General features: G+C 36.8%; 53 protein-coding genes and 3 riboswitches (1 of these 56 running past the window's edge). Of the genes, 13 read left to right on the forward strand and 40 right to left on the reverse strand.

From position 1 onward, the window contains the following. Positions 1-196: 196 nt before the first annotated feature. The 6 genes from ASU02_RS18730 to ASU02_RS18755 all read right to left on the reverse strand — a co-directional run bounded on the left by ASU02_RS18730 (position 197) and on the right by ASU02_RS18755 (position 6,037). Positions 197-898, reverse strand: a complete 702-nt coding sequence (locus ASU02_RS18730; RefSeq protein WP_408607292.1) for an MgtC/SapB family protein — start codon at positions 896-898, stop codon at positions 197-199. Between the two features lie 41 nt (positions 899-939). Next, positions 940-1,740, reverse strand: coding sequence for an HAD-IIA family hydrolase (locus ASU02_RS18735; protein ID WP_057766436.1), 801 nt, complete (start codon positions 1,738-1,740; stop codon positions 940-942). Between the two features lie 188 nt (positions 1,741-1,928). After that, positions 1,929-2,702 carry a sugar phosphate isomerase/epimerase family protein gene (locus tag ASU02_RS18740; protein WP_057766438.1) on the reverse strand — a complete coding sequence of 258 codons (774 nt, stop codon included), beginning with the start codon at positions 2,700-2,702 and terminating at the stop codon, positions 1,929-1,931. Then, positions 2,686-4,053: an MFS transporter gene (locus ASU02_RS18745; protein ID WP_057766440.1), complete on the reverse strand. Its 1,368-nt coding sequence runs from the start codon at positions 4,051-4,053 to the stop codon at positions 2,686-2,688. The genes ASU02_RS18740 and ASU02_RS18745 overlap by 17 nt, the downstream gene beginning before the upstream one ends. A 352-nt stretch (positions 4,054-4,405) precedes the next feature. Then, on the reverse strand, positions 4,406-5,341 hold the full coding sequence (locus tag ASU02_RS18750; protein ID WP_057766442.1) for a copper amine oxidase N-terminal domain-containing protein: 936 nt from the start codon (positions 5,339-5,341) through the stop codon (positions 4,406-4,408). Between the two features lie 90 nt (positions 5,342-5,431). Beyond that, entirely contained in the window at positions 5,432-6,037 is a 606-nt protein-coding gene (locus ASU02_RS18755) for a transglutaminase-like domain-containing protein (protein ID WP_057766444.1), read from the reverse strand. Between the two features lie 208 nt (positions 6,038-6,245). On the opposite strand from ASU02_RS18755, the gene ASU02_RS18760 reads away from it, so the two are divergent. Next, positions 6,246-6,599: a MerR family transcriptional regulator gene (locus ASU02_RS18760; RefSeq protein WP_232426295.1), complete on the forward strand. Its 354-nt coding sequence runs from the start codon at positions 6,246-6,248 to the stop codon at positions 6,597-6,599. 50 nt (positions 6,600-6,649) lie between these two features. Further along, complete coding sequence (locus tag ASU02_RS18765) at positions 6,650-7,942, forward strand: hemolysin family protein (RefSeq protein WP_057766448.1); 1,293 nt, start codon at positions 6,650-6,652, stop codon at positions 7,940-7,942. Positions 7,943-8,001: 59 nt separating this feature from the next. Here ASU02_RS18765 and ASU02_RS27265 read toward each other — a convergent pair whose 3' ends face one another. Next, on the reverse strand, positions 8,002-9,738 hold the full coding sequence (locus tag ASU02_RS27265; protein WP_057766450.1) for an ABC transporter ATP-binding protein: 1,737 nt from the start codon (positions 9,736-9,738) through the stop codon (positions 8,002-8,004). Positions 9,739-10,142: 404 nt separating this feature from the next. Between ASU02_RS27265 and ASU02_RS18775 the strand changes: the two genes are divergently transcribed. From ASU02_RS18775 to ASU02_RS18785, 3 genes are all read left to right on the forward strand, one after another. Next, positions 10,143-11,594 (forward strand): ABC transporter permease, encoded by a 1,452-nt coding sequence (locus ASU02_RS18775; protein ID WP_057766452.1) that lies wholly within the window; start codon positions 10,143-10,145, stop codon positions 11,592-11,594. Between the two features lie 13 nt (positions 11,595-11,607). Next, entirely contained in the window at positions 11,608-13,122 is a 1,515-nt protein-coding gene (locus ASU02_RS18780; RefSeq protein ID WP_057766453.1) for an ABC transporter permease, read from the forward strand. A gap of 101 nt (positions 13,123-13,223) precedes the next feature. Continuing rightward, positions 13,224-14,993 (forward strand): ABC transporter substrate-binding protein, encoded by a 1,770-nt coding sequence (locus ASU02_RS18785; protein ID WP_408607294.1) that lies wholly within the window; start codon positions 13,224-13,226, stop codon positions 14,991-14,993. Positions 14,994-15,042: 49 nt separating this feature from the next. On the opposite strand, the gene guaC is transcribed toward ASU02_RS18785, so the two are convergent. Further along, the gene (guaC, locus tag ASU02_RS18790) at positions 15,043-16,026 is read right to left on the reverse strand and encodes a GMP reductase (protein ID WP_057766456.1); all 984 of its coding nucleotides are present in this window, start codon (positions 16,024-16,026) and stop codon (positions 15,043-15,045) included. A gap of 269 nt (positions 16,027-16,295) precedes the next feature. Between guaC and ASU02_RS18795 the strand changes: the two genes are divergently transcribed. Next, a complete protein-coding gene (locus ASU02_RS18795; RefSeq protein ID WP_057766458.1) occupies positions 16,296-16,796 on the forward strand; it encodes an SRPBCC family protein in 501 nt (166 codons plus the stop codon). 42 nt (positions 16,797-16,838) lie between these two features. Here the strand turns inward: ASU02_RS18795 and ASU02_RS18800 are convergent, their stop codons facing one another. From ASU02_RS18800 to ASU02_RS18840, 8 genes are all read right to left on the reverse strand, one after another. Next, complete coding sequence (locus ASU02_RS18800; RefSeq protein ID WP_232426296.1) at positions 16,839-17,021, reverse strand: histidine kinase; 183 nt, start codon at positions 17,019-17,021, stop codon at positions 16,839-16,841. Between the two features lie 132 nt (positions 17,022-17,153). Next, positions 17,154-17,666, reverse strand: coding sequence for a CBO0543 family protein (locus ASU02_RS18805; RefSeq protein WP_057766460.1), 513 nt, complete (start codon positions 17,664-17,666; stop codon positions 17,154-17,156). A 142-nt stretch (positions 17,667-17,808) separates the two neighbouring features. After that, positions 17,809-18,204, reverse strand: coding sequence for a hypothetical protein (locus tag ASU02_RS18810; protein WP_057766462.1), 396 nt, complete (start codon positions 18,202-18,204; stop codon positions 17,809-17,811). Positions 18,205-18,389: 185 nt separating this feature from the next. Next, a complete protein-coding gene (locus ASU02_RS18815; protein ID WP_057766464.1) occupies positions 18,390-19,334 on the reverse strand; it encodes an EamA family transporter in 945 nt (314 codons plus the stop codon). A gap of 187 nt (positions 19,335-19,521) precedes the next feature. After that, positions 19,522-19,881, reverse strand: coding sequence for a protoglobin domain-containing protein (locus tag ASU02_RS18820; RefSeq protein ID WP_057766466.1), 360 nt, complete (start codon positions 19,879-19,881; stop codon positions 19,522-19,524). Positions 19,882-20,338: 457 nt separating this feature from the next. Further along, positions 20,339-21,121, reverse strand: a complete 783-nt coding sequence (locus ASU02_RS18830; RefSeq protein ID WP_198317466.1) for a lipid II flippase Amj family protein — start codon at positions 21,119-21,121, stop codon at positions 20,339-20,341. Between the two features lie 67 nt (positions 21,122-21,188). After that, on the reverse strand, positions 21,189-21,857 hold the full coding sequence (locus ASU02_RS18835; RefSeq protein WP_057766472.1) for a phosphatase PAP2 family protein: 669 nt from the start codon (positions 21,855-21,857) through the stop codon (positions 21,189-21,191). Positions 21,858-22,019: 162 nt separating this feature from the next. After that, positions 22,020-23,252, reverse strand: a complete 1,233-nt coding sequence (locus ASU02_RS18840) for an ATP-binding protein (protein ID WP_057766474.1) — start codon at positions 23,250-23,252, stop codon at positions 22,020-22,022. A gap of 170 nt (positions 23,253-23,422) precedes the next feature. Next, a riboswitch (SAM riboswitch) is annotated at positions 23,423-23,522 on the forward strand. Positions 23,523-23,620: 98 nt separating this feature from the next. Here ASU02_RS18840 and ASU02_RS18845 point away from each other — a divergent pair. Next, positions 23,621-24,379: a cyclase family protein gene (locus ASU02_RS18845; RefSeq protein ID WP_057766476.1), complete on the forward strand. Its 759-nt coding sequence runs from the start codon at positions 23,621-23,623 to the stop codon at positions 24,377-24,379. Between the two features lie 43 nt (positions 24,380-24,422). On the opposite strand, the gene ASU02_RS18850 is transcribed toward ASU02_RS18845, so the two are convergent. Both ASU02_RS18850 and ASU02_RS18855 read right to left on the reverse strand, forming a co-directional pair. Beyond that, positions 24,423-24,854 carry a hypothetical protein gene (locus ASU02_RS18850; protein WP_057766478.1) on the reverse strand — a complete coding sequence of 144 codons (432 nt, stop codon included), beginning with the start codon at positions 24,852-24,854 and terminating at the stop codon, positions 24,423-24,425. A 21-nt stretch (positions 24,855-24,875) separates the two neighbouring features. Next, positions 24,876-25,331 carry a hypothetical protein gene (locus ASU02_RS18855; RefSeq protein WP_057766480.1) on the reverse strand — a complete coding sequence of 152 codons (456 nt, stop codon included), beginning with the start codon at positions 25,329-25,331 and terminating at the stop codon, positions 24,876-24,878. A 188-nt stretch (positions 25,332-25,519) separates the two neighbouring features. Between ASU02_RS18855 and ASU02_RS18860 the strand changes: the two genes are divergently transcribed. Beyond that, positions 25,520-26,446, forward strand: coding sequence for an MBL fold metallo-hydrolase (locus tag ASU02_RS18860; protein ID WP_232426297.1), 927 nt, complete (start codon positions 25,520-25,522; stop codon positions 26,444-26,446). Between the two features lie 66 nt (positions 26,447-26,512). Here ASU02_RS18860 and ASU02_RS18865 read toward each other — a convergent pair whose 3' ends face one another. The 5 genes from ASU02_RS18865 to ASU02_RS18885 all read right to left on the reverse strand — a co-directional run bounded on the left by ASU02_RS18865 (position 26,513) and on the right by ASU02_RS18885 (position 30,883). Beyond that, a complete protein-coding gene (locus ASU02_RS18865; protein ID WP_057766484.1) occupies positions 26,513-27,151 on the reverse strand; it encodes a FusB/FusC family EF-G-binding protein in 639 nt (212 codons plus the stop codon). A gap of 133 nt (positions 27,152-27,284) precedes the next feature. Continuing rightward, a complete protein-coding gene (locus ASU02_RS18870; RefSeq protein ID WP_053479169.1) occupies positions 27,285-27,548 on the reverse strand; it encodes a CD3324 family protein in 264 nt (87 codons plus the stop codon). A gap of 260 nt (positions 27,549-27,808) precedes the next feature. After that, entirely contained in the window at positions 27,809-29,095 is a 1,287-nt protein-coding gene (locus tag ASU02_RS18875) for a S41 family peptidase (RefSeq protein WP_057766486.1), read from the reverse strand. A gap of 118 nt (positions 29,096-29,213) precedes the next feature. Continuing rightward, positions 29,214-29,705 carry a DinB family protein gene (locus ASU02_RS18880; RefSeq protein WP_057766488.1) on the reverse strand — a complete coding sequence of 164 codons (492 nt, stop codon included), beginning with the start codon at positions 29,703-29,705 and terminating at the stop codon, positions 29,214-29,216. A 74-nt stretch (positions 29,706-29,779) separates the two neighbouring features. Continuing rightward, the gene (locus ASU02_RS18885) at positions 29,780-30,883 is read right to left on the reverse strand and encodes a citrate synthase/methylcitrate synthase (RefSeq protein ID WP_057766490.1); all 1,104 of its coding nucleotides are present in this window, start codon (positions 30,881-30,883) and stop codon (positions 29,780-29,782) included. 114 nt (positions 30,884-30,997) lie between these two features. On the opposite strand from ASU02_RS18885, the gene ASU02_RS18890 reads away from it, so the two are divergent. Further along, positions 30,998-31,876 (forward strand): LysR family transcriptional regulator, encoded by an 879-nt coding sequence (locus ASU02_RS18890; protein ID WP_057766492.1) that lies wholly within the window; start codon positions 30,998-31,000, stop codon positions 31,874-31,876. A 199-nt stretch (positions 31,877-32,075) separates the two neighbouring features. Here ASU02_RS18890 and ASU02_RS18895 read toward each other — a convergent pair whose 3' ends face one another. The 4 genes from ASU02_RS18895 to ASU02_RS26040 form a co-directional block, all read right to left on the reverse strand. Then, positions 32,076-33,893, reverse strand: a complete 1,818-nt coding sequence (locus ASU02_RS18895; RefSeq protein WP_057766583.1) for an ABC transporter ATP-binding protein — start codon at positions 33,891-33,893, stop codon at positions 32,076-32,078. Further along, positions 33,880-35,625 (reverse strand): ABC transporter ATP-binding protein, encoded by a 1,746-nt coding sequence (locus tag ASU02_RS18900; RefSeq protein ID WP_057766585.1) that lies wholly within the window; start codon positions 35,623-35,625, stop codon positions 33,880-33,882. The genes ASU02_RS18895 and ASU02_RS18900 overlap by 14 nt, the downstream gene beginning before the upstream one ends. Positions 35,626-35,838: 213 nt before the next feature. Further along, positions 35,839-36,612: a TerC family protein gene (locus tag ASU02_RS18905; RefSeq protein WP_057766494.1), complete on the reverse strand. Its 774-nt coding sequence runs from the start codon at positions 36,610-36,612 to the stop codon at positions 35,839-35,841. A gap of 331 nt (positions 36,613-36,943) precedes the next feature. Then, entirely contained in the window at positions 36,944-37,087 is a 144-nt protein-coding gene (locus ASU02_RS26040) for an FbpB family small basic protein (protein WP_131235969.1), read from the reverse strand. 325 nt (positions 37,088-37,412) lie between these two features. Continuing rightward, positions 37,413-37,514, reverse strand: a riboswitch (glycine riboswitch). Between the two features lie 151 nt (positions 37,515-37,665). Then, a riboswitch (PreQ1 riboswitch) is annotated at positions 37,666-37,710 on the forward strand. Between the two features lie 8 nt (positions 37,711-37,718). Between ASU02_RS26040 and ASU02_RS18915 the strand changes: the two genes are divergently transcribed. Next, positions 37,719-38,204 (forward strand): QueT transporter family protein, encoded by a 486-nt coding sequence (locus ASU02_RS18915; protein WP_057766498.1) that lies wholly within the window; start codon positions 37,719-37,721, stop codon positions 38,202-38,204. Positions 38,205-38,989: 785 nt separating this feature from the next. On the opposite strand, the gene ASU02_RS18920 is transcribed toward ASU02_RS18915, so the two are convergent. Next, positions 38,990-40,300: a uracil/xanthine transporter gene (locus ASU02_RS18920; RefSeq protein ID WP_057766500.1), complete on the reverse strand. Its 1,311-nt coding sequence runs from the start codon at positions 40,298-40,300 to the stop codon at positions 38,990-38,992. A 218-nt stretch (positions 40,301-40,518) separates the two neighbouring features. Further along, the gene (locus ASU02_RS18925) at positions 40,519-41,880 is read right to left on the reverse strand and encodes an aspartate kinase (RefSeq protein ID WP_057766502.1); all 1,362 of its coding nucleotides are present in this window, start codon (positions 41,878-41,880) and stop codon (positions 40,519-40,521) included. Positions 41,881-42,183: 303 nt separating this feature from the next. On the opposite strand from ASU02_RS18925, the gene ASU02_RS18930 reads away from it, so the two are divergent. Continuing rightward, complete coding sequence (locus ASU02_RS18930) at positions 42,184-43,320, forward strand: SpoIIE family protein phosphatase (RefSeq protein ID WP_057766504.1); 1,137 nt, start codon at positions 42,184-42,186, stop codon at positions 43,318-43,320. A 61-nt stretch (positions 43,321-43,381) separates the two neighbouring features. On the opposite strand, the gene mnhG is transcribed toward ASU02_RS18930, so the two are convergent. From mnhG to ASU02_RS18965, 7 genes are read right to left on the reverse strand one after another with little or no spacing between them, the layout of a single operon-like run. Beyond that, a complete protein-coding gene (mnhG, locus tag ASU02_RS18935; RefSeq protein WP_057766507.1) occupies positions 43,382-43,741 on the reverse strand; it encodes a monovalent cation/H(+) antiporter subunit G in 360 nt (119 codons plus the stop codon). Then, the gene (locus ASU02_RS18940) at positions 43,719-44,003 is read right to left on the reverse strand and encodes a Na(+)/H(+) antiporter subunit F1 (protein ID WP_057766509.1); all 285 of its coding nucleotides are present in this window, start codon (positions 44,001-44,003) and stop codon (positions 43,719-43,721) included. Before ASU02_RS18940 ends, mnhG begins: the two co-directional genes overlap by 23 nt. Then, the gene (locus ASU02_RS18945) at positions 44,003-44,479 is read right to left on the reverse strand and encodes a Na+/H+ antiporter subunit E (RefSeq protein WP_057766511.1); all 477 of its coding nucleotides are present in this window, start codon (positions 44,477-44,479) and stop codon (positions 44,003-44,005) included. Before ASU02_RS18945 ends, ASU02_RS18940 begins: the two co-directional genes overlap by 1 nt. A 41-nt stretch (positions 44,480-44,520) precedes the next feature. Further along, on the reverse strand, positions 44,521-46,014 hold the full coding sequence (locus ASU02_RS18950) for a Na+/H+ antiporter subunit D (RefSeq protein ID WP_057766513.1): 1,494 nt from the start codon (positions 46,012-46,014) through the stop codon (positions 44,521-44,523). Further along, positions 46,007-46,345, reverse strand: coding sequence for a Na(+)/H(+) antiporter subunit C (locus ASU02_RS18955; protein ID WP_057766514.1), 339 nt, complete (start codon positions 46,343-46,345; stop codon positions 46,007-46,009). The genes ASU02_RS18950 and ASU02_RS18955 overlap by 8 nt, the downstream gene beginning before the upstream one ends. Before the next feature lies 1 nt (position 46,346). Further along, positions 46,347-46,769 carry a Na(+)/H(+) antiporter subunit B gene (locus tag ASU02_RS18960; protein WP_057766516.1) on the reverse strand — a complete coding sequence of 141 codons (423 nt, stop codon included), beginning with the start codon at positions 46,767-46,769 and terminating at the stop codon, positions 46,347-46,349. Continuing rightward, positions 46,766-49,171: a Na+/H+ antiporter subunit A gene (locus ASU02_RS18965; protein ID WP_057766518.1), complete on the reverse strand. Its 2,406-nt coding sequence runs from the start codon at positions 49,169-49,171 to the stop codon at positions 46,766-46,768. The genes ASU02_RS18960 and ASU02_RS18965 overlap by 4 nt, the downstream gene beginning before the upstream one ends. A 152-nt stretch (positions 49,172-49,323) precedes the next feature. Here ASU02_RS18965 and ASU02_RS18970 point away from each other — a divergent pair, with 152 nt between their 5' ends. Next, positions 49,324-50,013 (forward strand): universal stress protein, encoded by a 690-nt coding sequence (locus ASU02_RS18970; protein ID WP_057766520.1) that lies wholly within the window; start codon positions 49,324-49,326, stop codon positions 50,011-50,013. A gap of 55 nt (positions 50,014-50,068) precedes the next feature. Here ASU02_RS18970 and ASU02_RS18975 read toward each other — a convergent pair whose 3' ends face one another. The 4 genes from ASU02_RS18975 to ASU02_RS18990 form a co-directional block, all read right to left on the reverse strand. Beyond that, positions 50,069-50,632, reverse strand: a complete 564-nt coding sequence (locus tag ASU02_RS18975) for a tyrosine-type recombinase/integrase (protein ID WP_057766522.1) — start codon at positions 50,630-50,632, stop codon at positions 50,069-50,071. A gap of 148 nt (positions 50,633-50,780) precedes the next feature. After that, entirely contained in the window at positions 50,781-51,602 is an 822-nt protein-coding gene (locus ASU02_RS18980; protein ID WP_057766525.1) for a CheR family methyltransferase, read from the reverse strand. Positions 51,603-51,648: 46 nt separating this feature from the next. Next, positions 51,649-54,435 carry a response regulator gene (locus ASU02_RS18985; protein ID WP_057766527.1) on the reverse strand — a complete coding sequence of 929 codons (2,787 nt, stop codon included), beginning with the start codon at positions 54,433-54,435 and terminating at the stop codon, positions 51,649-51,651. A 152-nt stretch (positions 54,436-54,587) separates the two neighbouring features. Further along, positions 54,588-57,290 (reverse strand): hypothetical protein, encoded by a 2,703-nt coding sequence (locus ASU02_RS18990; RefSeq protein WP_057766529.1) that lies wholly within the window; start codon positions 57,288-57,290, stop codon positions 54,588-54,590. A 366-nt stretch (positions 57,291-57,656) separates the two neighbouring features. On the opposite strand from ASU02_RS18990, the gene ASU02_RS18995 reads away from it, so the two are divergent. Further along, positions 57,657-57,671, forward strand: partial view of a glutamine--tRNA ligase/YqeY domain fusion protein gene (locus ASU02_RS18995; protein WP_057766531.1) — the 5' end (the start) only. Its footprint extends 1,644 nt past the window's final position; 15 of the gene's 1,659 nt are visible here — the first part of the coding sequence; its start codon is at positions 57,657-57,659; the stop codon falls past the right edge of the window.

Below are 57,671 nucleotides of genomic sequence, written 5' to 3' on the forward strand. Positions count from 1 at the left end.
ATGTTTTTCTGCCAATACTTTATAGCCAATCGTCCCCCTGAGGTATTCCTGCACCACCATCGCCTTAAAGTCATCCGCATATTTAACCATAATAAAACACCCCCAAAATTAGATTTTGACTCTAACTTTTGGGGTGCACTTCAAATTTGTAAAAATAGTGTCCACTTTTTTATTATTGAATTCTGCAGGTAATCTATTAACCTCTGACTTCTGTCCGATAAACTTCTTCTATGTTTGAAACTCTAGAGTATATATCTGAAGTTGTTTTTTTAGGGTTAACTCTGACTTTTAAATCCAGTAAAAAGGAAAGGTCTGATTGGTCTTTTATTCGCACCGACTCAATCTTTATTCCTTTTTCCTGTAATCTATTTATAACATCTCCTATATCTTCTCTGTTTTTCAAAATAATTCGTAAGGAAAGATCCTTTGAACGTAATTTCTGCATACCAAATAACTTAATTATGCTTGGAACTAGTTCCACACTTATCATTAATAATATAACACCTGCAATGGCTTCAACATAAAATCCTGCACCGGTTGTGATCCCAATCCCTGCAGCTCCCCAGACCATCGCAGCAGTTGTTAACCCTGATATTCTATCATCATCCCTCCGTAAAATAACTCCGGCTCCTAAAAATCCAATGCCAGAAACAATTTGTGCAGCTAAACGAAGCGGATCCATTTGAATTTTTGCATAATCGGATGATGGAAAGGAATAGGCAGATTGGATAGATACAATTGTTAGCAAACAACTAACTATTGAAATTACTAGACTTGTTTTTAGTCCTAATGGTTTTCGCTTTAGTTCCCGTTCGAGTCCTATTGTTAAGCCCAATACGGCAGAAATTGATAATTTTATCAGCATTTCAATATCCATATCTTTTATTACTTCCAACATCTTCATTACCTTCTTCCATTCCTATCGGAAAAAATCTTTTTTTAGACAACTGTAATTGTCTTTTGTAAATGCACAATATCCTTAATGCTCTCAATAATATAGGTAGGTTTTTGATCCGTTTTCTTTACCATTTCTATCGTTGATATTCCGCTTAATACCAACACCGTGTTTAAACCATTTTCATGCCCCATGAGAATATCAGTCTCTAAACGATCCCCAACCATATAACATTGTTCCGGATTCATTTTTAATACTTCATTAACAACAAAGTTCGCCGTAAGTTTCGATGGTTTCCCCATAATTAAATCAATCTTTTGACCAGTAACTCCTTCCATTGCTCCAATCATCGCTGCACAATCAGGAATTTGGCCATCATAAATCGGACATGTTCTATCAGGATTTGTCGCTAATATTGTGGCATTATTTTTTAGCCATGCCTGATAAGCGTCGTTTAATTTTTCATAATTAAACTTACGATCCCATCCTAAAACAATAAAAGTTGCCTTATCAGGATTATTGGTAATCCGTATATTTTCATCAATTAACTCCTGGAAAAGAGCATCTTCCCCAATAACCAGTACTGCATCAGTGCTATCCATTTGTTCTTTTAAATAATTAGCTGTAATGTAATTAGAGTTAATTATTTCATGGATATTTGTTTCGATTCCAAAATTCCTTAGTTTATTTAGATAATCATAACGAGTAGAAATTGACTTATTCGTTAAAAATACTATTTTATCGCCTCTTTTTCGTAGAAGCTCTATCGCCTCCACTGCCCCATCGATTAGTTGATTATCTAAATATACTGTGCCATCTAAATCAAATATAAATCCTTTAGTCATGATAATTCCTCCAAAAATTTATACAAGCCCTTTAAAAAAATAGAAACCCCAAGCTATAAAGCCTTAATAACAAGGCTTATAAATAGCATGGGGTTTCTCTAATTCTCTACCCTTATCCGTATAAAATTCATTTGATTCTTGTTAATCATCCTATATAAAATGGCTTAATAATTATTTCCTATCTATAGTTATCTTTTTTGCTTTAAGCTTATAAGGTGAGTAAATATATCTTCCAAGGAGTATTTATAAGGGTTAATTTCATAAACGATCGGTCCTTTAAAGCTGCTTTTCTCAAGGAAATGGAACAAGCCTTTTGTTATATCTCCCCCTTCACCAGGGAGCAAATGTAAATCAGAAATTCTATCGTTATCTGATAGATGAATTGCTACAAGTGAATTGCCCAACTTTTCAATTGTCTCTTCCGTATTACCGCCCATACAAGCTAAATGTCCTGTATCTAGACAAGCTTTCACACTAGTTTCATTTATTAAACTTATCCATTCCTCAACGTTTGAAGCGATATGGTGGCAATAATTTAATTTATCCGGTATTAAGTTTTCAAGCGCTAACTCTATTCCAAGCTGATTAGCTTTTTCACGTAAAATGACTAAGCGTTCCTTAACTCTTAATAAACTGTCATATCTTTCTTCAGAAGACCAAGCATAGCCCCCATGAAGAGTTGCGTGGTATCCGCCATTTTCTGCAATAAGTTCAATCCACTTCGAAAGTACAGCAGAAACTCTTTCATAAATAAATGGATCAGGAGTGGCTAAATTTAAATCATGAAAGGGAAGGTGAATACTAACCTTTAGTCCACTTTGCTTTGCATATTTTAAATAATCAATTGCTCTTAATTGTTCCGTTAAAATTTCAACACCTTCAAAACCAGCTTCTTTAATATTTTCAAAATCATTTAGTGTTCCTTGTTGCCCAATCGACCAAGTACTAAGCCATTTTTCCATCGTTTCCCCCAATAATTACATTATTATTTTGGTCCGTATTTAACTCATCATTTAATTCTTCCAACTTAATCCCTTTTGTTTCTGGTGCTAAAGCAATACAAATACCTAATCCTGTTAAACCAATTACAGCAAAGAACCATAATGCTGCACTATTTCCCCATGCAGCTACCAGGCTAGGGAATACTAAAATCCCCATGATCGATCCTATTCTGCTGATTGACGTAGCTAACCCCGTCGCACCTGCACGTATACTTGTTGGAAATAATTCAGTAGGGTAAAGGAAGTTAAGAATGCCTCCACCCATATTTGCAAAAAGAACAGCTAAGCTAAACAAAATTACTAAAAATAAAAGTGTTGGACTCGGATTAAGCGCTAAAACAATTAAAGCTAACGACAAGCCAGTGAAAGAGGTAATAATAAGTGGTCTTCTCCCTGTTTTATCAACAATACTTGATCCGATAATCGCTCCAGCTAAACCTAATACACTAACCGTGCCGGAACCAATATAAGTCATCAATTGCGACCCATTCGTGAATGGTTTTAAAATAGTTGGGGTATACATCGAGATGCCATAATACGCTACTGCATAACAAAACCAGAATCCACAAACAAAAAATGTACGACGGAAAAACTTTTTAGAGAAAACATCTTTTAATTTTTGTTTCGGCAGATTATTTGAAGTGAGAATAATATCTTGCCCTGTAATTTTCAGCATAATTTCCTGTGCTTCTTTTTCTCTCCCTCTAGAAGCCAGCCATCTCGGTGACTCTGGAAGTGTAACTCTAAAGAAAAAAACAATTAGCGCAAAGACAGCACCTACTAATAACATATATCGCCATGCACTAGGACCTAAAGGTAACATTAATATACCTACTAGATAAGCAGTAACAGCACCAACAAACCACATTGCACCTAGCATAGTACCGTGTCTGCCTCGATTTTTTGTTGAACTAAATTCTGAAACAAGAGTTGCAGAAATTGGGTAATCTGCACCAATACCCACCCCTAATAAAAACCGGAAAATGATTAGCTGCCATACACTTTGAGAAAATGCTGTTAAAGCAGCAAAAATGACAAACGCAAGTAAATCAACTACGTACATAGCTTTTCTTCCGTATCTATCGGTTAAATTTCCAAACCATATTGCACCTATAAACGATCCTATCACAGCAGAAGCAGTAATTAATGCTGTAAGACCAGCACCTACATCCCATTGACTCAAAATTAACGGCAGTGCAACTGCAATAATAGTCAAGTCAAATCCATCAAGAAAAGTACCAGCAGCCGATAATGCAGTTACCTTTCTTTGAAAACGCTTTAGTTTTGGTGAATCTAAATGCTCAAACCCCATAAAAATTTCCCCTTCCTTATTAATAATACATGTAGTAAATGAATTTAGAGACGACAAAAAACCATAGCTAAAAAAACATGTTTTACATGCTTTTAAAACTATGGCATCTCTTCGTCTCTGGCCAAATTTAAAACATTTTTTTGGTTTTAGTATTTTATTTATATACCATTTCGAATACTCTGTCAATTACTTTTTAAAAGATTTTTACAACTAACTCACCTTATTGAGTTAGTGAAAAACAAATAATCTATATGAAAATTTTTGAAGCTAAACTAAAAAGCAATAAACCTTCTTTAAGGTTTATTGCTTTTCGGCGTCATTAAATGCACTCTTCTTTTTTATAGTTACCTATTTAGTTATTTAGTAATACCTCAAGAATTTCTTCAGAAACAAAAGCAGCATCATTAATAACAGCAGGTACAACTTCAAATGATCTTAAGCTGCGATTAAGGCTATATTTCTCTTTTCCAATATAGATTTGAATAGTCTGGTTTTGTTTGCCTAATTCTACTGTAGCATTTTTGCTATCCCATTTCACTTTATATCCTAAGTGCTCTCCAACTTTTTTAATTGGCAATAGCTTCATTCCATTTTTTATATAGTAATCATCACCAACAGCCTCTTGCACTTGTTCGAATAATTTGTCGCGATTATCCCATGCGATTATTTTCTTCGGTGTTGTTTGAGCTGGTATACTTCTGGTTGAGATGTCGTAAAAGATGATTAGCTCTTTCCCTTTAAGCTTCTCTTTCTTAATTTTATCCCCTTGCTTATTCAGAAGAATCGTTTCCTCAGCGATATTCAATTTAAGTTCATTATCAAGACTAACATACTGATCATCGAACTTTGAAACCTTAACCTGTCCCATATCTTTCCCATTTACTACGATTATTTCAGGTGTAGTCCTTGGAGGATAAATCATGAGCATTGGTTTATTTTTATCATAGTAAGCAGTGATCGATAATCCTTTGACTAATTTATCCTTTTCAAAAGCCTCTGTTGAATCACTATTGAACAATAGTACTTTATCAGATAGCGGAAAATGCATTTCTGAATCATTTTCTTGATTTTTAACGATCAAGGTATAAGATTCTTTATCCTTCTTCACTTCGGTGATAAGCCCAGAAAATTCCATGAAATCAGTTGAATCAACAGATTGAATATTCTCTTGCTCCTTCATGTCTTTATGAGCCTCTTTCGGTAAATGACTAGATGCAATGGCTGAATGTGTACTTATCACTAATCCAGTGACTAAAGCTGCTGTTACTAGCGCTGATAGCTTTTTCATTTTTAACCCACCTTCAATTATTTTGTGTCATTGAAATAGGCGAGTAAAAAGTAGAAAAAGTTACACTTTTAGTTAGATTTTATCAGGATTTTAGAGGAATTCTGGACGTTTATAGAATAGATCCCTGCAATCTAAAGCATTTTTCATTGCCTGAATCACATTCTCAAACGGCTGACTATAAACGTAAGGATAATCTATTTCACCTAACTCACTTCGGATTGGATAAGCAAGTTTTTCAGGGGTTATGCTGAATGCTGAATACACTCCAGTTTTATTGCCGCGAGGATCTACGCGAAACCATTTATCCACATCCTCAATATAAAGAGCGTTTAAACCGTGCAAAGCATAACCAGATTCCCTCGTTCCTTTTCTAGTCACACGCTGATAGCAAAAGCCAGCTGGTATATTCATTCCTCTTAATAATGCCGCTAGCAAATGTGCCTTAGCAAAGCATATGCCTTCTGACTTCTCTAATGCATCCGATGCCGAAATAGCAACCTCCGTACTATCAATATCAAAGGAATGCTGAATAGTATCTCTTACAAAAAGAAATGCCCTTTCTGCCCTTTCTATTTTCGTTCCACCCATATGCTGAAATTCACAAATCTTCTCCTGAATCAATGGATGCCGAAAGTTAATAATCTCGGTTTCTTCTAAATAAACCTTTTGATCTTCTTCGGTAATAATTAAATCCATACATATCGCCCCAATTGTCATTTTCGTTCATTATATATTGATAGACTGAAAATTTCTGTGATTAGCATCAAGTAAGAGCCGATGCATATTGGTTGCAAACTGCTTTATTTATTAGTAATATACCATTAAAACCATAACGTTATAGTTTAGGAGGAATCACATTGGGACTGCAAAATTAAAAATTGGCGAATTAGCTGAGATAACTAGTGTGACAAAAAGAACAATAGATCATTATACAAATCTCGGTTTATTAAAAGCAGAACGTTCCACCTCAAATTATCGTTATTATGATCGTTCGTCAATTGAACGCTTAGATTTTATTGAACGATGTAAAAAAGAAGGCATGCCATTAGCCGAGATAAAGAAAAAAATCCTAGAAAAAGAAGCCGAAGAAATTGATATTCTAGAACTCCGACTGAAAATGAAAGGATTAGAAAAAGACGTATCTGAGGTTTTAGCATCTCTGGATAAAGGGGATATAAAGAAACTCGAATTTGTCAAAAAAAATATTTCACATGAAAGTCTCTCATTAATTCAGACATTACTTTTACTGCTCAACTAAATTTCGAAAAATAATAGGAGGTGTACGTCTTACGAAGGTAAGACTACATATTGACAACTATCAACCTAATTTTAATTGTAATTTTAATTGCTTTAACTGCTTTTTTCGTAGCAACCGAATTTGCTATGGTAAAGGTACGTGCTTCAAGATTAGATCAGCTTATTGCCGAAGGAAAAAAAGGCGCAATTGCTGCTAAAAAGGTCGTCTCTCACCTGGATGAATACTTATCTGCCTGCCAGTTGGGAATCACGGTTACAGCACTTGGTATTGGCTGGTTAGGTGAACCTACAATCGAGAAGCTGTTGCATCCGCTATTCGAACAATTAAACCTAAATGATTCTGTTTCACATATCTTATCATTCGCCATTGCTTTTTCCATCGTAACATTTTTGCATGTGGTAGTTGGAGAGCTTGCTCCAAAAACAGTGGCTATTCAAAAAGCAGAAACCATTACAATTCTTTTCGCTGTTCCTATCATTTGGTTTTACCGTCTTATGTACCCATTCATCTGGTTCTTAAATGGCTCAGCCCGTGTACTAGTTGGAATCTTCGGATTAAAGCCAGCATCAGAACATGATGTTGCACATTCAGAGGAAGAGCTGCGAATCTTATTATCTGAAAGCTATAAGAGCGGAGAAATTAATAAAAATGAGTTAAAGTATGTAAACAACATCTTTGAATTTGATGAGAGAATTGCGAAAGAAATTATGGTTCCACGAACTGAAATCGTTAGTATATCTATTAATGATACGATAAAAGATGTAGTAAATATCATTACAACTGAGAATTATACCCGATACCCAGTAATTGATGGAGATAAAGACAATATTCTTGGCTTTATGAATGTGAAGGAATTATTATCTTCTATTTTGATGAATAAAGATCCCCATTTGAGAATGGAAACATTTATTAATCCAATCATTCGTGTGATTGAAACAATTCCAATCCATGACTTATTATTAAAAATGCAAAAAGAACGAATCCATATTGCAATCCTCATGGATGAATATGGAGGAACATCTGGATTAGTTACCGTTGAAGACATTATCGAAGAAATCGTCGGAGAAATACGCGATGAATTCGATGAGGATGAAATTCCAAATATACGAAAATTAAAAGAAGATCATTACATCATAGATGCGAAGTTACTAATTGCTGATGCGAACCATCTGCTTGGTACAGCGATATCCAATGAAGAAATAGATACAATTGGCGGCTGGTTTCTGACTCAAGACATCGATGCCCAAATTGGAACAGAAATAGAATCAGAAGGATATGTCTTTAAAGTCAATGAAATTGATGGTCACCATATTCAATACTTAGAAGTTAAAAAAATAGTATAAAGCAAAATCCGATTGAACGAGTGCCAAGTGTTCAATCGGATTTTTTAGTTATTCATGTTTTACACTGGAATAGCAACCCAGTGTCCATTCGATATTTCCACTAGTTTAGAATTTTTTAATTGATATTTATCTTCCTCGGTTTGTTCTTCCATTAATACTCGTTTCTTCAGCTTTTCAACCTTAGGATCTGGGATTGGGATTGCAGAAAGCAGTGATTTCGTATATGGATGCTGAGGATTGGCATAAAGTTCTTCACTTTCAGCCAACTCCACAATTTTTCCTGCATACATAACCGCTACACGATCACTTATATGCTTAACCATTGAAAGGTCATGCGCAATAAATAGGTAAGTCAATCCCAGTCGATGCTGTAAATCTTCTAAAAGCTTAACAACCTGAGATTGGATAGAAACATCGAGTGCAGACAATGGCTCATCACAAACAATAAATTTCGGTTCTACTGCAAGCGCACGGGCAATTCCTATACGCTGGCGCTGGCCACCGGAAAACTCATGCGGATAGCGTTCTGCATGTTCAGCCTCAAGTCCAACCATTTCAAGTAATTCTTCCACTCTCCTCTTCCGTTCTCCCCTGCTGCTGCTTAGCTTATGGACATCCAAAGCTTGGCCAATTATATCAAGTACTTTGAATCGCGGGTTGAGAGAAGCATATGGATCCTGAAAGATCATCTGCATATGGCGGCGCATTAATTTCATTTCGCTTTTGGACAAACGGTTTACAGGCATTCCCTGATATAATACATCCCCGCCTGTAGGCTCGTGGAGCCGTAAAATCGCTCGCCCTGTCGTTGACTTACCAGATCCTGATTCACCAACAAGACCCAGGGTTTCTCCTGCACGAATGTGAAAGCTGATATCATCTACTGCTTTTAACACATTTCCTTTGCCCATATCAAAATGCTGCCTCAATGATTTTACTTCAAGGAGCGGCTTGTTCAGGTCTGTTCCTGGCAAAATAAGCGGAGCGGGCTTTTTCTTCTTCTTCTCATCAAGACGCGGCAAAGCATGCAGGAGCTTCTTTGTATATGGATGCTTTGGGTTTTCAAATATCTCTTCCGTAGTTCCACTTTCAACAATTTCCCCTTTCTTCATGACTGCTACCCGATCACACATGCCAGCTACGACACCGAGGTCATGCGTAATTAATATGATGGAGGTGCCAAATCGCTCTTGCATATCCTTCATTAAATTCAATATTTGTGCTTGGATGGTTACATCAAGTGCAGTCGTCGGTTCATCCGCAATAAGGAGTGTAGGACGGCAAGCAAGTGCAATAGCAATCATCACCCGCTGTCTCATACCTCCGGAAAATTCATGCGGATAGTGATTATAGCGCACCTCGCTATTACGAATCCCAACAAGCTTCAGAATATCAATGGCTTGCTTTTTCGCTTCTTTTTTAGACAGCTTTTGATGCTTTATCAAGCTCTCAGCAATTTGTTTACCGATTCGGATTGTTGGATTAAGAGAGGTCATTGGATCCTGGAAAATCATTCCTATATCACGGCCGCGAATCCCCTCCATCTCCTTTTCCGTTTTTTCTGCAAGATTGTCACCAAGGAAAGTAATTTCCCCTTGCTTCAAATAGGAAGGAGGAGATGGAAGAAGGCGCATAATGGAACGTGCGGTTACGCTTTTCCCGCTACCTGACTCCCCGACAATTCCTAGAGTCTCTCCCTTTTTCACTTCAAAGCTCACACCTCGAACAGCCTCAAACTCAAGATCTCGAGAAAGAAAAGATACACGTAAATCTTTCACCTGTAAAATAGTTTCCAAAACTCACACCTACCAATTATTTAAATTATCGCAGATTAACAGGCTGTAAGACCCCTAACGAAAAAACTTATGAGAACAAAAAAAATAGTGGGGGATCAAACAGCCCGTTAATGCCCGACGAAGGACAGGCTGTCCTAGTCAGGCGAAGGCCACAGGACGTGGCATTTTGAGCGTTCTTAGTTCTACTAACAATCAGCGGGATAGAGTCCCACTAATTTAATGAACTTTATACAAATAAATGAATTTCATCATGCATATATTTTCTTAAAATACGCTTGGTTAAATATATTATGAAAAATTTTCAATTAAAACTACTTATTGACTTTTATCTCATCCTAGAAATAAAATATACTATACAGGTCGGAATAATGCAATTTAAATTGAGAGGAGGAATTTATCAGCCTATGGATGCAGTGAATATAAACCGTTCACATAAGAAGTTTAATTTATCAGCAATCATTTACCAGTCATATAGTAAGATACATCAGCATCCATTCTATAAATATCTGATTTTACTATTAGGATTACCTGTGCATCTGATTATCTTGCTAGTCTATCTTTCCAAGAAAAAGAATGATTCTTACTCTTCTATACATAAAGAAACAAAGAAAGCCCTCCTTATGTCTGGATATAAAGAAGAGCTTAAACTCGAGTATAAAGAACAAATCATTCGAAAGCAGGCCTTTTTTGGAGAGAAAGTCAGACAAATGGATTCTGAAAAACTAGCAGAGAAATGGGCAGATGAACAGTTCCAGAAAACACTAATTGAAAAGACGAATTCGAAGCTTGAGCTGTTAGGCGAGAAAAGAATTACCTTTCAAGATACCTTTCATGCTCTCGTTTTAAATCCTTTTTTCTTAGTTATCACTTTAATCCCGGGACTGTTTATGTATTTATTTATTTTTTTGTATAGCAATGCTTATCTTAAATATATTTTCGATCGATTAATTATGAGTTTATTTGTCATAGTCGGCGTTGTATTTCTTGTATTCACCATCCTGCACTTGTCACCTTTTAATCCTGCAGCAAATATTCTTGGTGAAACAGCAACAAAAGAACAAATAGCCGCCTTTAATCATTTGTATGGCCTTGATCAGTCTTATTTTTCTCAATTATGGAATGCAGTGAAAGGAATTGCCACATTTGATCTTGGAACATCCTTTACAGGAAACGAAGATGTTGCCTCAAGTATTGCAAGGAAATTCCCTATCACGCTGACCCTTGCAGTCATTTCTCTCACTATGGCTATCCTAATTGCCATTCCTGTTGGAATTATTTCTGCAACAAAGCCAAATTCGTTTCTAGATTACACATTTATGTTTTTTGCGCTTATTGGATTATCGATTCCAAACTTTTGGCAGGGACTTATTTTCATATTAAACTTCTCAATTAAACTAAAATGGCTTCCAGCAACATTCAGCCCTGAAAATTGGTTATCTATTATTATGCCAGCTGTTGTATTAGGAACGGGATTAACAGCATCGATTGCTCGAATGATGCGTTCATCCACACTTGAGGTAATTAACGAGGATTACATTATCACTGCTAAATCGAAAGGACTAGGTCAGCGGCAAGTACTTTGGAAACATGCAGTTGGAAATGCGATGATTCCTGTCATTACGGTCATTGGTCTCCTATTTGGAGGGATGCTCGGTGGCGCAGCTGTGACCGAGAAGGTTTTTAATATTAGCGGGATTGGAAGCTACATCGTAGATAAGCAATTTGTACCTGATATTCCTAGTATTTTGGGCGGAGTTGTCTATATTGCCATTACGATTTCTTTAGTCAACTTATTCGTTGATATCTTGTATGCGTTCTTCGACCCCCGCATCCGTTCGAAAATGAAACAATATTAAAGCAGGTGGAATGATGTCCAACATAAGAGAAGTACCAAGTTATCAAAAAAAGCATGCACTGAAATTGTCAACTGAATACATGCAGGCAAGCTTTACTTCTATTGTTTCGCTTGCACTTACAGTAATTTTATTGCTATCAAGCTATAATTTTTCAACACAAACGATGAAACCTTTTGTGTTCGGCGCTTTCGCAGCATATGCACTATTTACTTGCATACAGGTTGTTATCACCATATTAATAAAAAAAGATCTTCAACAAGCTGGCTGTCTGCAATCCCGAACAAGAAAGTGGGGTTATATCCAGCTCCTAAGTATAGTAACGGGGAATATATTTACCGTTACAGCAGCAGTTCAATTAATTAAGACGAAAAAGACAACCGAATACACGATTGCCGTTTATATGCTGATTACGCAATTCTTTATCATTGGCATATCCGCCCTAAATCTCTTTAAACCCTATGTAGCGGATACGTTTCTTTTAGGCATGTTTGGTCTTATCGGAATCGCCATTTTCCAACTGATCACTCTTATTCTAGTGACCAAATATATTACGGAAGGCAATCCTATTCCCAGAAGAATGGTATCTATCGCTATCCCGCTTATGCTGACTGCTATAACAGGGAATCTCTTTGCACTTTTGCTTGGCTGGAACCTGATTAGCAAAATAAAGAATAGCAGCAAAGAAAGTACCGGAAAATGGATTATTATATGGGAGAAAATCACAAAAAACACAACATCCATGCTAAGTTTATTTTTTATTGTTTTTGTATTTTCTATTTCTGTATGCAGCTATTTAACCTTTGACTACTCAATGGCAGTGGAGAATAATTACAGCGCAACACTTCAATCTCCTAGTCTAGCATACCCGCTCGGAACAGATAATTTCGGAAGGGATTTATTTTCAAGAATTGTCTTTGGTGCTCGAATCTCCCTCATTGTAGGGGTGATTTCTACAGCCATTCCTTTCATTATCGGCGGAATCCTTGGGGCCATTTCTGGTTATTATGGACAGCGTACAGATAATATTATTATGCGATTGCTTGATGTTTTGTACGCTATTCCAGGAATTCTGTTAGCAATCGTCATTATCGCTGCTTTCGGATCAAATACCGTAACATTAATTCTTGCACTAAGTGTCGGTTCTATCCCGACTTACGCGAGAACCATGCGTGCAAATGTCTTAATGGTATCAAACTATGAATATGTTGATTCGGCCCGCGCACTTGGTACGAGTACGATATCCATCATTTTCAAGCATATAGTACCAAATTCAATGGCACCGATGATTGTTAAATCTACTTTAACGATTGGAAGTGCAGTCATTGCCACGAGCAGCTTAAGTTATCTTGGTCTTGGAATTGAGCCTCATATACCTGAGTGGGGAAACATTTTAAAAATTGGCAGCACTTACCTTGAGTCCCATTCCTATCTAGCCATCTATCCAGGGCTTGCTATTATTGCACTTGTTCTCTCCTTTAACTTTCTAGGAGATGGATTACGAGATGCACTTGATCCGAAAATAGACTAAGTAAGAGCAAGCTATATTAGCTTTTAAATATAATAGAACCAATATAGGAGGAACCTATTGTGAAAAAAACATTTATTCCCCTTCTACTAACTTTCGTCCTTATGTTAGCGGGCTGCGTGAACACAAAGTCAGATGTTGAAGAAGGAAAAAAATCTAAAAATGACGGTGTCACTAATGATGAAAAGGTTAATATTGAAATCCTTGGCATGAGCAGCGGAGAAGATGACATCAACATTGTTCGTGACCAGCTTGTGAAAAATGGTTTTGATGTAAAACTGAACCTGCAGCCGGACTACGGCAGCTTTAAAGCTCAGCAGGATGCAGGAAATTATGATGTTGCATTATCCAGCTGGACAACAGTAACCGGAAACCCTGATTATGCAGTCCGCTCTCTTTTCAAATCTGGCGGTGATTACAGTATCATGGCTGATGAAGAAGTCGACAAACTAATTGATTTAGCAAGCTCGCAAACACCTGAGGAATATGCAGATACTTACAAGCAATTAGAACAGCGTCTTGTTTTTGATAAAGCATATATTGCTCCTCTATATATCTCATATAAAGCACAAGGAATAAATAAAGATGTTTTAAATGTGGATACCGTACGACTTTCCAAATCACGTGCGCTAGCATGGGAAACGATTGACTTTAACGACACAGCAAAGCGCGGGACAGATCCGCTGATTTTACAGCAATCGATCTCCACTCTAACATCTCTTGACCCAATCAAGGGAAATGATGGTTCTATCAATACAATTAATACAAACATGTATGTACGTTTAATTAACCTGACAGATGATGATAAAATTACATCTGACGGGTCACTATCACTTAACCATAGCATTGCAGAAGGTAACTCAGAGTACTACTTCCTATTAAGGGATGATATTCATTTTGCAAAAATCACAGATAAAAAAGCAGTTGATACAAGGGAACGTGTCGGTGCAGATGACGTTATCTTCTCACTAAATCGTGCAAAAGATAAAAACTCTGTTCCAGATCATCGCACATATAGCCTTCACGAGCATATTAAAGATGCGGAAGTCGTTACAGATCTTAGCGCACTTGATGTGAAGACTTCAGGCGGCGACAAAACGGTAAGAGAAGCACTTGAAGATGGACTTGATGTAAAAATTTCTGAGCTTGTAGCTGATAAAGCACAAGCAAATAGTAAAGAAGGAAAATACCAAGTTGTTAAAATGACAACAACTGAACCTTTCCCGCAAGTGTTAAACTATTTAGCACACCAATCTGCAGGAATTGTATCTAAGAAACAGGTAGAAAGCATCAATACGTACGATGTTGCTACATTTGATGTTAACAAAGATATTCCATATGGTGACCAAAATACCGTTACTGAAGGGGATAAATACTACAATACACTGTATGCAAGCGGTCCATACATTTTATCTTATAAAAACGATTATGAAGCTGTGTTTTATAAGAACCCTGGTTATATGAAAGGCACTGAAAACGAGCCTAAGATTTCAAACATTACCGTACGTTTCATCCAAGATGCAGATAGTGCTCTTTCCGCACTTCGCAACGGAGAAATTCATATGTACTATGGAGTTCCTGAAACAAAATACGATGTGGTCGAGAATGACAGCAAGCTGCACCTGCAACGAATTGAAAGCAATGGGGTTAGCTACTTACTCTTCAACACAGCAAATCGTGAAGTCGCAAAAAGTGATGACTTAAGAAAAGCAGTTCTATACTCCATCAACCAAGATGAAATTTTAAGCTATTACCAAAACAATAAAATTAAAGCTGTTTCTACAGTAAGTCCAATCGTAAATACAGGAAATGAACTGAAAGCTGATTCTGCAAAAGCACAGGAGTTTTTAAATAAATATAAGTCCAGCAAATAATATGAGTAAAGGGTAGCCATGTCGGCTACCCTTTCTTGTTACAAGACAATTAATAAACCTTATCTCCATTAAAGATGGAATTCTTCACAACCACATAATCCACATTGCGGATCGCTTCCAGCTTGTTTCCTCCAGCATAAGAGATAGAAGATTGCAGATCCTGCTCCATTTCAATTAATGTATCTTCCAACAAACCTTTATGCTCAACAAACATCTTTTTGCCTTCCACGTTCTTCTTTTCACCTTTTTGAAACTCTGAAGCTGAACCAAAGTATTCTTTATAAAGTTTTCCATCTTTTTGAGTGGTTTCACCCGGAGATTCCTCATGCCCAGCAAATAGTGACCCAATCATGACCATCGTTGCACCAAATCTTACTGATTTTGCAATATCACCATGTGTACGAATGCCGCCATCAGCAATAATTGGTTTACTTGCTGCTTTTGCACACCAGCGAAGCGCAGCTAACTGCCAGCCGCCAGTTCCGAACCCAGTTTTAATTTTTGTTATGCAGACCTTCCCTGGTCCAATTCCAACTTTTGTCGCATCTGCACCAGCATGTTCTAATTCTCTTACAGCTTCAGGTGTTCCCACATTTCCAGCGATGACAAAGCTTTCTGGCAAATGTTTTTTTATATGTTTAATCATCTCAATCACTGCATTTGAATGACCATGAGCGATATCGATTGTAATATAATCTGGTACGAGCTTTTCCTCAGCTAATTGTTGGATAAAGCGATATTCTTCCTCTTTTACACCAACACTTATAGATGCAATAAGTCCACGTGATTTCATATCTTGAATAAACGATATTCTTTTTTCCGGTTCAAAACGGTGCATGACATAGAAATAACCTTTTTCAGCCAAATATACTGAAATCTTTTCATCAATAATTGTTTGCATATTAGCTGGCACTACTGGCAGTTTAAATGTATGCTTTCCTAACTTAACTGTTGTATCACATTCAGAACGGCTATTCACAATACACTTCGCCGGAATTAATTGAATATCTTCGTAATCAAACACATTTTCCATCTATTACACCCCTAAACACGAATATTATATTTCATTTGAATAAAAACGTTCGTACAATACGTAATTTACATGATTATTATTCGTATGTCAAAGATTATTTATGTTTGCTATGAGGATAATGTTTCCTAACAGCTGGAAAGTAGTACTATTCGCCCGATTTCTCTTCATAAATAACAATAAATACGCAATAATTCAGAATATTGTTTCTGTCATCTATACCAAATGGTAAAATACGAAGAGAGAATATTATTAGAGGAGGAGCGTCCGGAATGAAAGCTATTTCCAATAAAGTTGGCATCACAAATAATATTATTATTGATGCTCCATTAAGTTTAGTTTGGCACGCTTGGACCATTTCTGAACGTGTTGCACAATGGTTTGCACCGGAAACAATAATCGAAGCAAAAGAAGGCGGCGCATTTGAGCTATACTTTGTTCCTGGGAATCGAACAGGAATGAATACTAGAGGGTGTAAAATTATTAAAATGATTGATCAAGATGAGCTGCAATTCAACTGGAAAGGACCCGATCAATTCGAAGAGGTTATGAACAAGGGAGAAGAATTAACGTCTGTAAAGGTAAAGCTTGTGTCGATTAATGAAGGGGCAACAAAGGTTATTATCGAACATACTGGATTTAAGAATGAAGATCGTTGGGCTGAAGCAATTAAGTGGCATCAAATGGCTTGGTCAGGGGTGCTAAGCAGCTTAAAATCAGCTCTTGAAAAGGGAGAAGGAGAATTATGCTGCCAGCCCAACCAGAATAATTGATTTATATTAGAATCCCAGCATAGCTGGGATTCCATTGCATAATCACTTCTTCTCTTTATCTACATTAAATAAGAAATAGGAAATTCCTCCAGATAATATAGCTGCACCTGCTGAGATAATTATTCTAATTTGCAGATCAATCTCGGAATAATCCTTTGCAAGCATCCACATAGCTAATACAGCTACAAGAATCATAATAGGAATAACAAATGTAAACTTATTCAAAATATATCTTCCCTTCACTATTCAATCTACAATAAGCATACTCCACTGTTATATTATAATAAAGAAATCTATTTCCTACTTATTCTCCTATTAATAAAAAAATGCGATCTTCTTTACTGAAGGATCGCATTTTCATCTATTAACATCCTGTTCATTTATCTCTTTGGCATCCGCAGGGTCTTTAAAGAACCAATTGTGAAAGACGCGTGAAATATAATAAGTAATCCATATTGATGAAAAACTCCAATACCAACCCCATTTTTTGTATGTAATCAATTTTGTATACTTCTCAATAAAAAATTCAAGAACTGTAAGGAAGGATGTATGTGCAAAATAGTAGAGAAATTTAATCCCTTTATTCCTTTTCGCAGGATAGTATAAATTAAACAATGCACAAAAAGATGGATAAACAAAATACTCAAAAGTAAAGCTCGACTTAGTCGTATTTTTGAAGAAAAGTCGGATTGGATATTTTATTCTGCCTGATTCTACGACCAGGAGTCCAAAGAACCAAGTCATAAATTGCTTAAATAAAAATACAGGAACGGCCTCTCGAAGCCTTTTTCTTGGCAAAAATAGAAGCAATAATATTGAAGTGATTACCCACGTTGAAATTTCAAGTCTCTTTTCGATTTTATGCCCCATAACGGTCCCTCCCCGCTATGGTTAATTTCCCCAATAAATCTCCCTTCATGTATCAAAAAATGAACTTACAAAAAAATGGTCAGCCAATGAGGTAGACTATTCAAGGCTGGTGCTTGCAGTAAGTTCATTTGGGGAATCTCTATTACTCCACTCTCTTTACATAGATTGCCTGTGAAGAACTAGTTTTGATACAGCCTTCTAAATCTGATTCTTTTAACAATCCTAAATTTAATGCGGCCTTTATTTTCTCCTCATCGGGTCTCTTTTGAATTAAATCGAGGAGATTTAATTTTTCTAGCCGATTAACCGAGTCCTCTGGTTCATACTTTTCTGTTACTCTTACTTGCCTTTGTAATTTATAATCACCAATGGCAATGTCTCCTCTTGTATCCTTTCCTACTGCCATGTCAAAGTATTGATTAAAAGCCTTCTTTAGTTCAATCAATTCTGTTTCAATCTCTTTTTTCTTAAGATTTAACTCATGATAATTAGCCAGCATTTCTTTCGTAATTAAAGAACCCACATTATTCTTCAGCATGATCCCCTCATTCCATTAATGATAGTTCATCATATTGTGCAATAAGAAGAAATATTCCCCTAAATTAATTCCAGGTTCTCCTTTGGAATAAGAAGCTTGTAACGTCCATTATCCAGAAACACTTTACCATAAAAAAACTACCTTATCTTCATAAGGTAGTTTCCTCTTTATAACCATTTAAGAGCTTATGCACTTAATGTATTTGCTTTTGAACCCTCTTTATTTTTCACAAAAGAAAGGATAATAATTGTACTTATAATACATAACGTCCCTAGCCACTCTTCGTGTCCAAAGGATACATGAAGCCAAACAACTGATAAAAATGCAGCTGATAACGGCTCAACACTGGCTAAGATACTGGTTTCTGAAGCGCTAATATATTTAAGGCTCTCTAGGTAGCAATAAAAAGCAATAAGGGTTCCAAAAACAATAATAAATATTACGGCTAAAAAGGCGTTAAACGACCATTGGCCAACAAATTTCCAAGGCGGATGAAAAAGGCTAAAAGATAATCCGCCAATCATCATCCCCCAGCCAATGACAAGAGCCGATCCCCATTTTGCAAGAAGCCTTAGTGGCTGCAATGTGTAGTAAGCCAAAGCCACAGCAGAAGTAAGTCCCCAAAATAAGGCAATGCCTGAAATGGATAAACTGCTCATGCTCCCCTTTGTCACTAAAAGAAAAGTTCCCAAAAGCGCTAATACAACTGCAATACATTCTTTTATAGTCGGAAGCCTCTTTGCTCTTATAGCTATGAAGCATGAAATCATCGCAGGAGCTAAATACTGCAGGACTGTTGCTGTTGCTGCATTAGAATATTTAATGGCAGCAAAAAAGGTATACTGAACGGCGAGCATGCCAAAAATACTAAATAGTATTAGGCTTGGCACATCCTTTTTATCTTTCCATATGTCCCATATTTTCTGATTGCCCTTTAAACTTGCCAAGCCTAAGAGAATGGTCCCAGAAACAAGTAATCGGACAACTACCAGCCATTCTGGGCTAAATCCATAATATTGAAATAAATATTGAGCAACTGTTCCTGAGATCCCCCATAAAACAGCCCCAATTAAAACCATCGTTATTCCCTTTGTCCTCGAAGAAGAAATTATCATTCTTTGTGCGTACATAAGCTTCCCTCTAAATAAATGACATTTAACTTTTCAGTTTGATTAATATGAAGTATATCACATCTTTACATTTCATCTACGGCAACTTTCAAGTAGGTTCATGCCACAGTTGAATGCTCCAAGGATGCACTAACCTTCCTTTTAATATAAAAAGACCAGAAGAATATACCTTCTGGCCAATGTTGAATTACTTATTAATTAAATAATTCATCAATTTCCCAATTTTCTCCACTAACATCAGCTTTATCGATTCTTCCATTTCCATTTCATGTATTGTTTCTTCCATTGTGCTCATCCAGATTCCAGCTCGCTCTGGTGTTGTTTGGAACGGGTGTCTTTCATTAACTTGTTTAACATTCCTTTCATCATCCGCAGGTGAATCATCCGTAACTAAGCGGCTTATAAATGAACGCTGTCTGCTCTTTAGCAGTTCAATATCCACCCTTCTTTCAGCAAACATAGTACTGTAATATGAATCCTTTGTTAACTTACTATAAAAACGGTCAACTAATTCACCAATTTTTTCTTGTTCTAAATTGTTCGACATCTTTAATACGCCCCTATTCTTATTCATATTTTCAATGTCATTATAGTGATTATGCAAAAATTAGACTGTGAGATAAAACACACAATGTTAAATTTTTAAAAATAAATAGACCCTTTATTTTCCTACAAAGGGTCTAAATAAAATTCAAAGGGAACTATTTCCCCTCTATTTTTTTAAGTTCTAGTTTACATTTTCGACAATTAATTAAATGAATATCTCTAAAAAGAATAGATCTATATAAAACTTTCCGATTATTTAGCGCTTCATCCCCATATTGCGCTCCACAAATGCAGGCAGATTCATTCCTTACCCCATGAACTTTTCCCCTTTTACATATAACAGTCGGATATATCATTATTACCCCTTCTTTATTCCAGTCTACTAGCTACAGTATTAGACGTGAATTGAGAGTAAAAGGTTTCCACCAAAAATCTAAGTATAGTAAACTAGCTCATTACTATTTATAAAAACTAGCAATTAGTATGGCCGCAGGGTAAATCAATATTTGACCAATTAATGTTCCAAGAAGCTTTGTCCCGATTAACATAACGACAAGCGCCTTAACATCCCCATATGGCCGTTTTTTTCGTAACGCTTGGTCTGTAATAATTGCAGACTGCGGGTCTACCAACAGCGTTAATAATATGGTAGCGACTCCATTAATCATCCCAGATGAGCCCGCAGCCGCTAACAGAAACTCTTCGTCTACAAAGTAAGCGGCATAATAGGCAGAAATCACCCCAATCGTATAAATCGCTGTAATTACTGTGTTTAGAATTAACAGACGTTTGGGAATTTCTCTATAACGCAAGCTATAAAACATCTTTTTCCGAGGCTTCGTTGTCTTTTTTAACATCCGCTTCATGTTCGAAACACTTAATGCCTCTACTACAATGGAAGGAACAGATCCCTTTGTTTCAAGTCTATTTACAGCAATCGCAAATAGTTTAAGAAAAGTAGGTATGAATAGTATCCCTATAATCGTCCCAATTGTTGCCGAGAAAATGACCAGCCGAATATCTTTTAAAGGATCTATCTCTTTCGCAATGCTAATTCCAATAAGTGTACCGATCAAGGGTGCTTGAAACATATTAGCGGTCCTAGATACAAGAACAAAAATATTAAATAAAGACATGGAAAGTGCAAATTTTCCGCTCTTCACAGAATTTAACCGTACGGAGTATGACAATGTATCAACTAAATGAATCAATACTGTTAGCACCATTAAACCTAGGAGCATTTCAATTCACCCCATTTAAAAAGTTGACTTGCCTATAATTGATTTTTTGATATAGAATTTTTTCCCTTTAGCTAGTCGTGCTTTTGTATGTAAGCCTTCTACTGCGATTTTCTTGATATTTTTGGAAGAACCAAATAGCCATACCCAGCCAGCACGCGCTTGCAAAATACCCAGCAATGATATCACTAGGGTAATGAACGCCTAAATAGATTCGACTGATTCCAATGGTAAAAATCATTAATGCACTAATAATGATTAATAGTATTCGACCAGCTCTTGAAGGGATATGCCGCCATAGAAGAAACGTTATAATCGTATACACTGTAAATGCATTCATCGCGTGCCCGCTCGGAAAACTGTAGCTATCGATCTCAATCAGCCGATGCAGTTCAGGGCGCGCCCGCTGAAAAGAGTACTTTAATAGCTGATTTAGGACAGCGGATCCAATAATTGCAACAATAAACAAAATTAGTTCCACTCGATGTTTAAGGACTGCGTATAGAAAAATAATAACAAGTATCGATAAAACGATAACTGAGTTCGTATCACCAATAAAGGTAAAAAATTTCATTACAGCGGTCAAGGATGAATTTTCAAACCCTTGGACAAAAGTAATAATCGTACTGTCAAATTGGACTACTTTATTTGCACTAACAAAGAATGCCATAAAACTGAATGCAAGTAGAGATATTACCCCTATAATAAAAGGGATGGAAAGCTGAGACTTATCTGTCATCCTACTAGATCACCTCTAATATTAATATAATTTTTTTATCCCATTTTTTATAGGGTGGCATTTTATCGGATCTTTTATTTATGGTTATAATTAATAAAAATGATAATAAAAAGGGTGTTAATCCTTATTGGACTAACACACTATTGTTTCTAAATAAACTGATCATTGAACAATAGGCAATTTCACTTTTACTGTTGTTCCCTTATTCAATTCACTTTCAATCTGAATTTCTCCTTGATGGTCTTCGATTATTTTTTTCGTAACGATAAGCCCAAGACCTGTTCCATCGCCTTTTGTTGTATAAAAGGGTATAAACAGCTTATCCAGCTCAGCTTTATTGATGCCACAGCCTTGATCAATAAAGCTTATCGAAACTTCATTCTTTAATTCGTTCTTTAAAAGTATCTTAAACATTCCACCATTATCCATTGAATCGAGACCATTTTTTATTAGGTTAATAAACACCTGCTTAATCTGATTTTCCACACACTCGATCAAAGGAATAGAATCGTCCATTTCAATTGATAACGAAATATTTTTTTCAGCAGCAAGCTGTTTCGTTATTGATTTCACATAGAGAATAATCTCTTTCATACAACTCTTTTCGAATTGAGCGGATCTTGGCTTTCCAAGCAGCAAGAGATCATTTACGATTAAATCTATCCGCTCAATTTCTTGCTCCATTATTGAAAAATACTTTTGATCCTCTACATATTTTTCTTTTTGCAGTTGAGTAAATCCCTTTAAGGATGCAAGAGGATTTCGAATTTCATGTCCAATTGAAGTGGCCATTTGACCGATAAATGCAAGCTTTTCTTTATGCCTTAATTCCTCATTCGCAGAGGTTAATGCATAAATATAAGAATAGAATCGATTTAATATAATGTAGGCAATCACAGAAAAAATAATGATTAAAGCAATAGGGACAACCACTACCAATGAATGAATAAATAACCCTACAATTAAATATCTGGATATAGAAACAATGGTAACAATCCAATAGAAACATTTATTAATAAAAATAGGTGAAAATAAGATAAGAATCAGTTCTGCAGCATTCCCGCTTCGGTATTCGCCATATTCAGCCGAAAACTGAATAATGTCGCTTACTGATGTTAGCATCATGTAGACAACAATGTAAATATATTTTATCACTTGATATTTTCCCTTTATATGTAAATAAAAAGCAACTGGAATTAATCCAAATAGGATCATATAAGTCCAAAAGCCAAATGGGCTATTTAACCCTGGCTCTGAATGCAGAATATACCTTGGATACAAATAGTAGTAAAAAAAATCATATAAAATTAAGGTTATATAAAAGATTGATAAATAAATTTTAAGTGCCCGCTTCTCCTCATGAAGCAGCCAAGTATGGATATTCTCTTTTTTCATACATTTCCTCACAAAAGTAGATTATATTTATTATAACCCCTAGGATTTAAAAATCGACAAAATCCTACTTTTATCCTATAATTATATCTATTTGAAAAATTCTACTTTTTATCTTGACTTTTCCAATCATTAAATGTAGGGTAGTTATAAATAAATTAAATATGCAATTTTTCTTATCCAGAGAGGTGGAGGGACTGGCCCATTGATACCTCAGCAACAGACAATCATGTACTGTGCTAATTCCAGAAGCGTTATGCTTGAAGATAAGAAGAGCCGAAAGCGTGAATGCCAGACCTCTTCTTGTTTATAGAAGGGGTTTTTATTTTTTAATAAGAGCCCCCTAAACTAATTCTAATGAGGTGATCTTTATGTCAAATGAGTTAACGAAAGTATCAAACGAATTACTTCATGCCATTCAACTATTAAAGGAAAAAACATGGGTTGATTTAACCCATACATTCGGTCCTGGCTCACCGCATTTTTCTGCTTTTGATTCGGCTGAATTTCAGACATTATTTAATCATGATGATGGTTTTTTCGCACAAAGCTTTAAATTTGCTGGACAATATGGCACACATATAGATGCACCGATTCATTTCGTCCGGAATACAAGGTATCTAGATGAATTAGGATTAAAGGAATTAGTTTTGCCGCTTGTTGTCATTGACCGATCAAGGGAAGCTGCTTTAAATAATGACTTTACTTTAACTGTTAATGATATTTATGAATTTGAAAAGGTGTACGGGAGAATTGATGAAGGGTCATTTGTTGCCCTGAGAACGGATTGGAGCAAGCGATGGACGGATAAAGAAGCATTTGAAAATAAAGACATTGAAGGCCAAAACCACGCCCCTGGATGGTCAGTTGATGCACTCCGGTTCTTAATAGAGGAAAGAAAAATAAAAGCCATTGGCCATGAAACGTTCGATACTGATTCAAGCATAGACTTTCAAAGAAACGGAAAACTTTTAGCTGAATATTATATTCTTGAGCAGGATACGTATCAAATTGAATTATTAACAAACTTAGATAAAGTACCTGCTAAAGGAGCAGTCATCTTTAATATTGTCCCAAAACCGGAAAAAGCCTCTGGATTTCCTGTTAGGTCCTTCGCAATCTTGCCATAAGCGGAAATTGTAACAGGGCAATGCTGCTGATTTGCATTGCCCTTTAAGGTATCTTTTTCTTATTATTTATTCGAAGCATAACTATAATCGCTACAACAATCAAGACAACAAAGAACAAAACAATAATGACATTTTCCATCCAATGATTAGGTGCTTTATGAACAAAGATAGCCTTTTGCCATTCGTTTTCTCCTACTTCAACTGCAATTGCTATTTTTGGGGAAATGCCTATAACCTCATAATACTTCGTGCCTTTTGGATACGCATTTGATGCATCCCCAAAATATTCTCCAGTCATATCGTTCGTGCCTCTTCTCACTTTTCCTATGATGTCTCCGATATCAGATACCATTTCATCAGTTACTTCATATACATTTCCTTTCCAAACAACGAAAGGATACGCCCAGTCAAGTGCTTGAACAGACCACTGACTTGTAAAAGAGAAACAAAATAGAAGTAAGATGATTTTTCGCAAATAGATTTCCCCTTTCCTGGCCTATTCCACCTCTAAAGCAAAAGCATAAAAAGCATCGCCATTGGATACATTTTCTTGCTTTTCATCCATCCACCATACGCCGTAGGAATAATAATATAGCCCCTTTTGTGCAGGTGCTGTAAACCCATGATCCTCAACTAAAACTTCCTGTTCTTTCTTTTCCTCATTTATTTGCAAGAGATAAACACTGTTTGGCAATGGTTCGTAATCCATTAAAAATTTGACTTTTTCACCAGGTTTTACTTTAACCGGCACTTTCCCCTCTAACATTTCTACTGGACCAGCAGAATCTACACAAGTATTCCCCCAGCAATATGTGCCTAATTTTGTTTCATATTTCTCATTGGCGATTTCAATGAACACTTCCGGGGGTTTTGAAGAAGTTAAATTACCATTCGAGCAGCCTATCAAGGTAACAAGCAGAAAGGTAAAAGTAATAAATATACATTTTTTCATATCAGTTCCTCCTGTTTAGAAAATAGACGATTTTTTCCAAACAAAGTTACTTATTAACAAAAAAACAACCCATGTTAAACTATTATCGTCAGAATATATAGAATAATAAAAAGTTGATCCTATATCACAAATTATTTGTTATCTCACATATAGTCTATATTGAAAAAGATGGAATAGAGGTGAATGGAATGTTCCAAAGCAAACACTTTAAACTTGAAAAGGTGAGTAATAGTATTTATGCAGCAATAGCAAAAGAAGGCGGAGGGGCTGCAGCAAATGCAGGGTTTGTGGATTTAGGAGAAAAAGTGATTGTTTTTGATACTTTTAACACACAACAAGCATCACAAGATTTAAAGCTCCTTGCGGAATCAATCACAAATCACCCTGTTACATGGGTAATTAATAGTCATTGGCATGGTGACCATATAAGAGGGAACCAAACATTTAAGGATCGGATGATCATATCAAGTGAATCAACATACACAAAAATCAAAGATGTTCACCCTTCAAGGATTGCTGCACAGAAAAATGATATGAATGGATTAACAAATTATATCCAATCATTAAAAGACCAGCTAGTTCAAAATACCGATGCTCAATTACAATATCAAATCAATTTCTTAAGCGAGCTAAAAAGTTCTTTGCCAACTCTGGAATTAGTATTACCAAACCAAACATTTATTGACAAAATGACCTTCCACGGAAAAAAACAAAGTGCAACACTTTTCACATTAGGCGGGGGACATTCTTTATGTGATGCCATGCTATACATTCCAGATGAAAAGGTAATATTTATGGGGGATTTATTATTTGTTGATTGTCACCCTACTTTTTTTGAGGAATCAAATCTTGAGCATTGGGCAACTATTTTAAAAAAAGTAATGCTTATGGAAATTGATGTGGCAGTACCAGGACATGGTTCAATAGGTACAAAAGAGGATATCTCAAAAGTCACCCATTACCTATCTGATTTAACTGCCATTGTAGAAGGAAATCACCCGATTGAAGAGATTAATATTCCTGCTAAGTATAAAGATTGGGGTTCATCAGAGGTTTTTCAGCAAAATATAAAAATAGCAGAGGCTTTATTAAACAAGGGAACTCCTATATTGTGAAGTTCCCTTGTTTTAATCACAAAAAGACACTATTTTACTAGTAAACGAAAGAATCATTTAACTTGTTTATCCTTTCATGCATTTAATAAAATCCTCTAATTTGTCTAGCGATTTTATATTTTGATTGCATTTTTGACTATCTTGGCAAATATAATTTCCTCTTTTTATAAATGTTCCTTGCACCGATCCTTTCGTTTCCATGATAAACATGCCTAATTCTTCATGACCATGACAAATTGTGCATATGCCTTTTTTGCTAATATTTTTGAAAGAACCATGAAGTCCAACTAATTTCTCGTTTTGCTCAACTACGATATACTTTTTATTTGATCCTGTATCATTCCAGCCAAAATAAGATATTTCATGTCTATCTATCTGATCGAATGGAGGAACTTTTAACTTCTTCGCCTTTGGAAATAACTTTTTTATTGACTGTTCGCTTATTTTTTTAAAAGGAATAACATACTGCTTTAATTGCGATAAAAATGCCTCTGCTTGCTCTTTCTCTCTAATTTCAACAATCGGATTGAATACTTGTCTTTGCTTTTCACTCAGATCATCGAACAAATGGATAATCTTTTCATCAGTGAGGGTTTTCAATGCCTCGAGTACCTCTTTATCATTGACGGATGTATATCCATTAATGAGTATTTGCAGTTGATTTTTAATATAGTTAAATTGATCACTTCTAATGAAGGGCTCCATTCTTTTTTCACTCCTGTTCAAAAACCTATTTCCATTTAACTTTATAAGGTACACGTCATGCATTCAATGGAAAAATTGGTTAAGAAATAAAATCACCATATGAAAAAGCACTGATCAAAAGGTGATCAGTGCTTTATTTAGAATATACGATTTTTTTGATCGTTTCGGATGAGAGATAATATTCTTCAGCTAATTGATCAATGGTTATTCCACCTTTAAACGCAGTTCTTATAGCAGAATTTCTTTCATCAATTGCCTTTCTCGTACCAGACCGCGTCCCCCATTTGCGATGGGATGCTTTCTTTTTCGGGATATAAATCGTCTCACCTTGTATATATTTTTGTATTTCTATAATTAAACTTTCCGGTAAAATTGCGTTTGCTTTTACATTTTTCATTTCTGGTTAGCCCCTCATTTATTTTTTTCAAAATAAGGTGCAAAGCCAAATGAATTAGAAAAGCGTACTTGGGCGATTTTTAAATTCAAAGTCTACCCCATGCAAAGTATCGCCTTTCCAAAACTAGGCTTTGCATGAGATGCTGCAGAATCTGGCCTTCTTATCGCCAATTCGATCACCTCCTAAAATTACTTTTAATCCCATTATAATAAAAGAACGCTCTTCATGGCTAATGGAACATTTGATTCAATTTTCTCTGCCTACTTTTCCTTAATAAGTTCAATTACTTTCTCTAACTGAATATCTTTATTTGAAATAATTGATTCCCTTGTTTTAGGGACTAAATAATCTGGATAAATCGCATCTTTGTAGGTTTTGGAAAGGATATATTCTTTTGTTGATAATGATAAATTTATCTTACTATTCGGAAGCACTCCACTGATCACCTCTCCGAATGCAAAAGGGGAATTTCCGGTAGGCTCACCAACGAGTATACCGATATTATTTTCTTGTATGACACTCGCAAACATATTAGCCGAACTAAAAGTATGATTACTAATAAGCACATAAGTGTTTCCTGTAAAATTCGAGTAATTATTAATGCTTGAAGGTTGTATACGATTTATAAAGGCAACAATAACTGCAGAATCCCCCCCTGGATTTTGCCGTAAATCAATAACAATATTCCCTATCCCATCCCTTTTAACTTCTTTAAAAAAGAGACTTACACTTTTCCGGTACTCCCTTGTATCATCACAGGTATGTAAATAATAGTATCCAATATCATTTTCGTGGTCTATAGACCAGCCAAATGTATTTGAATCGTTGAACCGTTTATACCAACTATACCAGTTATCCTCTGCATCGGTCATTTGCGAATCTGCTACCTCTTTCTTTACAAGGGGAATTCTTACCTTCCTTTTTTCTCCTTGTATATTTTCTACAGTTACTACTACTTGGTTGTTTTTAACCAACGACAGCTTCTTCAAATAATATTCATCTTTAATAAAATAATTCGCACGAAACTTTTTCCAGTAGGGGTTCTCCGCCGAAACGAATCTTCCTAAATCCTTAACAATTTCTTCAACTTCCATTCCGCCTATGCGGACAATGAGATCCCCTTTTTCAACACCATATCCACTCTCTAAAACTGTCCACCCCTCTTCCGTCCAATCAAGAAGTAATGGCAGTCTTCTTCGTTCGTCTAACATCACAAGACCTGTATGAGCATCTTCCATTTCCGCAACAAATTCTTGAAGAATAAAATAAAAATCTGTTGTGCTTTTTTCAGAATCCAGTTCACTTTTTATTTCAGCAATCCGCTTATCCCAAACTTCCTTTGTCATTTTCCTTGAAGGATCGGGATGCTTTGCTAGCATTTCATCTATTAAAAATTGAAAGTCCTCCTGCATTTCATCTGGCTCTAGCATCACAACTGGATTTGCTTCCTGTTGCCCCCAAATATACCAGCTAAAAAAAATAAGAAAGAATAACACACCTATTCCTGCAGCCATTCTACTCTTATTTCGCTTCCTTTCTATTTTCACCGCGCCCACCCCTTAAATACATATATTACCAAGTATAACAAGTCTATATAACACAATTTTCGAACTTATATGACAAAAAATCGACTGTTTATCCTCAACAGTCGATTCAATATTATTATTATTTATTTTGTTCAGGCAAAGGGATAATTCCTCTTCTAATAAAGTTTGCAGAGATTGGTTTCTTCCCGATTTCTCTCGCCCAGACAGAAATTTGGCCGATATGATGAATTTCGTGAGCTATAACATGACGCATCACTTCACCCCAGGTAAAAATTTCCGTTCGCCCATCTGGAAAAGAATCATGGAGGAGATTGCTTTCCATGCCTACATCCCAATTTCTCACAAATTCTTCTACTTCAACGCGGAATTTTGCATCAAGCCCTCTTACCTTTTGCAAACTGTTATGCTCTTCAAAGCTTTCCTGAAAATCAGGCTTGCCTTGAAGAAGACGAATCCAGCTCCATTCAACATCGATGATGTGAAAAAGTGTATGCAAAATTCCTCCTACCCCACCCGTTCGGGCTAAAAGAAGCTCCTCCTCAGCAACGTCTTCACACCATTGATACCAATCTTCCCTTATCAACCAATTATACTGAAACAATGCTTGCATGAAATACCTCCTACTTGTCTAAAAATTCTAAATATACAAGACAAATTTTATCATAAGTAGGTTCTCTTCGACACTTATATTGACTCTTCTTTCTTATTAACTGGACCAATATATTTCGATTGCGGACGAAAGATAACATTGTTTTCTGCTTGTTCTAAAATATGTGCACTCCATCCGACTATTCGGCTGGCCGTGAAGGTTGGGGTGAATAATTCCTTTTCCATCTGAACAGCTTTCATAATCGCAGCTGCATAAAACTCTACATTTGTATAAAGTGACCTGCCTGGCTTTACCTCTTCAAGAATTTGCACGCCCAGCTTTTCTACTTTCATTGAGAGATCAAGCCACTCATCTTCACCTGAAAACGCCAGGAGCTTCGATTTCAAAGCAACAGATCTAGGATCAACTGTTTTATAAATCCGGTGTCCAAATCCCATCAGCTTTTCCCCACGGTTTAATTTATTTCTAATAACCTTTTCTGCATCACCCTGTTCATGCACTTCATTTAACAGAGTAATTACTTCAGAGGGTGCACCTCCATGAAGAGGTCCTTTCATCGTTCCAATTGCAGAGGTAATCGCTGAAACTAAATCAGACTCAGTAGATGCCGTCACTCTTGCAGAGAACGTAGAGGCATTCATCCCATGCTCCATCGTTAGGATCATATATGTTTCCAGTCCATTAACATGTGCTTTCAGAGGAACTTCTCCATTTAGCATGTAAAGATAGTTTTCTACATGGTTTAGTTCAGGCTTCGGCGAGATAAATGTTTTTCCTTCTAGATGTCTTTTTCGATAGGCAATGATTGTTGGTGTCATAGCAGTGATTCTTATTGCCTGTTCAATGGTCGGCTTCCAGCCATAATTCCTTCTTCCTTCAGCAGATATTACCGTTCTTAAAACACTCATCATATTCATTTCATCGGGTAAGCTCCTAATTAAGTCAATCATATAACTAGGAAGTTCCCGATTATCTATTAATGAAGCTTTCAATTCACTTAGCTGCCTATTTGTAGGGAACTTCACGTTCCACAGAAGATAAGCTGTTTCCTCAAAGGAATAGGTTTCCGTGATCTCCCCAATTTCATATCCGCGGTAAATCAGCTGTCCCTTTTCTCCGTCCACATGGCTAATCTTTGTTTCAGCTGCAATTACACCTTTTAAACCGTAATGGATCATTTTTCATTTCCCCTTTCCTTATTTAGGTAAATTATATAAAATAAATATAATTAAAAAAATTAAATGTTTTTAAATATTTTGATTTATTTTATTAATTGTATGGAGGGATAATACTTGGAGTTTAGCTGGATCAATACTTTTTTAGTCGCCGCTAAAACTGGGAATTTTAGAAGAACAGCAGAATTTTTATATATCTCACAGCCTTCCGTTACCGTACATATTCAAAATCTCGAGAAGGAATTAGGTGTTCAATTATTTGAAAGGGAAGGCAGAAAAATGAAATTAACAGAGGAGGGAAGGAGATACATTCCACACGCGGAAAAATTGATGGAGATTTATCAAAAGGGAGTAGAGGATTTGCAATCCTTTAGTCAGGGGTATACTTCAAAGCTATCACTCGCTATCTCGCCATTGATCGCTGATACCATCCTTCCGTTTGTTCTGAAAAAATATATGACTATCCATCCTCATGTAGAAATTTCAGTGAAGGTACTTGAATCCCTGGATATTGAAAAAGCCGTACAAAATGATGACATTGATATTGGCCTCTCTTGTCTTCATAGCACGAATCCAGAATTATATTGTGAAGTTTTGTATAAAGACGAAGTAAAATTAATTGCACAGCATGATGGCTTGGATGCGGAATCTGCTCCACCATTAGATGAAGAAGAAGTGCTGATGAAAAATTATCTGCTAACAGACAATCATCCGGTCTATTGGGAAGCGCTAAGCCGTGAAGTAAAATACAATTTCCCATCCGTGAAAATGATGAAGGTTTCACAAATTCATATTACTAAAAGATTTATAATAGAAGGATTAGGCGTCTCCTTCTTGCCCATCTCAACAGTCAGACGTGAATTAATCGAAGGGTGGCTGCTGGAAGTTCCCTGCAGCACGATTACACAGCCAGAAGCCCATACCTATGCGATTATGAAGTATAATCACTCCATGCAAAAGGAATTTATGAGGTTTTTAATGAATTATCGGCTTTAGGTCGGTCAAATATGAACCTATATTTCTTTTTTCTGTTTTATTCCATCGCTTTCACCCTTATTTCGGTCAAATTTTGATTTATCCGGTCACTTCCTTTCATATTCCGGTCAGATTTTCATTTTTCCGGTCAAATTCACTAATTTTCCGGTCAATCCACAAAAAAGGACCGCTCTTCATTGAAGAACAGTCCCTCTTCTCTTTAGTTTTCGAACTGAAGTTTGTACATATCATAATAAAATCCTTGCACGGCCAATAACTCCTCATGGCTGCCCTTCTCCACAATCTCACCTTCACGGATAACGAGAATCATATCTGCATTCTCTATCGTTTTTAACCGGTGGGCGATAATAAAGCTAGTTTTTCCTTTTGTAAGAGTATTAATGCCTTTTTGAATTTCGATTTCTGTCCGAGTATCAATACTCGAAGTTGCTTCATCTAATATTAGAATATCCGAATCTGCTAGAATCGCTCTTGCAATCGCGATAAGCTGCTTTTGCCCCTGACTTAAATTTGTTCCGCCGGATTCGATTCTAGTTTCATAGTGAGCAGGCAAATGCTTAATAAACCCATGAGCTGACGCTAGCTTTGCCGCGTGAATCACTTCTTCGTCCGTAGCTTCAAGCCTTCCAAAACGGATATTTTCCATTATCGTCCCCGAGAATAAATACGTATCCTGCAAGACAATTCCTATTTTTGAACGCAAAGACTGAATCTTGTATTCTTTGATATTTCGGCCATCAATGTAGATTTCACCAGAGTCCACATCATAAAAGCGAGACAGAAGATTAATGATCGTCGTTTTCCCTGAGCCAGTTGGACCGACTAGGGCAATTGTTTGGCCAGCTTTAACCTCAAAACTTATATTCTTTAATATTCTTTTTTGACCTCCATAACCAAAGGAAACATCTGTGAATGACACTTCTCCTTTAAAAGAGCTGGATTCAATCGCCTGTTCACTATCCTTAAGGTCAGGAATTTCATCCATAATTTCAAACACACGCTCAGCACCAGCAATTGCGGATTGAAACGTATTAATTAGGTTAGACATTTGGTTGATCGGTCTGTAAAATTGCCGCGAATATGTAACAAATGACGCAAGAACTCCAATCGTTGTCATCCCGCTAATGGCCATCAGTGCACCTGCAGCAATCACAATCCCGAGTCCAAGATTATTAATAAAGTTATTGACAGGTCCAAGAAATCCTGAGGAAATATCCGCCATCATTGCTGAATTTCGCAATCTCTCATTTGCATCAGAAAATTTATTGTAGACTTCCTTTTCTTTTCCGAATAAAGTAATGACTTCAATACCGGAAATAGACTCCTCTACAGTCCCATTCATATCTCCCAGATCTCTCTGTCTTTTTATAAAATTACTGCTGCTGTATGTAATAATTTTATTCGTTGCAAAAAACATCAGTGGAATTACAAGCAGTGTCACAAGTGCAAGCATCCAGTTCAGCATTAACATCGCAATCATAACACCTGCAACGGTCAATACAGAGGAAAAAATCTGAATGACACTTTGGCTCAAAGCACTATTCAAATTCTCAATATCATTTGTCACTCGGCTCATTAACTCCCCATATGTCCGCTTATCAAAAAACTTCAATGAAAGTGCCTGAAAATGATCAAATAAATCCTGCCTAAGCATTTGAATCGTTTTTAGAGAAACATTAACCATTATAAATGTTTGAAGCCAGGTAAACAGAGAGACAGCTAAATAAACAATTGCCAGCAGTCCTGCCATTCCGATAGTTCCGCTAATATCTTTTGGCATAATATAATGATCAATTATTACCCCGATTAGAAGCGGTCCCAGCAGCCCAAGTACGGTTGAAATGAGAACCAGCACTATTGCAAAAGACATTGCTGCCTTTTGTTTCTTCATATAGCGCCAAATTCTTTTAATTGTTCCTTTTCTGTCCTTCGGCTTTACAATGGGCCCGCTCATTCTGCCAGGGCCATTGCCAAACCGAATTGATTTCTCCGTTTGAGCAGTGCTACCTTTTTGCATACTCACCAAGCACCCCTCCTTGCGTAACAAAAGTTTCCTGATAAATCTTATTTGTTGCAAGAAGTTCCTGATGGGTGCCCTTTCCTGCAACCTCTCCATCCTCTAAAACGATGATTTGATCTGCTTCTTTTATTGAAGAGATTTTCGAAGAGACAATAATCTTTGTAGACTCTGCATATTCCTGTTTTAACGCTTTTTGAATTGCAGACTCTGAGACTGCATCAACTGCCGAGGTGGAGTCATCCAGAATCAAAATAGATGGCTTCCTAATAAATGCCCTTGCAAGAGAGAGTCTTTGTTTTTGCCCGCCAGAAAGATTCGTTGCACCTTGTGTTAATAGATGATTATACCCTTCATCAAGTTTCTCTATAAACTCACGCGCACAGGCATTCTCTGCTGCTTGCTTTAAATCTTCTAATGCTGCATTTTCCTTGCCATAGTGCAAATTCTCTTCAATACTTCCAGAGAATAATATTCCCTTTTGTGATACCACACCAATTGTCTCTCGAAGTGTTTGCAGCTTATATGTTTTAATATTCTTTCCATCAATCAGCACATTACCTTTATCCACATCATAAAGTCTTGGAATCAGCTTTGCTAACGTAGATTTTCCGCTTCCTGTTGATCCGATAATGCCCAATGTTTGTCCATTCTTTACCTGAAAGGAAATATCCTTTAATACATATTCTCCATTTTTGCTATAACTGTAACTCACATGCCGGAACTCGACATCCCCAGCTATTTTTCTAGGATCATATGGATCACTTGGCTCCTCTATGTCTAGTTCCATAGCAAGCACCTCCTGAACCCGTTCGGCAGATGGAAAGGCTCTCGTAATTTGCATAAGCACATTGCTGCTCGACATTAAGCCATTCAAAATAATATTTAAATAGTTAATAAATGCAAGAATGACACCCACCTGGATGGAACCATTATCAACTTTAATTACACCCATCCAAAGGGCTGCAATAATTCCCATATTGACTAAAAAGAGCAAAATCGGCATTAACAAAGCAATTAACTGCTCAGCTGAAATATTTACTTTTGTCAGCTCATTATTCGCATTGGCAAACTTCTGCTTCTCGAAAGCCTGCCTGCCAAATGCTTTTACCACTCTCATGCCGGCCAGGTTCTCTTGTAATCTGGTATTTACTTTATCAATGGCTTCCTGAACCTTTTTAAATAAAGCACCTGACTTCTTCGTAAAAAGAATAATAACGAGGATGAGTACCGGGACAACAGCTGCAAGAATCGGAAATAGCTCCCGTGCTGTGAAAAAAACAATAATAATACTCCCGACAAAAAGCAGAGGACCCCTAACAAAAATTTTCAGCGTCATCATAACCGCTCTTTGCAGAGAGGAAATATCATTAGTAACAATTGTTATTAGCTTTCCTGTTCCAAAGGCATCAATGTTTCTGCTTGAAAACAGCTCAATCCTTTGAAATACATCCTTTCTCATATCAGTTGCAAAATGGACAGCAGCCCGCGTGCTATATACTGAGCACCCCAATCCGCCTGCAAGTCCAATGATTGCAGCTCCAACCATGAAAAGACCCATTTTCACTGTATAACCAGTGTTATTACTGGCAATCCCATCATCAATAATATGCTGCATTAAAGTAGGCTGAATTAAATCCATTGCCACTTCCACAAACATAAAAAAAGGCCCTAATATAGCAAACAGCCAATAGGGCTTCATATAAGACAATAATGCTTTTAGTGCCTGCATGCATTTCCCCTGCCTATCTATTTCACTTAATAAGAAAAGCGGAAGTGCCTTGATCATCGCTGTACGAACGCTGAAGGACAACACAATAACTCCATAGTTATACTTTTCTTATCTTTCAAAATAACCGAAAAAGGTATTTTTATATAAATTGATTATACCATTTTCCGGTTTTCCTTATGCAGTGAAAGTCAGAGGGGCCTGTGCAAAACATGTTTATTCTTCAACCGATGTCCCGTTTTTCTTCTTGGATAAAAACCAGCCGCCAATAGCAATCAAGATTAATACAGCATAGAAGGTAATCTTCCATTCCGGCGATTTTGCGAAGCCTTCTGGCAGCACTGATAATGCAGGATGTGAAAGTGTATAAACCAATAATTTCACCCCTACCCATCCAACGATTAGGAAAGCGGCAATTTCCAAACCAGGTCTTGCATGAAGTAATTTAACAAAGAAGTTAGCAGCATAGCGCATTATAATTAATCCAATGAACCCTCCCGCAAAAATGACTAGAAACTTTCCGCCATCTAGTCCGCCAATATTCGGCAGCCCTGAATCTGGAAGAGCAATTGCTAAAGCAACCGCTGCAAGGATCGAGTCAACTGCAAAGGCAATATCCGCTAATTCCACCTTAAAAACCGTCATCCAAAAGCCTGCTCTCTTCTTTCCATTCGCATTCCCTATCTTTTCTTCTCCTTTTTTAATGATCAATTTTCTATAAATATGATTAATGGCAATAAACAGCAAGTAAAGGGCACCAATCGCTTGAACCTGCCAAACATCAACGAGGAATGAAATAACAAATAGGGAACCAAATCGAAAGACAAACGCTCCAGCTAGCCCATAAAATAAGGCTTTTCTTCTTTCTGCTTCCGGCAGGTGTTTAACCATAATTGCTAAAACCAATGCATTATCTGCTGCCAAGAGCCCCTCCAGTGCAATTAATAATAACAATACTCCACCGTATTCTAGTAAAATTGCTAGTTCCATGTAAACATCATCCTTCCAAGTAGATATTGAATCAAATAAGTAAGTGGAAGAGGCTTCATCAAAAAACAGAAAAAGCCTTTACCACAATGGTAAAGGCTTCAAAAACAATAAAGACCCTTACCGAAATTGGTAAAGGTCTTGCTAACAACGATATGTTGCCACCAAAGCCGAGAGTTATTCACTCTGAAATGACGACTTTGCTGTAAAAGCTACTCCCCTTTAGGAGTTACTATTTGATTGATTACATTAATTGTAACCATTTTTCAATCGTATTGTCAACAAAATTATTATTCTTCAGAATAAATTTATATGAAAGCATGTAAGCCATTCTCTATATTGCCTTAGCTTCCTTTTTTCTTACCAAATGTTTGTCATCAATCCGTTTTTCAATTTTCTCAAGCTGCTCGCGGTCCCTTAAAAGCTCTTCTTTATTATTTCTAATTAGATTGGATAACGTCATTCTTTTTCTAGTCATCTCTACATCTCCTCCCTCATGCTGCATTCGTTAGGAAAATTCATTTAATTACTAAACCTTTTCCTATAAGAAAAGCGGGAGCGCCTTGGTTATCGCCGTACAAAAGCAGAAGGGCCACGACTTATCGTAGGAGTGGACCTGAAGTTTGATAGGCGATGTGCTAGACAATGCTCTAACTCCATAGTTATACTTTCTTATCCTATAAAAAAGGACAGAAAAGGTGTAGTAATCTCTACCCTTCCCTGTCCTTTATACCTGAGAGTTTCATCCCAATAATGGGTCCCCTTTGGTGCCGTACGAATGTATACGAGCTCTCCAGAGATGCGTCCTAATTGTGGTTCTTCTACCTGAGAGATTTGTTCCAAGGGTATTTTCGGAACTTGCCCCTTCGGTGGCCTATCGTAATGCACTCTCCCACAATAGTCATCCGCTCATATAGAATTTTCATTATATTTAAAATAATACTTATTTACTGAAATGTCAAGCGGAAGGGTATTTTGTAGGACAGGCCAAATTCCTACTAAATTAGTAAATTGACAAATAAGTTCCTCTGCTTTAAAATTTAATCTTTGAGCAATGCTCACGTGGTTCGAGAACCTCCCACGGAAAAAAACTAAGGAGAGAATAGAATATGAATATAAAAACACTTGTTGGTAATGGAATATTAGCAGCTTTATATATTGCTGTTTCCATGCTCATCCAGCCCTTTGGATTTACTGCTGTCCAATTTCGGGTATCCGAAATGTTTAATCATCTAGTTGTCTTCAATAAAAAATATATTTATGGAATGATTCTAGGTGTATTTTTAACAAACCTGTTGTTTTCACCAATGAAAGCGTACGATCTTATTTTTGGGGTCGGACATTCCTTGCTTTCATTACTAATCACGATAGTTTGCTGCCGTTTTATTAAGAACATCTGGGTTCGAATGGTTGTAAATACAGTCGTCTTTACGTGTATGATGTGGATTATTGCTCTTGAACTTCACCTCGCATTCGGGTTGCCATTCGGCTTTACTTGGGTCACAACTGCCATTGGTGAGTTTGTAGTCATGGCCATCGGAATACCATTAATGTATGCATTAAACAAACGGGTTAATTTTGAGAAACTAATATAAAATCTAATATATAGCATGTGAAATCTTAATGAATTTCACATGCTATTTTTTTATTAATTAAGCCTGATAACTATCCACTCCTAATATTATAGAAATTTGGATGAGAACGGGCTTTCATTTACTTGATGAAGGACTTTTTTCAGGCTAATCAGCCAAGTTCGGGACTTCATTTCCTTGATGAAGGACTTTTTTCAGGCTAACCGACCGAGTACGGGCTTTCATAACCTTAATGAAGGACTCTTTACAGGCTAACCGGCCGTGAACGGGCTTTCATTCCTTTGATAAAGGACATTTTTCAGGCTAATCAGTCAAGGACCGGTCTTCATTTCCTTTATGAAGGACTCTTTACAGGCTAATCGCCCTGGGCAGGCTTTCATTTCCTTGATGAAGGACTTTTTTCAGGCTAATCAGCCAAGGACGGGCCTTCATTTCCTTGATCAAGGACTTTTTTCAGCCTAACCGACCATGGACGGGCCTTCATTTCCTTGATGAAGGACTTTTTTCAGGCTAGCCGACCGAGTACGGGCTCTCATAACTTTAATGAAAGACTCTTTACAGGCCAACCCGCAGAGAACGGGCTTTCATTCCCTTGATGAAGGAATTTTTACAAGATAACCAACCAAGAACGGGCCTTCAAATAATAAACTTACTGAAGAACATAAAAAAGGCAGGAAAATTTAATAAAATTTTCCTGCCTTTTATTTTCTTCTTGCCCCCAAAAGCGAGCCCGCTATAGTATCAACCCTTTATTTCTTATCCACCACAAACGATCAAAATTAAAACTTTTATCCACGGACGTTGCCTGGCATCTGTTCGAAGGCTGACCAGTTGATACATTTTTCTAATATGATGGATAGGAGTACCCCCATGATAAGTCCATTTGAAATAAATGGCTGGATAAGTACTGGAAGGTTTTTAAAAAGGGCTGGTGAGACATTCATCAGGCTGATGCCAATGAGGACTGGGGCAGCCAGCCGGAAGATTGTATTTGAATTGAACTCTTTTCCATTTAAACTGCTGAAGGCGGTTCCAAATAACTGGAGATATGCAACAAACAAGACTGCATTCCCTACCGTAATAGGCATAGACGCCAACAATGATCCTAACGCTGGAATTAGTCCAATGACCGTTAACAATCCGCCTCCAATAAAAAATGACTTTTTATCAAAAATTCGTGTACTTTGCAAAAATCCGATTGAAGAAGTAAAGGGCGTGAATGGAACGAGGCCAAAGCCTGTCCCTGCCACGGAGAAAATGCATGTTATAAATATAGAATGGCTGTACTGTTTCTCTACTGCCTTTTTATTAAATAGCTTTTGCGCTGCACTTATTGAAGCAATCGTATTGCTTAAATTTAACATTCCAGCAAAAAAAGATACAGCAATAATTCCAACCTCTAAATTCGGTTTTCCTAAAGGAAATAATGTAAAGGCAAAATCAGATGCCTGCGAAACTGACTCTGCTTGATTAAAAAAGATTAATTCATAAAGTCCCCATCCAATAATCAATCCGATTAGAATAGAAAAATTACTGATTACTGTATTGCCTTTTAATTTTATTAGACAAACCAATATGACAATTCCAACGGAAAATAAGCTCACAGGTATATCAATGGTTCCTTGCTCCGTGATTTTCAGCATCCCTTTAAAGAAGATTAAAACAAGCTGAAAGGTTAATAGAAATAAATAAACCGACATCACCATCGGGCTGAAAATCGATTGTAAAAGTGAAATGCCATTGAAGGCTGCAAGAATGATCGTAACTAGAGAGGCTAAAAGAAGACCTGTGGTAATTCCACCGCCAATGGAAGAATAACTCATTTCAAGTGAAGAAGCTGATAAGCCTAAATTAAGAATTAGACCCCATATTAACCCCGAATGTCCCTCCATTAAAGGATAGCGATGTCCCTTCCATCCTTGCAAAATACATGCAAGACCTGTAAATACAAGAGAAACTTTCAGCATCATTGCCATCGTTTCGTGTGGCAGTTGAAAGGCATTTGCCACAGATATAGGAACCATGACTGTATTTGCAAAGATAAAAAACAGCCATTGTACGGAAGAAAATACTGTCACCGATGAGACCCATTTATTCATATTTCCACCACTTTCTAAATAGCACCTAAATAATTTTATCGTTTTGCTCCCTTTCGAGAGATACTTGCTTACTTAGCTAGGAAAAAACAGAAAAAAGCCGGCTGTTTCAGCCGACTATCCTATTATAATATAATTGCATACATCCTTAAATTTTTTTTATTACCAATCCATTATATAAAGCTAGATTTGCTAGCTATCCTACTTACAGATTCAGCGTTTTAAACAGTCACTGCCGCAAAAAATTCCTCATAAAGTGCCCAGACTGCTCGTTTTTCATCGATTTCCTTTACTCCGAACATCATACTGACCTCAGAGGAACCCTGATTAATCATTTCGATATTAACATTTGCATTTGCTAATGCTTTTGAAGCTCTTGCCGTTGTCCCGATATTGTGACGCATTCCTTCACCAACGACCATGATTAAAGCAAGACCATGCTCGATTACTACTTCGTCCGTATGAAGCTCAGCTTCAATTCGTCTTTTTATTTCCTTCTCCATAAGCGGATTAAATTGGCTTTCCCTTAAAATAATAGAGATATCATCAATGCCTGAGGGAATATGTTCATATGATAATCCGAAGCTTTCTAATATAGCTAAAAGCTTTCTTCCAAATCCAACTTCTCTATTCATTAAATATTTACTGACATAAATGCTGCAAAATCCTTGGTCACTAGCAATGCCTATAACAGGTCCATTAGCATTATCCCTTTCAGACACAATTTTTGTCCCTGGTGCGGATGGATTATTTGTATTTTTTATTTGCACAGGAATTCCTGCCTTAAATGCCGGAACGAGCGCCTCATCATGAAGGACTGTAAAGCCAGCATAGGAAAGCTCTCTCATCTCCCTGTAGGTTAACTCCTTAACCTCCTTCGGCTGGCTAACGATGGATGGATTAACCGAGTAAACCGCATCTACATCAGTGAAATTTTCATATAGGTCTGCTTTCAGTCCATTAGCAAGAATAGAACCTGTCACATCTGACCCGCTGCGAGAAAAAGTATAAACGTCTCCTTCTTTGCTATACCCGAAAAACCCGGGAAAAATTAATATACCTGAACGTTCGCGAAGAGAATAAAGCAATTCATAAGATTCCTGAAGGACTTGGGCATTCCCAGGATCTGCACTGACAAATAGTCCAGCATCCTTAGGATTGACATAGTGAGCTTCTACTCCCTGCTTTTGAAAATAAGCAGCTACTAATTTGGCATGATTATCTTCCCCGCTCGCTTTTACTAGTTCCACGAACTGTTTTGGCTTGCTTCTATCTCCAGCTAACCTGCCCGCTAGATCATTTTCAATTTCTTTAACAACCTCACTAGGAAGCTGTAATTCTACTGCAATAGACGTATATCTTTCAATTACCATTTCAACCAATTCCAGTGGGTCATTATTTAATAAACATTGTTCTGCACATTCGATTAATAAATCTGTCACTTTATCATCTGTGGCAAACCTCTTCCCTGGTGCAGAAACAACAATAACTTTCCTTTGAGAATCCGATTGAACAATCTGGAATACCTTCTCAATTTGTTTTCCGGATGCTAAAGAGGAGCCACCAAACTTCACTACCTTCATTCATACATCTCCTAATCTCTGAAAATTTAATCTTAATTTTACTCCTATTCAGAAAATAATCAAGGTTTTTTCCTTCCTGAACATACATTTGTTTATTAGGAGAGGACAATTAACTAAAGCGAAACAGGAATTATTACCTATATTTGTGAATAAAACGATACAATTATTACTTGCCCCCATGCCAAACGAATTGTTTTAAGCGTATCCCTAACGTCTCGATGTCGTTTTAAAATATAATAATAGTATCTAAATCAACCGTATTTTTACATTTCATACAAGATATTGAGAAAGGAAGCAGAATTCATGGGGATTTTAATAGTAGATGACAATCAATCAAACTTGTTTGTTATTGAAAATATTCTAAAGCGTGCTGGATATGATAACTATCTATCACTTACATCCGCAAAAGAAATGTTTGCTTACTTCCAACAAAAGTCGCCGTCGCCAATGAAGACAGACATTATATTAATGGATATTATGATGCCTGAAATGGACGGCATTGAAGCTTGTAAACGTCTTCAGCAAATGCCGCATCTAAAAGATATTCCAGTCATCTTTGTCACTGCACTGGAAGATTCAAACAAAGTAGTAGAAGCACTTGATGCCGGCGGAATTGATTATGTAATGAAACCTATTAACAAAACAGAGCTTCTAGCAAGAATTCGAGTTGCATTAAGATTGAAATATGAAAAAGACTGGCATCTTGAACAGGATGAGAAAATTAGAAATGAGCTTGATCTTTCTATGCAAGTACAAACAAGCCTTTTAAGTGAAACTGTACATAAAGAAAATCTGTTATTAACAGCCTCCTATTTACCTGCTTATAAGCTTGCAGGTGATATGTATTATTGGCAAAAGCTTGATGAGAACCGCTACGCTGCCATCCAGCTTGATATGATGGGGCATGGAATATCTGCCTCTCTCGTGTGCATGTTTATTTCATCCGTTTTAAGGGATGCAATTACATCAGGTTCAGATCCAGAATACGTCATGAAAGAGCTCAATCGGTGGATGAATTCGCTAAATCGCCGTAATCAGCAAATCCCTTACTATTTCACTGCCATCTATCTTGTTCTAGATACAAAGAGAAAGTGCATTGAATATGTGAATGCCGGCCATCCAACTGGATTTGCATTAATAGATAATAAGGAAATAAAAGAACTTGCAAGCAATACCTGTGCTGTAGGATTTTTTGAGGATATTCAAATCGATAAAACAGTTATCTCCTATTCAGACTCTGTTCAGCTTCTGCTTTGCACTGATGGTGTAGAAGAAGCCATTGAAAAATATGAGGAGAATGGATATAAGTTTCTTAAGGAAAAAGCGGCAGCATACTGGACCGAAACCGAAAACAAACAGCCCATCGATTATCTATTATCCCAAAAACAGCAAGCAAATGCAGAAGATGATATGTGTGTAGTATTAATTCAAGCAAAATAAAAAAGAAGCAAATAATCTGTTGATTATTTGCTTCTTCTTTTCAGGAACCTTATTTCTCTACTTAAGAGTCAGTTTTTCTTATATATTCCTTCAAATCGTCTTGTATACTTACTTTTGCAAGCTCTACATTTGAACGGTATGCTGCTCTATTTAACAAATGTGCAACAACTGGAGAGGTTAAAAAAACAAAAAAGATTCCTAATATTAACCTGATACTTACATATCCTTCAGTAAATAAAAAGTAAAGAAAAGTTCCAAATAATATACTAAGTACCCCTATACTCGTACTTTTTGATGCAGCATGTGCACGAGTATACACATCTGGCAAACGGATTAAACCAATTGCACTCAGAAAACTAAATGCAGTACCGATAAAAATTAAAATGGAGACAATGACTTCACTCAATATGTTTGCGCTCAATCACAACACCCCTTTCGATGTATCTCGCAAAAGCAATTGTCCCAACGAAAGAGAGAATCCCCAGTAGAAGAATAATATCTAAAAAGGCATGTGTATGAAGAAGAATGGAAAGAATCGCTACGCCAGCTAGGAGATTAATCCCAATATTATCTAACGCCATGACCCGATCAGGCTTGGAAGGACCTTTTACGACACGATAGAGAGCTGCGATAATGGCAAGGGTGATAAAAAATAAACATCCCATCAAAAATAGCTTGAACATTATCGTGTTACCTCCTTTATGGCTTTCTCATATTTAATTTTCGATTGTATCACGGCATGTTCAGACTCTGGTAAATTCAATCCGTGAATATAAAAAATCCTGCTGTCTTGGGAAACTTCCATTACGACTGAACCAGGGGTCAAAGTCAGAAGAAGAGCTAGAAGGGTTATTTCCATATCTCCCTCTAATTCCGTTTCCAGCTTAAATATTCCTGGCGTTACATTAATTTTAGGTCCAATCACTTGGCGAATGACATAGATGCTTGACGAGATCGACTCACTAATAAATAAGAAAAACAAACTTAGAATGGAAACAAAACGTTTTAAATAAAATGAGTCCGGAAAAAAACGCCTCATGCTAAACAAAACAAGGATACCAACTATATAACCGCCTATGAAAGACAAAATGCCCCATTCATCTTGAAAAAACATCCATAAAAATGCGATAAACAGGTTTATTAATACTTGAATGGGCAACGGTACCCCCTCCTTTCCATGATCATCAGAAAATGATTAACTTAGCGGATGGGCTCCCCACCCATTACTGCCTCTATATACAGAATCGGATTCATCATGCTCTCCGTCGCTATTTGTACATATTCATGAATTCCCTCTGAACCTAATCCAAGTGCAATCGTCATGACAGTAAGACAGCCTATCGGCAGCATCGTACTTACATTCGTTGTGCCTTTCTCCATTTCCCTGCTTAAATACGTTTCTCCCCAAAAGCTATTCATAAAGATTTTCATAATTGAATAAAGAACCATTAAACTCGTAATTAATCCAATCGCACCAAGCCAATAGTATCCTTCTTCAAACGTTCCCCGAGTAATAAAGACTTTCCCCAGAAAGCCGCTTAGCGGCGGGATACCAGCGAGGGAAAGTGCAGCCACAAAGAACATCCACCCCAGATAAGGATGATTGCGTATAAGCCCGCTAATATCCTTTAGCTTACTTGTTCCTGCAAGATGAATGATCATCCCTCCTAATAAGAAAATAAGTGCTTTAATCAGGATGTCATGGATAAGGTAATAAATAGAACCCATCATTCCCATGGATGTGAATGATGCAAGACCAGAGATAATAAATCCAACCCCAACGATGACATTATAGGTCAGTATTTTCTTTATATCCTGATAGGCAACCGCCCCCATTGCTCCAAGAACCATCGTTATCGCTCCCAGAATGCCTATGACAAAATGAGTGGTTTCCTGCTCATGATAAAACACGAGAGTGAACAAGCGGAAGATTGCATAAATCCCCACCTTTGTCAGTAATGCTGCAAAAATAGCAGCGACTGCTGTTGGAGGTGCACTATATGAACCAGGTAGCCAAAAGAATAAGAAAAGAGCAGCCTTCATACTAAATACAATTAAAAACAAAAAGGCAACCGTTGTCATGAGACCGTCTTGTCCTGCCTCAGCTACACGCAAGGAAAGGTGTGCTAAATTCAATGTGCCTGTAATTGCATATAAATAGGCAATTGCTAGAAGAAATAAGGATGAGGAAATGACATTAATTAAAATGTACTTGGTTGACTCTCTAAGCTGGAGCTTCGTGCCTCCTAAAGAGATAAGTACATAAGATGAAATGAGCATGACTTCAAAACAGACAAATAAATTGAATAAGTCACCCGTCAAGAACGACCCGCATACACCTGAAATTAAAAATAAAAACATTGGATAGAAATAATGTTCTTCTCTTTCCCTGCCAATAGATGAAAAGGCAAAGATCAAGCAGAAAAGTGAAACAATGCTTGTTGTTAGAAGAAGGATAGCAGAAAACATATCCGCCACAATTGTTATCCCAAATGGAGCTGCCCATCCCCCTGCCTGAAGTGTCTGTATTCCTTCATTCCTTATTTGGTTCATTAATAAAAGAGAAACAGCACCCACTGCAAGAATAGCGAAAATACTTAACAGCCTTTGAAAACGAATATTGTTTCTAAAGATGACCATAATGAGCCCTGCTATGACAGGAATAATCATTGGCAGTATGACAGTATTATTCATCTTCTATTCCCCTTAATTGATCCATATTATCAGTCCCCAATGTTTTATAAGTGCGATAGCTTAGCACTAGAAATAGCGCAGTGACTGCGAAGTTTATTACGATTGCCGTTAAAATAAGCGCCTGAGGCAATGAATCTGTAAATGTAGTATCATGCTGACCTAACAATGGAGGACCTCCTGACTTTAAACCGCCCATTGTAAGAATAAGCAAATTAACCCCATGACTTATAATGGATGTTCCTAATATGATTCGGAGCAAACTTTTTGTCAGAATTAAATAGGTTCCTATTGTAAAAAGGACTCCTATAAGAATAGACATCGATGTTTCCATTTTATCCATCCTCACTTATGCTCAAGATAATTGTTACTGCTGTACCAATAACCGCTAAGGCAACACCAACGTCAAATAGAACAGCAGTTGCCAGTTCTGTTTTCCCGAAAATAGGAAGATTAAAATAACCGAAAGCTTGATTCAAAAAAGGTTTATCAAAAAACAAAGAACTAGCTCCGGTAAAGATGGCTATCAATACACCAAAAGCTGCCACTTTTTTAAAATCAACCGGGATATTCCTTCTTACCGTTTCAATATCAAAGGTTAGATAAAGGAGAACTAACCCTGAGGCTACGCTAAGCCCACCGATAAATCCTCCGCCAGGATTATGATGACCTCCGAAAAAAAGGTATATGGAAAACGTCAATATAATAAAAACCGCTACCTTTGTCACTGAATGTAAAATGACATCATTCGGTTTCATTTTTTATCCCTCCCAGCTAATTGGAGCTTTATCAGTGTATAAACGCCTAATCCTGCAATACAAAGAACAAGAATCTCCAGCATCGTATCTAACCCACGGAAGTCAACAAGAATGGCATTAACGATATTTTTCGCGCCCGCAAGTGTGTAGGAATCTTCAAAGTAACTTGATATTGATTCAAAAAGCCGATGATTATTCGCTGATAATGCTAATAAAGTTACGATTGTTCCTACTCCTAATGAAACAAGCAAATTAGTAAATTTAAATGGAATACTGCTTCTTTCCTTGCGCAGCTCTGGTAAATGATAAAAGCATAATAAGAATAAGGCTGCGGTTACTGTTTCAACAACTAACTGTGTTAATGCTAAATCTGGTGCACGGAAAATGACAAAGAAAAGGGAGACAAGATAGCCAAGTGCACCAACAGCAATAATTGCTGTAAATCTTGATTTAGAAAAAAGGACAGTGAGAGCAGCTATTAGCATCGCAAGAATTACGCCAGCTTCATATAAGTGAATGGGTGCATTATTTGATAGATCGAACGAGAGATCGTTTGATAACCAAAGTGACCATCCAAGCAAAAAGATCATAAACGTAAAAATATATACTAAATAATCTCTGACAAAGCCGGTCATATATTGTTTTGTTAATTTCAGAGAGATTCTTTCCATACCTGCAAGCAAATGGTTATATATTCCGTTTAATGTTAGTGCTTGAGGAAAATACCCATAAAGCCGGGACCACTTTTTTAAAGAACGATACATAAGTACGCCAAACCCAACAACACCTATTGTCATAAATAATTCGGTACTCCACCCATGCCAAGGAGTAATATTCACCTCAATCCCGCCTGCTCCAGCAAATTGAGGGAGAACTGCAGTCAAAGCAGGCTGCAGTAAATGATCTGAAACGATATTAGGAAAAAAGAAAATAACAATGACTAAACAGCTAAGTATAATTGGCGGGAGAAGCATACCAATTGGAGCTTCATGTGCTTCCTTATCCAGTCGTTCCGGACGGTACTTGCCCATAAATGTTTTAAATACGAGAATCATGCAATAAATAAAGGTAAAAACACTCGCTACCCATGCGATGATTGGAAATAACAAACCTATGCTCTTTATCCCGAACACAGGTGATTCGAAAACAGTCAGAACACCTGTAAAGAACATTTCTTTGCTCAAAAAACCGTTAAAAGGCGGAAGACCTGCCATCGCAAAGCTTCCGATGATTGTTAATGTAAAGGATATAGGCATCAAGCTCATTAGCCCGCCTAATTTTCGAATATCACGAGTACCTGTTTCATGGTCGATTATGCCAACAATCATGAACAAGCTCCCTTTAAAGGTCGAGTGATTAATTAAGTGAAAAAGTGCAGCTAATACAGCAAAGGCATATACAGTTGACTCTTCTCCATACCCAAAGTACAAAGACGCTGAACCGATGCCAAGAAGGCTCATGATTAACCCTAATTGGCTAATTGTGGAGTAGGCTAGTAACCCTTTTAAATCCTTTTGATTAACAGCATTAACCGAACCGTACATTAAAGTAATTAATCCAATGCATGAAACAATCCAAAACCATTCAGATGTTCCGCCAAATACAGGAGTAAAGCGGGCAACTAAGTAAATGCCTGCCTTTACCATTGTGGCAGAATGTAAATAGGCACTTATTGGGGTAGGCGCTTCCATCGCATCTGGCAGCCATATACTGAAAGGGAATTGAGCAGATTTCGTGAATGCTCCTAAAAGAATAAGAATCATTGCAGGAAAAAATAAAAGATGCTCTGATATACGATTCGTATGACCAAGCATTTCACGTATGCTATACGTGTCCGCCATCATTGAAAGCATGATCATTCCTGCTAGCATAGCAAGACCGCCAAAGATGGTAATTAACATAGACTTTTGGGCACCGTTACGAGAATTCTTCCGCTGGTACCAGTAGGCGATTAATAAGAACGATGATATGCTGGTTAATTCCCAAAATACATATAAAACTAAAATATTATCTGAAATGACAAGCCCAAGCATAGCACCCATGAATAACAGCATATAGACATAGAAATTATGAAGCGCTTCTCTTTCCTTTGACATATAGTAAATTGAATACAAAACAACAAGTGCCCCTACGCCAGTAATTAATAAACCAAAGATCAGGCTTAGGCCATCGATATATGCTGTATAATTTATTCCTAATGATGGCATCCAGGGAAGCTCTAAACGAATGGTCTCCCCCTTTGAAATAGAAGGAATATACTTTAATAAATATAGAAAGACTGCTAGTGGAGCAGCAAGCACAAACCAGCCGGTGTGTACTCTTCCTGAAAACCATTTGTAAACAAATGGGACAAAGATAGCAAAAACAAATGGGATGAATATCATAAGATGTAACCAGGACATCAAATCCCCCCTCCTGACCATTGAGTCTAAAAAGAAATGTATTTTGTTAAATTACCAGTGGTTGATATTGACTGAAACGAGCGCATAAGCTATAGTCATACATAGTCTAACCGTGCCACCTAAATTTCATCTAACTTTGAGGTGAGTATTAAATGAAGAAATTCAAAGGGCGTATGGACGAAAGCATCCTCGTCTGCGTCTATTATGGGCCAAATGGTGAACGTCTCATTCAGCGTGGATGTAATATAGCACATATGCTTGATTGTCCATTATATATCCTAACTGTTGATCGATTGCCTTTTGATGAGCTGGATGCAGAGAAATCAGATTATATTACGAGATGGAAACAGTTAGCTGAACAACATAATGCAGAGGAATTTATCCTAAAAGATAACGAAAAACGGCCTATCTCAAAAGTAATTGCAGAAATAGCAAGAGAAAAGAAAATCACACAAATTATTTTAGGCCAGACAGCCCAGAGCCGATGGGAGCAAATTGCAAAGGGTTCCATTATTAACTCATTATTACGCGAAATCCCTTTCGTTGATTTACATCTTATTTCCGTTTCTCGTGCACTAAGAGACCATGAGGGGCAGTTCGAAAAAGGGGTCCGTGCTTATCTGACGAGAGAAGGAGACGTCTATCGTTTAAGCTTCAACTATACGAAAGATGTTGAATTTGAAGGGATTTTCTTTAAGGACCATGGCACAGACTTTAATAATGGTGTATTTAAATTTATGAGAGATAAAGAGACACTGCAAGTAAATGTAACAGAAGACATCGTGAAGGAACTAAAGCATGTTCGAATGATTGAACCGCTGGACATAGATGATGAAGATTAATCATATATGCTCTTCCACTTACTCATTTGTAAGAGGAAGGGCCTTTTTATTGTATTTATAAATTCACATCTACTTTTATTAACTGCTTTTCGTTCTTCTCAATTCCTATATAACGTAAAGTTTCTGCTGGAGTATGATGATTATAAATTGACATTAAGATAGAAATAGCTATGCCCTTTCGGTAAGCGTGATAGCCAAAGGTTTTTCTCAGTGTGTGTGTGCCTATTTTCCCGCTAATTCCCACTTCTTTTGCAGCATGATTAATTATTCGGTAGGCCTGCTGGCGTGTAATTGGCAGGTTATTTTTTTTTGATTTAAAAAGGTAGTCACAATCTTGTAATTTTGAGTTTGCTAAATAATTTTCTAATGCTATTTTGACTTGATTATTAATGTAATAGCCCTTCTTTTCTTCGCCTTTTTCATCACTTATATAAAGGAATTCTTTAGCAAACGCTCCATCCCAAACATCACACACTTTTAGGGAAAGCAGATCATGCACTCTAATCCCAGTATTAATGCCTAATACAAATAACAATAGATCCCTTGATGACTGATTTCGTAAATTCTTTTTTATGGCAAGAATTTTATTTATGTCTCTTATAGGATCGACATATTCCACCGTTATTCCTCCTATAGTTTAATGTTACATAATATGATTTTAACAAAAACTAAGTAACATTACAATTATCATAAATGGAACAAACAAAAAAAAATAGAGCACCATCATAATGAGGCACTCTATTTTTCCCTATCCAATTGCAAAATATTTAATTCGCTTTTTTTCGAAAGAATTTTTCATTCGTATTGAAGTCTTCAAAAAAGTCTGCTTCTGTTCGAATCGATTCCTTACTTCCTAATCCGAGAAATCCGTTCGCACTTAAACTTTCATTAAATAAATCAAGAACATGTGACTGCAGTTTAACATTAAAATAGATAAGGACATTTCTGCAGATAATAACATGAAATTCATTAAATGAGCGATCGGTTACTAAATTATGCTGGGCAAAAACAACCTTTTCCAGCAAATTAGGGTTTAAATAGGCATACTCACAATCTGCTGTATAGTATTCAGAAAAGGATTGCTTTCCCCCAGCTAGCATGTAGTTTTTAGTATATGCCTGCATTTTTTGAAGTGGGATGATTCCTTGCTCTGCTTTTGAAATGACTTGTTCATTCATGTCCGTAGCATAAATTTTCGCTCTGTCTCTAAGCCCTTCTTCCTCCAATAAAATAGCCATGGAAAAGACTTCCTCACCAGTAGAGCAACCTGCATGCCATATACGGATTTCTGGCAGCTTCTTTAAATAGGGAACGACCTCCTCGCGAAAGGCTTTAAAGAAGGACGGATCCCTAAACATCTCAGTCACATTAATGGAGAAGTCACCCAATATTTTATTCAAATAAGTCTCATCATGAATGACTCTTTCTGTTAAACTTGCAATGGTTGGCAATCTCTCTAGATTTAAACGGTTTTGAACTCTTCTCATGATTGAAGATTTCATATATTGTCTAAAATCATAGCCTGATAGCTTAAATATAGCTAACAGCAGCAGATCAAGCTCTAATTCTTCCTTATTTATTCTTGGCATTCTTCAGCATCACTACTCCATAAAAAACTTTTCCTTTAATAAAGTGCTATGACAGCCAAACTCTCATCACAGATAATAACTGTTCGAGGTTCAAAGGCTTACTGATGTAATCGGATGCACCTGATTCAATGCACTTGCGGCGATCACTTTTCATTGCTTTTGCTGTTAAAGCGATGATTGGCATTTCCTGATGTATCTCTATTCCACGAATCCGTTTCATGGTTTCATACCCATCCATGATTGGCATCATAATATCCATTAACACAATGTCAATTTTGCTTGTTTCTTCTATAAGTCTTAAACATTCCATTCCATTTTCAGCAGTTTTGACATTCATCCCCTCTTTTTCAAGCGCATTTTTTACTGCAAATATATTACGATGATCATCATCAACAACAAGAACTGTTTTTCCATTTAAAACGTTTGAGCTCTCATCAAAAGATTCCATGGATTCAACTGGTTGGTAATCCGTCATTTGTTCAGAAAGCAGATCATCATCTTTCGCTGAGGCAGCCTCCTCTTTCACTCGAATCTCCTCTAATTCTGACAACCCTTCAGGCAGGCTAGGGACAAGTAAAGTGAAGCTGCTTCCTGCTCCTTCTCTGCTCTGTACTTTACATACCCCTCCAAGAAGATAAGCAAACTCTTTTGTGATTGATAATCCAAGTCCCGTGCCTCCATATTTTCTCATGGTAGCTCCATCCACTTGCTGGAAAGCTTCGAAAATTTCTTCATGTTTCTCTTCTGGAATACCAATTCCCGTATCGGCAACAACTACTTTTAGCCAAGTATCTGCCTCTTTCCCAAGGGATAATTCAAGGTATTCTTGCCTTTTTGCTTCTTCTACTGAAACAGAAACAGAGCCTTTCTCAGTAAATTTAAAGGCATTTGAAAGCAGGTTTTTTATAATTTGCTGCAGGCGCTGTTCATCTGTAAAAACAGAATGTGGAGCATTTTCTCTTACATTGACAGTAAACTCAAGATTTTTTTGCTTAGCAAATGGCATGAAGTGTCGATTTAATCGTTCGGCAAATTCGTTTATGTTCACCTCTTCAAAATGAATATCCAGCTTCCCTACCTCTACTTTTGACAGATCCAAGATATCATTTATTAAGTTTAGGAGGTCCTGACCTGATGAATGAATGACCTTGGCAAATTCAATCTGTTCTTCGTTCAAGCCATGGTTTGGATCATCTGTCATCATTTCCGAGAGTAATAGTATACTATTCAATGGTGTCCGGAGCTCATGGGACATATTTGCTAGAAATTCAGATTTATATTTCGAGCTTTGTAGAAGTTCACGTGCCTTTTCTTCTAGACTCTCCTTTGCAGCTTGAAGTTCTTCTGACTTAAGCTCTGCATCCTTCGTTCGCTCTTCTAGCTGCTCATTAATCATTCGCAGTTCCTCTGCTTGTGTCTGCATTTCCTCTGATTGCGATTGTAATTCCTCAGATTGAGTCTGCAGCTCTTCGGATTGCATTTGCAATTCTTCTGTCTTTGCCTGTGACTCTTGAAGCAGACAGGCAATCTCCATTCTTCCTAGAATATTGGTTATTGCTATTCCTAGGGTTCCAAGCACCTCTTCCAAAAGCTTTACCTGTGTTGATGTAAATGGTTGTAAGCCAGCCAGCTCTATTACAGCTAACACATCATCCTTTAACAAAATAGGTGCCATTAATATACTTTTCGGTTTCATGGTTCCGAGCCCTGTTGAAATTACCTGATAATCGTCAGGAACCTCATTTAAGAAGAATACTTTTCGATCTATTGCACACTGCCCAACTAGCCCTTCTCCTTCGAAAAAATAGTCTCTTCCTGCCTGGTTTTCGGTATCTGCTGCATAGGAAGCAATTTTACGGAAAATTGGCTTTTTCCCTTCTTCCTTGATATAAAAGCCACCAAGTTTCGCATCAAGTACTTCTGCTAAATTGTTTATTAATTCTTCTGCTAGCCCTTCAATGGTTACATGATGACTATACAGATGGACAATACTAGACGAATGAGTTGTTACCCAGTTTTGTTCAGTGATTTCCAATGTATACTGCGTTTCCTTTGCGCTATAGGTTTCCAGCGAAGCTGCCATTGAATTAAATGCGGATGCAATTTCACCGATTTCATCTTTTGAATTTACATCTAGCCTTGGGATTCTTGTTAAATTAGTAAAATCAATTTGCTTTATTCCTTTCGTTATCGAATGAATATTTCTGCTGGTACTTCTAATTAACCAAAGAGTCACGATTATGATTAATAAAAGTGCAACCGCGACGGCAGAGATAAGAACAATAACGAGGGTATTATATGTATTCGTGGCATTTTTCAATGATACTTCCATTAACGATTCTTGATAATCTTTAAATTCATCTAAATTGATTAATAGTTCATCTCTATTTGCTCGTTCCTTATCATATAAAGTTTTAAGATTATCAATTTCCCCATTTTTAAGATCAACTAGAAACAGCTGCTCCATTTCATGATACGATTGATAAGCTACTTCAATCTGATTAATATACCTTTTGCCTTCTTTCGTATTGACTGAATCCTGAAGATCGATAAATTTTGATTGGATACCAGCATTGTTTGTTTTCAGAAAATCAGAAATAACCGTCGGATCTGTTACATCATTATCAACAACAATTCTTAGAAGCTGACGATCGGCTTGATCAAATAGTTTTCTAATCTCAGTTGCCTGCTTTACTTTAAAATATCGGTCTTGGACAATTTCTATCATATTTGTTCTCATCAAATTAACCATAAATAGGATGACAAACATTAATAGAACCATACAAAATACCGTTAATCCCAATGCAAGAAATTGCTTTTTTTTAAAACTCATTGTTTCCTCCTCCTTCCTGCTAAAATATCATTCTAATCAGATCACACAGAATGTATTTTAGAAGGCAGTAGTAGATCATTGGTAATAAGGAGCGGAAGTATTATTCATTACTTCCGCCTTTTTTTGTGGAGTCTTTGAGATTACCAAATTTCTTACTGATACTGGTGTAGAGATTCGCCAGCTTTTGTCATCCATTCAAATTGACGAAGTCTCAGCTGGAATAATGTTAGCGGATCTCGATAAGTTTCCGGATTCATTCTCATTTCCCGTAAAGACTCTTTATTCCACTCAATTTCTTTACTTGCTTCATCTAATGCCTCATTTAAAACGGAAAACGGATGATCAAAAAACATGTGTATATCTCGATCTAACGCCTTTTCGAATAGCTCAAACGGTTGAGTCAGCTGCCTTGATATCGTATCGGAAACACTGCTATAATCCTCATTTTCAATATATTGCTTATACTTATTAAGAATTAAAACTTTATTTTGCTGAATGGCGTTAAAGAGTTTGCCTGCACTCTTCAATAGAAATTGGGATGGAGTAAAACGCAGAAGTATATTCATTTTTTCTAGCTGATATGCCCCTCTGGTCATCCGGTCGGCATCCCGCCGCCAATCATCTAATAGCTTAAAGTCACAATCCAGCTTGATTTTCTCATTGCCGTACAGGTCATTGAAGCCTGCAGACATTTCATTTAGGAAGCTTTGACTCTGGTCAAACTCAATTTTCGCATCAGCAATCCAATTTTGAAAGGTATAATGAATGGCAGGGAGTACGTTTTCGTCCATATAGTTCTGCACTCTTTTATTCATTTCCTCATTTAGTATGAGGTGAATTTTCCCAAGATCACAGTCCTCTGTAATAAGTTCCGAGCATCCTCGCATTAAACTTGGGATTTCCTCTGTTACTTCTAATTTCATATCATCTACCATTTTTCGAAAAGCTCTTTTTATTGTTCGAATCTTCTCTTCTTCCAGATCACTTAATTGATTTTTAGCTCCGTTAAGCTTGGTTACCATTTCTTCATTCCATTTAATCAAATCAATAAAGCTGTTTTCCATTTCAACGCGTCTTTCTAACAGATACTTAATTGTTTTTCGGATATAATGATGTACTTTAGCTATACGTTCCTCTTCTAGATTCCGACTGTTCTTTATTTCAGTTATAAAATTCGAAAGACTATTTAAATCAAAATGAGGAGTGGATATAGTGAGAATCCTTACTTTCGGGAAATACGTATGCACTTGTGCAGAAACTTGATCAATTACCTCTTGATCATTGTTATTGACAATAAAATGGATAGGCAGATTTGGTGCCTTCTCTCGAATTTTCAAAGCAGCCTCAAGCTCTTTCTCTGAAAATAGTTCATCTGAATCAAGAATAAATAATAAGCTATCTGCAAGCTGCAAGTATTGAAAGACTCCATTCCTGAACTTATACTCTCCAGTCATGCAAGGTGTATGAATGAATGTAATTTCATTGTCACGCAAAAACGACATCGGCTGCCGATATTCGATAATTGCTTGCGGATGAACGGAGTGTTCTGAGAGATTATCAATTTCTCTAAATTCTTCATCAGATATTTCCATTATTTCTGTTGTATCGTTATTCTTATAAATAGCTGGAACGGAAAATAGATCATCCATTGAATTCCTGCCAATAACAGCTTGAATAAAATTCGATTTACTTTGATCGTCTGTGCCAGCCAAAAGAACATGATGGGTATTTAAATCCAGCAGCTCTTTCACCATCCAGCCAAAACGCTTCCCTAACTCGATTCCATTCTTCTTTGCCCAATGTACGATAGATTCAAATAGAAGATACCCTTCTTCAAGACTATCTCCATTCCCTGCAGCTCTCTTTAATAAACTTTCTGCTTTATTGATGATTTCCGGTTCAATCCCTGAAGTGAATATTTCACTCCATGCCAATATAGAAGCAGCGGCAAACAAAGTCTGAGATGAGTCAGCTAATTTAAGCCAATTCGTTAGGTGATTAGGGATAAGATGTGATAATTCTTTGATTAAATACTTGCCATCAATTAATTCAAAATACGTATTATGATAGAGTTCAGATAACTCACGCCATATGTGCGCCTTGCTCCCGTCTTTATGTAGAAGAATATGATTAATCTCTTTCAGCCAAGAAAAATAAAACTCACTATTCTTATAACACTTCCAAAATGACACGGTTAGTGCTTCAAACTTTATTAAATCAACTTTATAGAGTGTATGAAGGACCTCATTGAAATCACTTGGCGGCATTTTCATCATTTTGCCTTGTTCAACATATGTGTGGAGAATGTCGTACCACTGTAAATTACCCGTGCGAACAGATTCATTTACCGCAAGCTCCACCGCATTATTCCAATCCTGATACTCTTCGAAAAAGGATCTAGCAATCTCTGTTACTTCCGAATAATCAGGATTTAAGATTACTGCTTCTTTAATCACTTCAACAGCTCTTTCCAGCTTTCCCTGTTCAATGTAAAGTGAAAATAGCTGCAGAAGTACTTCCGTTTTTAATATGTCTGATTCGGTATGAATGGATTGATAAATATCCTCTGCAGTTGAGAGGAGTTCAAGTTCAAAATAGGCATCAGCCATATTTTTCTTTGCCCATGGCTCAAGTTCATTATCAATATTCTCCCATTTAAAAATAGCCGCTTCATAATCCCGGTGCTGGAAATATACCTCTCCTTGCGAAAAGCGAATATAGGATAAATCTGACACTTCCTTCTTATGCTCCTCCATATAAAGATCCCCGAGAAGTTTCATTGATTGCAAATGCTCATTTTCGGCAATCAATGTATGGTAATACACTTTATTATTTAGTTTCTCATCTATTGTCATCATGATTCCCCCATGAACATTATTTTGAAATTGAAACATATTCAGCCGAAAAAGCTGAAGGGTCAAGACCACGATTCAACAAATTTCTTCAACTCTTTCTTGTATTCTAACAAATTATCTATATTTTTTTGATTACATTATTGTATTCCATTGTAACAATTTTAATAATAGGAAAAAAATCATGTGCTTTTTTATCTAAATATCCTCTTTTAAATATTTTGAAACAGGCTTTTAGAAAGAATTTCGTCAGCATGTAGAGTTTTTTGTCACATTCCTCCGGTGTCTATTATCGTCCCTGATTGATTTACCTATAAGAAATCAGTAAAATAAAGAAAAAGTATATATTATAGAAAGGCTGATTCAGGTTTGGAAAATAATTCA

It is taken from the genome of Cytobacillus praedii, from assembly GCF_001439605.1.
Taxonomy (GTDB): domain Bacteria; phylum Bacillota; class Bacilli; order Bacillales; family Cytobacillaceae; genus Cytobacillus; species Cytobacillus praedii.

Bases quoted from the DNA above. Each gene is read 5' to 3' on its own strand.
- ASU02_RS18785 (WP_408607294.1), top strand. From the start codon at position 13,224: ATGTTAGCGGGCTGCGTGAACACAAAGTCAGATGTTGAAGAAGGAAAA.
- ASU02_RS18730 (WP_408607292.1), bottom strand. From the start codon at position 898: ATGTTGGAAGTAATAAAAGATATGGATATTGAAATGCTGATAAAATTA.
- ASU02_RS26040 (WP_131235969.1), bottom strand. From the start codon at position 37,087: ATGACTAGAAAAAGAATGACGTTATCCAATCTAATTAGAAATAATAAA.
- guaC (WP_057766456.1), bottom strand. From the start codon at position 16,026: ATGGAAAATGTGTTTGATTACGAAGATATTCAATTAATTCCGGCGAAG.
- ASU02_RS18955 (WP_057766514.1), bottom strand. From the start codon at position 46,345: ATGGAAACATCGATGTCTATTCTTATAGGAGTCCTTTTTACAATAGGA.
- ASU02_RS18820 (WP_057766466.1), bottom strand. From the start codon at position 19,881: ATGTCGAACAATTTAGAACAAGAAAAAATTGGTGAATTAGTTGACCGT.
- ASU02_RS18740 (WP_057766438.1), bottom strand. From the start codon at position 2,702: ATGGAAAAATGGCTTAGTACTTGGTCGATTGGGCAACAAGGAACACTA.
- ASU02_RS18925 (WP_057766502.1), bottom strand. From the start codon at position 41,880: ATGAAGGTAGTGAAGTTTGGTGGCTCCTCTTTAGCATCCGGAAAACAA.
- ASU02_RS18895 (WP_057766583.1), bottom strand. From the start codon at position 33,893: ATGCAAAAAGGTAGCACTGCTCAAACGGAGAAATCAATTCGGTTTGGC.
- ASU02_RS18860 (WP_232426297.1), top strand. From the start codon at position 25,520: ATGTTCCAAAGCAAACACTTTAAACTTGAAAAGGTGAGTAATAGTATT.
- ASU02_RS18930 (WP_057766504.1), top strand. From the start codon at position 42,184: ATGGGGATTTTAATAGTAGATGACAATCAATCAAACTTGTTTGTTATT.
- ASU02_RS18920 (WP_057766500.1), bottom strand. From the start codon at position 40,300: ATGAATAAATGGGTCTCATCGGTGACAGTATTTTCTTCCGTACAATGG.
- ASU02_RS18950 (WP_057766513.1), bottom strand. From the start codon at position 46,014: ATGAATAATACTGTCATACTGCCAATGATTATTCCTGTCATAGCAGGG.
- ASU02_RS18815 (WP_057766464.1), bottom strand. From the start codon at position 19,334: ATGTACGCACAAAGAATGATAATTTCTTCTTCGAGGACAAAGGGAATA.
- ASU02_RS18970 (WP_057766520.1), top strand. From the start codon at position 49,324: ATGAAGAAATTCAAAGGGCGTATGGACGAAAGCATCCTCGTCTGCGTC.
- ASU02_RS18985 (WP_057766527.1), bottom strand. From the start codon at position 54,435: ATGAGTTTTAAAAAAAAGCAATTTCTTGCATTGGGATTAACGGTATTT.
- ASU02_RS18980 (WP_057766525.1), bottom strand. From the start codon at position 51,602: ATGCCAAGAATAAATAAGGAAGAATTAGAGCTTGATCTGCTGCTGTTA.
- ASU02_RS18905 (WP_057766494.1), bottom strand. From the start codon at position 36,612: ATGGAACTAGCAATTTTACTAGAATACGGTGGAGTATTGTTATTATTA.
- ASU02_RS18745 (WP_057766440.1), bottom strand. From the start codon at position 4,053: ATGGGGTTTGAGCATTTAGATTCACCAAAACTAAAGCGTTTTCAAAGA.
- ASU02_RS18870 (WP_053479169.1), bottom strand. From the start codon at position 27,548: ATGAAAAATGTAAAAGCAAACGCAATTTTACCGGAAAGTTTAATTATA.
- ASU02_RS18735 (WP_057766436.1), bottom strand. From the start codon at position 1,740: ATGACTAAAGGATTTATATTTGATTTAGATGGCACAGTATATTTAGAT.
- ASU02_RS18990 (WP_057766529.1), bottom strand. From the start codon at position 57,290: ATGACAATAGATGAGAAACTAAATAATAAAGTGTATTACCATACATTG.
- ASU02_RS18830 (WP_198317466.1), bottom strand. From the start codon at position 21,121: ATGCTCCTAGGTTTAATGGTGCTAACAGTATTGATTCATTTAGTTGAT.
- ASU02_RS18960 (WP_057766516.1), bottom strand. From the start codon at position 46,769: ATGAAACCGAATGATGTCATTTTACATTCAGTGACAAAGGTAGCGGTT.
- ASU02_RS18880 (WP_057766488.1), bottom strand. From the start codon at position 29,705: ATGCAAGCATTGTTTCAGTATAATTGGTTGATAAGGGAAGATTGGTAT.
- ASU02_RS18900 (WP_057766585.1), bottom strand. From the start codon at position 35,625: ATGCAGGCACTAAAAGCATTATTGTCTTATATGAAGCCCTATTGGCTG.
- ASU02_RS18750 (WP_057766442.1), bottom strand. From the start codon at position 5,341: ATGAAAAAGCTATCAGCGCTAGTAACAGCAGCTTTAGTCACTGGATTA.
- ASU02_RS18855 (WP_057766480.1), bottom strand. From the start codon at position 25,331: ATGAAAAAATGTATATTTATTACTTTTACCTTTCTGCTTGTTACCTTG.
- ASU02_RS18845 (WP_057766476.1), top strand. From the start codon at position 23,621: ATGTCAAATGAGTTAACGAAAGTATCAAACGAATTACTTCATGCCATT.
- ASU02_RS18810 (WP_057766462.1), bottom strand. From the start codon at position 18,204: ATGCTGAAGAATAATGTGGGTTCTTTAATTACGAAAGAAATGCTGGCT.
- ASU02_RS18915 (WP_057766498.1), top strand. From the start codon at position 37,719: ATGAATATAAAAACACTTGTTGGTAATGGAATATTAGCAGCTTTATAT.
- ASU02_RS18885 (WP_057766490.1), bottom strand. From the start codon at position 30,883: ATGATCCATTACGGTTTAAAAGGTGTAATTGCAGCTGAAACAAAGATT.
- ASU02_RS18835 (WP_057766472.1), bottom strand. From the start codon at position 21,857: ATGACAGATAAGTCTCAGCTTTCCATCCCTTTTATTATAGGGGTAATA.
- ASU02_RS18940 (WP_057766509.1), bottom strand. From the start codon at position 44,003: ATGTTCAAGCTATTTTTGATGGGATGTTTATTTTTTATCACCCTTGCC.
- ASU02_RS18805 (WP_057766460.1), bottom strand. From the start codon at position 17,666: ATGGGGCATAAAATCGAAAAGAGACTTGAAATTTCAACGTGGGTAATC.
- ASU02_RS18840 (WP_057766474.1), bottom strand. From the start codon at position 23,252: ATGAAAAAAGAGAATATCCATACTTGGCTGCTTCATGAGGAGAAGCGG.
- ASU02_RS18865 (WP_057766484.1), bottom strand. From the start codon at position 27,151: ATGGAGCCCTTCATTAGAAGTGATCAATTTAACTATATTAAAAATCAA.
- ASU02_RS18775 (WP_057766452.1), top strand. From the start codon at position 10,143: ATGGATGCAGTGAATATAAACCGTTCACATAAGAAGTTTAATTTATCA.
- ASU02_RS18755 (WP_057766444.1), bottom strand. From the start codon at position 6,037: ATGGATTTAATTATTACCGAAGAAGATCAAAAGGTTTATTTAGAAGAA.
- ASU02_RS18965 (WP_057766518.1), bottom strand. From the start codon at position 49,171: ATGTCCTGGTTACATCTTATGATATTCATCCCATTTGTTTTTGCTATC.
- ASU02_RS18780 (WP_057766453.1), top strand. From the start codon at position 11,608: ATGTCCAACATAAGAGAAGTACCAAGTTATCAAAAAAAGCATGCACTG.
- ASU02_RS18795 (WP_057766458.1), top strand. From the start codon at position 16,296: ATGAAAGCTATTTCCAATAAAGTTGGCATCACAAATAATATTATTATT.